Here is a 57443-nt window from a genome sequence, read left to right on the forward strand (position 1 = left end):
ACACAGGGCAGCCCGCGGCACGGCGCCCCGGGACAGCGTGGCCCGACACAGGGCAGCCCGGGGACGGACGGCTCACGGACGGACGGCCAGCGGAAGGACGGCTCGGGGAAGGACGGTTCCGTATGACCGCACCCCCGCGCATCCCGTTCCCGGTGGTCGACGAGGTCGCCCGGCACTGTCTGCAGGAGGAGGAGCCGGAGACGGTGCACATCGAGGTGCATCTGCCCGGCCCGCTGGACGAGGCCCGGCTGCGCACGGCGTTCGCCGAGGCGCTGCGCCGGCACCCGCGCATCCTGATGCGGGAGGCGCCGGGCCGCTGGTACCGGCGCCGCTACGAGTGGGAGCTGACCGAGGACCCGGATGTGGAGGTGGTGGCCTTCCCGCCGCCGGGGCCCGACGCCCTGCGCGACGCGCGCACCCGGGCGCTGACCCAGGCGCCCCCGCTCACCGTGTCCCCGCCGATCCGCCTGGAGGTGGTGGCGGGCGCCCACGCGGCGGAGGGCAGCGAGGCGAGCGACGCGGTGGGCGCCGAGGTGGGTGCGGGCCGCGGCGGCCTCCGCCCCCGTGCGGAGGCACCCGCCGCCGGCTCCGGCGGAACGGTGCTGTTCCTCACCATCAACCACACCGCCCTGGACGGCCCCGCCTGCCTGCGGGTCCTCGCCACCGCCGCCGAGCTGTACGGCGGGCGGGACAACTCGCCCGCCGCGCCGCCCGTACGGCCCCCGGAGACACCGCAGGCGCCGGCGGGCCTGCCCTCCAACTGGGCGCGGCCCGCGCGGGTCGCCCACGGCACGCCCGAGCCGTCGCCCGGGAACGGGATGCTGGTCACCGAGCTGCCGCTGCCGCACCGGCCCAAGGGCGCGCCGTACACGGTCAACGACCAGCTGATGGTGACCACGGCCCTGACGATCGCCCACTGGAACCGGGAGCACGGGGCCAGGCCGCGGCCGCTGCGGATCACCATGCCGGTCGACGACCGGCCCCGTGACGCCTCCATGCCCATCGGCAACGGCACCCGGCTGGTCGAGGTCCCGTTCGCGCCCGAGGAGCTGGACGCGACGAAGATGCCGGAGCTGCTGCGCCGCACCGCGCTGCGCACCCGCGCGCTGAAGTCCCTCCCCCGCCCGCAGCTCGGCCACGGGGCCACGCTGCTCACCGCGCCCTGGGCGCCGGTGGCCTGGCGGGCCGCCCTCACCCGGACGCTGCGCCGGGCGGCGGCGCCCTGGACGTCGACCACCCTGCTCAGCAACATCGGCCGGGTCCCGTACCCGCTGGACTTCGGTGAGCGGGCGGGCCGCGCGCACGCCGTGTGGTTCTCGGCGCCCGCCCGGATGCCGCGTGGCCTCACCGTCACCACCGCCTCCACCGCGGGCCGGCTCCATCTGGCGCTGCGCTGGTCCCGGTCCCTGCTCAGCCACGGCGACGGCGCCCATCTGCGCGACCTGTTCGAGCACCATCTGCACACCACGGAGGCGACTTAAGTGACGGTCACCGCACCCGCGCCCCGCGACCTGCGCGACTTCTACGAGAACCCGGCCGTGCCGGTCGCCTCAGGACCGGCCCGCAGCCGCCGCCAGGCCCGCATGCTGGCCCGCGCGCTCGGACCGGCCGGGGCGTCAGGTGCGAAGACCGTGCTGGACATCGGCTGCGGCGACGGCAGCGCCGCCGCCACCGCCGCGCCCTTCCTGCGCGGCCACCGCATCGTCGGCGTCGACTGGTCCCAGGACGCGCTGGCCCGCGCCCGCACCCGCATCCCGTACGTGGTGCGCGGCGAACTGACCGGCGGCGGGCTGCCGTTCGCCGGTGCTTCGGCGGACGCGGTGCTGTTCAGCGAGGTGATCGAGCATCTCGTCGACCCGGACGCGGCGCTGGACGAGCTCCGCCGGGTGCTGCGTCCCGGCGGTCATCTGATGCTGTCCACCCCGAACCTCGCCGCCTGGTACAACCGGGCGCTGCTGCTGGCGGGGGTGCAGCCGGTGTTCTCCGAGGTCAGCCTGCGCGGCATCCACGGCCGGCCGGGCACCGAGGTGGTCGGGCATCTGCGGCTGTACACCGCCCGCGCGCTGCGGGAGTTCGTCGCCGCCTGCGGGTTCACCGTCGTACGGCTGGAGGGTGCGCCGTTCCACGGGGTGCCGCGCCCGCTGCGCCCGCTGGACCGGCTGGCCTGCGCCAGGCCGTCGCTCGCGTCGATCCTGCTGCTGCACGCGCGAAGGACGTGAAGGGGGGAGGTCAGGCATGTGGTGGGGAGTGGTCGCGGCCCTGTTGGCGAACGTCCTGTACAGCGGCGGGTTCGTCCTGGAGAAGCGGGCGCTCGCCAGACTGCCCGCAGTAACGATCCGTCAGCCGGCGCGGCTGCTGCGGCTGGTGCTGGGCAGCCCCCTGTGGATCGGCGGCTCGCTGGCGCTCGCCGCCGGTTTCGGCGCCCAGCTGGCGGTGTACGCCACCCTGCCGATCGCCGCCGCGCAGGGCATCTTCGTCTCCGGGCTCGTGCTGCTCGTCCTGCTGTCGGCGCGGCTGCTCGGGGAGCGCACCAGCGGCCGGGAGCGGTACGCACTCGCCGCGATCCTGCTGGCGCTGCTGATGGTGGTGCTGTCGCTGCGCGAGGGCGGGCCGGGCGCCGACACCGTCGGCCGCGAGGCGCCGTATCCGCTGGTGCTGCTGGTGTGCGTGCCGTCGCTGGCGGCCGGGGTGTGGCTGTACGGCTCGGCCGAGCGCAACGCCCGGCACCGGCACCGGCTGCCCACCACCGGCGTGGAGTACGGCGTGGCCGTGGGCCTGCTCTACGGCGTCAGCTCGCTCGCCATCAAGGGCGTCTCCAGCCATCTGACCAGCGGCGGCGGCCTCGGCGGTGCGCTGCTCGGGCTGCTGCGCTCCCCCTACCCCTATCTGCTGATGTTCACCGGCGCGTTCGGCCTTGTGATGTCGCAGGCCGCGCTGCAGCGCTGCCGGGCCTCGCTGATCGTGCCGGTGTGCACGACCGTGACCTGCCTGTACACGGCGGTGCTCGGCACCCTGGCGTTCGGCGAGGAGCTGCCCGACGAGCCGCTGCGGCTGGCCCTGCGCGTCGCGGGCATCGTCCTCGCGGTGGCCGTGCTCCTCGCCATGCCGAAACACGACACCGCCGCCCCACCCTCCCCGACCGGCGCGAAGGAGCTGACCCCGCCGTGAAACCCGACGACCCGCTGCTGAAGATCCTGGCCTGCCCGCTCGACAAGGGCCCCCTGCGTCTGGTGCCCGGAGAACGGGAGGCGCTGTACAACCCGCGCCTGCGCCGCCGCTATCCCATCCTCGACGGCATCCCGCAGTTGCTGCCGTCCTCCGGCGAGCAGCTCTCGGAGGAGGAGCACGAGGAGCTGCTGAGCCTCCTCAGCCCCGAGGAGCCCGTCCAGTCCGGGGCGCCGGACAAAGGCGAGGCGCCGGATCCGGACGAACCGGAGGACCCCACCCCATGACCGGACACCGGACCCTCTCGGCCCGCGTGGCGTCCTTCCTGCCCACCCGGGTCGTCGCCGCCGCGGCCCGTGCCGTCTACCCACGCTTCGAGCCGGAGCTGGCGCGGCTCGCCGACCTCTGCCCGCCCGACTGCGACACGGCGGTGGACGTCGGCGGCTGGTACGGCCCCTGGACGCGCCGGCTGGCCGGGCGCGCCCGCCGGGTGGTGACCGTCGAACCGGTGCCGCATCTGGCCCGGCTGCTCGCCACCACCTCCCCGCACAACGTACGGGTGGTGCGCGCCGCCGCCTCCGACCGTCCCGGCATCGCCCGCCTGTGGCTGCCCTCGGACGACGGCGGCGACCGCGGGGTGTCGTCGCTGGTCCGCCGGGACATCCACGGCCGGGCCCTGGACGTCAGCTGCGTCACCCTGGACGAACTGGGCCTGAAGAACGTCGGCTTCATCAAGATCGACGTGGACGGCAGCGAGTCCGCGGTGCTGCGCGGGGCGACCGGCCTGCTGGCCCGCGACCGGCCGGCCCTCTTCATCGAGCTGGAGTCCCGCATCCAGCCCGTCGCCCCCGTGGTGACGTATCTGTCGCTGCTCGGCTACGACGGCTGGGTGCTGCCCGGCGACACCTGGCTCCCGCTGTCCCGCTTCCCGCTGGAGGCCCACCAGGCCGAGGCGTCCTACGCCGTCACCCGTGGCCTGCTCCGCCGGGTCCTGCCCTACGGCGTCCTGCGCGGCCCCCGCTACGTCAACTCGGTGCTGTTCCTGCCGGACGGCCGGCGCCCCGGCGAGTTCCCGGTGCGCGACGATGGTGCCCGTGCCCACAGGAGAACGCCCCGCTGAACCCTTCGGCCCGCTGGACTTCCAGCTCGTGCTGCTGCGCCGCATGGCCGACCACAACCCGGACCTGGTGGAGGACGCCCGCCGTGAGCTGGGGGTGTCCCGCGCCCGGATGCGGGAGGCCAACAAGCGCTGGCAGGCGATGGTCCGCTCGCCCCGCTCCCGCCCGGCGCTCGCCCGCTACCGCTCGGTGCTGGGCGAACCGGAGTCGCACACGCCGCGCCGGACCGGCGACCTGGACTGCGAGGCCTGGCTGTGGCCGCTGCCGCTCTGGCCGGACCTCCGCTTCGAGGTGCTGACCGCTCCGGACGGCACGGTGTGGAACGCCTGGCTGGTCCGCGCCCCGCACGCCGAGCCGCCCGCGCTGCGCACGCTGGAGGACCTCACCCCGTGGTCCTGCACCGTCGACGAGGCCGCCCGCGCCTTCGCCCCGGCCCGCCCCCTCCAGGGCTCCGCCCCCACCCGCTGGGCTCTCGCCTTCACCGCACCGGACGCGGAAGGCGTGCCCCACGAGGTGACCGCCGAATTCACCTGGGGCCTGCTCCAGCGAACCACCATCAGCCCCCAGCAGCCTTGAGCACGGCCTCCACCACCCGCGGCACCGACTCCGGATGCAGCCACAGGAACAGATCCGGCTCCACCAGCTCCAGCTCCATCACCCGCGGCCGCCCGTCGTCACCGTCCACCAGATCCACCCGCGCGTACAGCAGCTCGGGCGCCCCGGGCACGGCCCCCAACGCCCGCTCCGCCACCGCGAGTTCCTCCTCCGTCGGCGTCCACGCCACCAGCCCCGGATGAGCCGTCTTGCGGGCGTCGTAGGGAGTACCGGGCGCCAGCACCGCCCCCTTGCGACTGGCGTGCAGCAGACTCCCGCCGAAGAACTGCAGCGCCCGCTCCCCCGCCGTATCCACGCTGCGCACATACGGCTGCACCATCGCCGTGAACCCCTCGGCATGCATCCGCCGGATCTGCCGCACGGCGGCCTCGTGCTCCTCCGCCGAGTAACGGGCAGCGAGCCGGGCCCCCGCCCCGGACGTCGGCTTGACGACGAACTCCCCTTCCTCGGGCAGCTCGACCGGCTCCCCCGCCGCCACATACCGGGTCTCCACCACCGGCACCCCGGCCGCCCCCAGCTCCCCGAGGTAGCGCTTGTCCGCGTTCCACCGCACCACGTCCGCCGGATTGGCCAGCCGCGTCGCCCTCCCGCACCGCTCGGCCCACGCGATGAACTCCGCCGCCCGCCAGCTGTAGTCCCAGGTCGACCGGATGACGGCAAGATCAAAACTCCCCCACTCGACCCCCTCCTCATCCCACGCCACCGCCACCGCTTCGGCCCCGGCCGCCTCCAGCGCCCGCACCAGCCCCGGCAGATCCCGGTCCTCCGCCACCTCCGGCCCCGGCCGGCAGGTCACAAGCGCTATCCGCCCCACGACACCTCTCCCTCTCCCACAGCACCACCAGATCGCCGCAGGCTAACAACGCCCCCGGGAACCGGGACAGCGCGTGCCCCCGGCCCCCGTTCGGGCGCTGACCGGGAGGGGCCTATGTCACAACAGGGAGCGGTGTCGTCCGCGCTGTGGGCCGGGCAGGATCAATGCCATGTCACGCTCAGGAACGGACGCATACGACTCCGGGGAGCAGGTGCCTCCGCTGGTCTCCCGCGCCGCGGCCGCCGCTCGGGCGCACGGGTTCGGCAAGTCCTGCCGTCCCGAGCAGGGGCGGCTGCTGCAGGCGCTGGCCGCCGGGGCGCAGGGGGTGATCGGGGAGACCGGCACGGGCTGCGGCGTGGGGCTGGCCTGGCTGGCCTCGGGGGCGCGGGCGGGCGTGCGGCTCGTCAGTGTCGAGCTGGACCCCGACCGGGCCCGGGTCGCGGCGGAGGTGTTCGCCGACGTCCCCGAGGTCGAGATCCTCACCGGTGACTGGCGCCGGATCGAGGAGCGCGCCCCGTACGACCTGCTGGTGCTGGACGGCGGAGGGAACGCCAAGCGGGCCGGTGACACCCCGGCCGAACCGGCCCGGCTGCTGCGGCCGGGCGGGCGGATCGTCATCGACGACTTCACCCCGGCCGGCGGGTGGCCCCCGCTGCTGGACGGCGAGGTCGATCTTCCCCGGCTGCACTGGCTGGAGCACCCCGACCTGCATGCGGTGGAGCTGCCGCTCGCCAAGGACCTGGCCACACTGGTCGGTACGCGCCGCCGAGACGGTGCGGCGACCGGCCACGCACCCCGAGGAGCCTGACCCGTGTCCTCTCTCTTCCCGGCCCTGACCGACGGCCCGGCCGACCGGCCCGCCCTGCGCTTCGGGGACCGTGCGCTGACCTACGGGCAGCTCGGCGCGGCGGCCGCCGCCGTGGCCGGCCGCCTGCGGGACGCCCGCCGGGTCGCCGTGTGGGCGGCACCGGAGCTGGAGACCACGGTCGCGGTCACGGCCGGACTGCTCGCCGGCGTGGCGGTCGTGCCGCTGAACCCCAAGTCGGGTGAGAAGGAGCTCGGGCACATCCTGGCCGACAGCGCGCCCGAGCTCGTGCTCGCCGCACCGGGCGCCGAACTTCCGGTTGCGGTAAGGGACTTGACGCTCCTCGACGTCGATGCCGACGTGACCGACACCGCGCCCGGGCCGCTCGAGGAGCGTGCCGGTGACGAGGACCCCGCGCTGATCGTCTACACGTCCGGCACGACCGGGCCGCCCAAGGGTGCCGTCATCCCGCGGCGGGCGATCGCCGCCACGCTGGACGCGCTCGCCGACGCCTGGCAGTGGACCGGTGAGGACGTGCTGGTGCACGGGCTGCCGCTGTTCCATGTGCACGGGCTGGTGCTGGGCGTTCTCGGGCCGCTCCGGCGCGGCGGCTCGGTGCGTCACCTCGGCCGCTTCACCACCCAGGGCGTGGCGCGGGAGCTGAACTCGGGCGCGACCATGCTGTTCGGTGTGCCGACGATGTACCACCGGATCGCGGAGGCGCTGCCCGGGGAGCCGGAGCTGGTCAAGGCGCTGTCCGGTGCGCGGCTGCTGGTGTCCGGCTCGGCCGCGCTGCCCGTGCACGACCACGAGCGGATCGCCGCGGCCACCGGCCGCCGGGTGATCGAGCGGTACGGCATGACGGAGACGCTGATGAACACCAGCGTCCGCGCCGACGGCGAGGCCCGCCCCGGCACGGTGGGCGTGCCGCTGCCGGGCGTGGAGCTGCGGCTGGTGGAGGAGGACGGCACGCCGGTGACGGCGTACGACGGGGAGACCGTCGGCGAGATCCAGGTGCGCGGGCCGAACCTGTTCACCGAGTACCTCAACCGGCCCGACGCCACGGCGGCCGCCTTCACCGCCGACGGCTGGTTCCGCACCGGCGACATGGCGGTGCGCGAGCCGGACGGCTCTGTGCGGATCGTCGGCCGCAAGGCCACCGACCTGATCAAGAGCGGCGGCTACAAGATCGGGGCCGGGGAGATCGAGAACGCGCTCCTTGAGCATCCGGGCGTGCGGGAGGCCGCGGTGACCGGTGAGCCGGACAGCGACCTCGGGGAGCGGATCGTGGCCTGGGTGGTGCCGGCCGACCCGCAGTCCCCGCCCGGCCTGGAGGAGCTGGCCGAACACGTGGCCCGCCGCCTCGCCCCGCACAAGCGCCCGCGCGTGGTGCACCATCTTCAGGCGCTCCCCCGCAACGACATGGGCAAGATCATGAAGCGGGCGCTGAGCCATGGCTGACGGACTCTCCGCCCGCGAGACCCTCGCCCTGGTCACCGACGACTTCACCGAACTGCCCGCCCCCGCACGGCAGTCCCCGCCCGACGGCCCGCTCGGCTGGCCGGGCTACGACGCCGCCCGCGCCCGCGCCGCCGAGCGCACCGGCGAGCAGGAGTCGGTGATCTGCGGCACCGCCCGCATCGGCGGCACCCGCGCCGTGCTGATCGCGTTCGAGTTCGGCTATCTGGGCGGCTCCCTCGGCGAGCGCACCGGCGACCGGCTGGTCGCGGCGTACACCCACGCCCGCAAGCAGCGGCTGCCGGTGGTGCCGCTGATCGCCACGGGCGGCAGCCGGATGCAGGAGGGCATGCTCGCCCTGACGCAGCTTCAGCGCGTGGCCCGCGAGTCGGCGCTCACCCGCGAGGCGGGCCTGGCGCAGATCGCGGTGCTTCGCGACCCCACGACCGGCGGCGGCTGGGCCACCCTCGGCGCGGGCGCCGACATCGTGCTGGCCCTGCCCGGCGCCCAGGTAGGCTTCGCCGGCTCGCGGGTGCGTCCTCCGGACGCCGACCCGGCGGCGTACACGGCCGAGGCGCAGGTGGCGGCGGGCTCGGCGGACGCCGTGGTGCGCCCGGAGGAGCTGCGGGACACCCTGGCGGCCTGGCTGCGCCTGCTGTCCGGGGGACGGCCCGGTCAGCCGGTCGAGCCCGCCCCCGTCCCGGCCGCCCTCGGCAGCAGCACCCTGCCGGCCACCGGCTGGGACGCGGTGCGCCGGGCGCGCTCCCCGCGGCGTCCCCGCGCGCACGCCTACCTGGACGCCTACTTCACCCACCGGCTGGCGATCAGCGGCGACCGCTGCGGCGGCACCGACCCCGACGGCATGCTGTGCGGCTTCGGCGAGCACCGGGGCCGTACCGTCGCCTACGCCGCGCAGACCGGGGCGGCGACCCGGCCCGCCGGGTACCGGACGGCCGCGCGGCTGATCCGGCTCGCGGACCGGCTGGGCATCCCGGTGCTGACGCTGGTGGACACGCCGGGCGCGGCCAATGACGCCGAGGCGGAACGCCAGGGCGCGGGCCCGGCGATCGCGGAGCTGTTCGGCGCGGTGGCCGCCGCCCGCACGCCCGTCACCACCCTGGTCATCGGCGAGGGCGGCTCCGGCGGCGCGCTGGCGCCGGCTGCGCCCGGCAACACCTGGGCCACACCCGACAGCTACTTCTCGGTGATCGCTCCGGAGCTCGCGGCCGCGATCCTCAAGCGCCCGCCCGGCGAGGTCGAGTCGACGGCCGGTCAACTCCGGCTGCGCCCCCAGGATCTGACGGCGCTCGGGGTGGTGCGCGGGATCCGCGACGTGACCCCCTGACCCGGCAAGACGGGACCCCCTGACCGGAAAGGGGGTCACCTGGTTCCCCGGAGTTCTATGGAGTTCCCCGGAAAAGGTGACCCCCATTCAGCGGCCCCCCGCCCGGCCCCCCACGAAGGGCGCCCGCTCCGGCCGCCGCGCACGATGACGGTGAGGTTCGCCATCCGGCGGGCCGTCGGTCCGCGCACTCGGGAGGTTCTGCCGTGACCGCCAGTCTGGAGCAGTTGCGCCGCTGCCACTTCGCCGTCGACCTGGGCGCGGCCCGCACCCGGGTGTACGTCAAGGGCGCCGGGCTCGTCGTCGACCAGCCCTCCGCCGCCGCCGTCAACACCCGCACCGGCGCACTGATCGCGGTGGGCGAGTTCGCGGAGAAGATGACCGGGCGGACGCCGGACTACATCCGGGTGGTCCGGCCCGTCTCCGGCGGCACGGTCGTCGACATCGACATGGCGCAGCGCATGCTGCGGCATCTGCTCGGCGACCGGATCCGCCGCAATCTGCGGCGCAGGCCCAGACTGCGCGCCGCCGCCTGCACGCCGCACGACGCCGACCCGCTCGCCCGGCGCGCCGCGATCGAGACCCTGGTGGGCCTCGGCGCCCGCCGGGTGGAGCTGGTGGACACGCTGATCGCCGCCGCCGTCGGCTGCGGTCTGCCCGTGGAGCGCCCCGAGGCGACCATGATCATGGTGTGCGGGGCGGCGGCCACCCAGGTGGCGGTGCTGTCGCTCGGCTCGATCGTGACCGCCGAGCGGATCCCGGTCGGCGGTGACGCGGTGGACAACGCCATCGTGCAGCACCTGCGTCACCAGCACGAGCTGATGCTGCCCAGCCAGTCGGTACGGCCTCTGCAGCTCGCCCTGTCCGGCAACGGCCTCACCCCGCAGGGCCCCGAGTCGACGGAGATCCACGGCAGGGACGTCGCCACGGGCCTCGCCCGCTCGGTCAAGGTGGACACGGCCGCGGTGCGGCAGGCCATCCAGACCCCGCTCACCGCCGTCCTGGACGGCATCGGCAAGGTGCTGCGCAACTGCCCGCCGGATCTCGTCGCCGACCTCGCGGACCGGGGCATCATGATGGTCGGCGGCAGCGCCCTGCTGCCGGGCCTGGACCAGATGCTGCGGGAGGCGACCGGCATGCCGGTGCACATCGCCGACCGCCCCGACGTGTGTGCCGTGCAGGGCCTGGGCGCCATGCTCGAAGGCAAGATCACCCCGCTGGAGCTGGCACACCTGGCGACCTGACCCTGCGCTCAGCGCGCGAACCAGCAGCGGATCGTCGTGCCGTCCTCTCCGGTGTGCACGCGCACCAGGTCGGCGATCAGATGGACCAGCAGCAGCCCGCGCCCGCCGCCCCGCCCGCGCACCGGCGGCCGGCGTCCGGCGAGCGGATCGGTGAGCCGCCCCCGGTCACGCACCTCGCACAGCACGTCCCCGCCGTCCGCCCATACGCGCAGCACTCCCGTGCCGCCGCCGTGCACCACGCTGTTGGTGGTCAGCTCGGCCGTGGCCAGCGCCAGATCCTCCAGCCGGACGCCGGTGAGCCCGAGCCGCCGCCCCTCGTCCGCGGCGGCGTGCCGCACCCGGGTGAGCGTCCCGGCCTCGAACGGCAGCGTCAGCGCGCCCGCGACCAGCGGCAACGGCTCGTTGTACCGGGCGACGGCCTCCTCAGGCGCGTACGCCTCGCTCGGCCACCGCACCCGCGAGCCGGCGCGAATCACGGCCGGATGAGTGGCACGAGCGTCGATCAGCGCCCGCTCGGGCAGCCCCCGCTCGTCGTAGGGGCACAGGATCGTGACCGTACGGCCCCGGAAGGCCGCGTTGATGAGCGCCTCGTGCTGCACACAGGCGGGGTACTCCTGCGGGGAGCGTCCGGGCCAGACCGGCTCGCCCACGATCCGCACCCGCCGCCCCTCCGGCGGGGCGTCGGCGAACCTGTGCAGCACTCCGGGGATGATCCGGCCGGGATTGCGTCCGGCCTCCCGCATGTCCAGCAGATGCACCAGGCCGGCGTCGTCGCCGAGGGCGTCCCGGACCAGCCGCAGCCTGTCCCCGGGCACGGCCACCGCCACGGGGTCACCGGCGGCGAGCCCCTCGCGCACGAAGGAGACGGTGCCGTCGATGTACTGCCGCTCGTCCCGGTGGAAGAACGCGAGGTGGACGAAGGGATCCGGGCGGTCCTGCCCGGCCTCGGGGTGTTCCGTCTTCGCACTCATGGCATCGCCGCACTCATGGCCTGGCCCCTGGATCGCCGGCCAACCGGCCCCGGACTTCGTCGAGGCGAGCGCCGGCGGACCGGCCCCGGACGCCGGTCGCGTGCGGGTGGCGGCCGCTGCACCACGCACCGGCGGCCGTCCGCCGCCCGCTCCGGCGGGCATGCCGGGAGACGCGCGGGCGCCCCGGCCGCACACGGCGGCGCCCCGCCCGTGCCGTCGGTACCCAAAGCGTCTCCTCACGTCGGGAACGCTCGCGCGTATACCCCGTCGGGCCGTGCTCATTCCCACCCGTACGTGTAGTCCGCGCAGAAGGGGGCAGGCGCACCCAGCACGGCAGGGACAGGGACACAGGGGGGCGATGCGCGCGCACGGCCCCTTCCCTCGGAGCGACCTCTCACAGCGACCAGGCGGTGACATGACCTCCTCGGCACCACCCCCACGCCCGGGAAGGCTCAACACCTTGGTCATCGGCGCCCGCATGGACGGAGACCGGGCCCTGCTCACCCCCTGCGGCATGCTGGGCCAGGGGTGCGTGCAGGCCCTGGCCGGGAAGCTGGCCCGGCTGCCCGCCGGCACGGCCCGGGTGGACGTCGACATGAGCGGCGTGCACTTCATGGACACGGCCGGGCTGCGCTTCCTGGACGTCCTGCGGGACTTCGGCCGGCGCCGCTCCCTGCCGGTGACGGCCACCCGCTGGAACGGCCAGCCCCGCCGGCTGCTGGAGTCGGCCGGCCTGGACCCCGCGGACCCGCTCAACCACCCGGCCCGCGCGGTGCCTCCACGCCCCGCCCCGGAGGCGGAACAGGCCCGCTCCCTGGAGTCGGAGATCGAGCAGTTCCGCGACGCCGTCGCCGCCCGCCCCCTCGTCGACCGGGCCCGCGGCATCCTGATGGCCCGCTACGGCTGCACTTCTGACGAGGCCTGGGACGTCCTGCGCGAGGCCGCCCGCCTCGCCGGCAGCAGCCTGCGCGAGATCGCGGAAGCGGTCACCCCGGACGAGGGCACCGACGACTCCGGCCCACCGGACGACATCCGGGAAGCCCTGGTCAGGGCGCTGGCCGGCCGCCCCCGTTAGCTTCAGTGCACCGTGCGGCGGAACCGGGCCTCGCCCAGCGAGCGCACCCGGACGGTTCCGTCATCCTCCAGGTCGGCCACTCCGGCACGGTGGAAGTGCTCCAGAAAGTCCTCGAAGTCCATCCTGGACGACTCGTTGCGCACGTCCTCCGGGAGCGACGCATACAACTCGGAGGCGGTCATGCCTCCGGCCCTCGCCTCGGGTGCAAGTTCAGTTCGGCCAGCACCTGACGCTGGCTGCGGGTCAGGCGCACCTTGCGCAGATCGAACAGCAAGGGCACCACGGCGGGCACGACGCCGGCGGCGAGCCCGATCCCGAAGTAGCCCAGGATGCCGGCGAGCACCGCTGCCGCGACGGCCGTGTTGGCCGCGCCCTTGCTCAGGTGAACAGCACGTCCCAGCCTGGTTCCGAGACGCATTCCGACCTGCATCTCTCCCAGGCCGCGCCCCACAGAGCGTCGTCCGCGCCATCGAGGACCATCTGCATCCGCTCGTCGGGCCGCAGCCGTGACGGAAGGAGGCCTCGCGTGTCCTGCGGCAGTCCCGCGTCGAGCAGAGCGGGCAGCACATCCGGCTGCATACAGGCCAGCAGAGCCGCCTCGACCGTCATCAACCGCAGGGCGGGGCACTCCACGCCCGCGGCGAGCTCCGCCGCGTCCTTGTAATGGCCCAGGTACTCCCGTGCGGAAGGCTCGCGCGCTGCCGCCGTGTCCGGCGGTCGTCCACCGCCTGTCCGGCCGTGGTGCGCCGAAGCTCTGTCCCAGCGCCCGGTCAGGACGCGAGGTCGGCCAGCAGGTCGTCGAGCACCGTCTCCTCCTCGATGCGCACGCCGAGTTCGGTGAGAGCCGGGCACAGTTCGTGGTCCCATGGGGCGGTGGCGGGTGTGCCGGTCAGGGGCGGGGCCAGCGGGGTGGCGGTGGCGGCGGCGCGGTAGTCGGCGGCCGTGTAGCGCCAGGGGCGCCAGGGGACGCGGTGCAGCAGGGTGGTGGCGATGCGCAGGCCTCCCCAGTCGAAGTCGCCGTGGTAGAGCAGCGTGGCCCCGTGGGTGTGCAGGTGGCGCAGCAGGGTGAGGGCGGCGGCCGAGGGCTGGCCCTGGAGGCAGACCAGCGGCGGGCATGCGGGACCCAGGGTGTCGGCCACGGTGGCCAGCACGGCCGGGTTCTCGCACACATGGACCGCTGTGGGAGCCGTACGCGGGGGGAGGTGGGTGAGCTGGCGCAGTGTCAGGACGGCCGGCTCCCCCGCGTCGGCCGCCCAGTCGAGGGCCGGCGTGCCCCGCAGACCCAGGGTGAGGACGGTGCAGGACAGGGCGTCCTTGAGCAGGCCGGCCGACGCCCAGGCCTCGCGGCGCCACTCGGCTCCGCTGCCGTCCGGGAAGCCGGTCAGGGCACGGACGCCGGACAGGACGAGGGTGGCGAGCGGGGTGCCGTCGTCGAGGGCGTGCGCGTCGCCGAACGCGTCGGCGGCGAAGGCGGGCATGGACACGGCCGGGTCGGCGGGCAGACGGCGCAGGGCCTCGGCCGTGTCGCCCAGCAGTTTCGTCGCCGCCTGCGGACGGGCGAGCCTGCGTACGAGCCCGTCGCGACGCAACCGGTCGGCCCATGCGGCCAGTTCGGGCCTGGCCGTACGGACCAGCGTGTCCAGCGGGGCGTAGGCCTCCCGCCAGGCGTTTTCCTCCTGCTCGCGTACCTCGGCGAGGCGGGTGACGGGGCCGGTGAGGGCGGTGACGGCGGCGGCGAGGCCGTCAGGGCCGGCGCCGGAGCGGCGCAGGACGGCGTCCACCGCGTCGAGGCGTATGCGCAACGAGCGACCGGCGCCGGGGGCGCGGCCCAGCAGGCGTTCGGCTGCCTCGCGTTGCGCGGGAGTGGGGTCGGACAGGGTGACGGGTCCGGTGAGGGGCTCGTCCCGTGCCATACGGCGGCGTACCCGGTCGACGAGCCAGGCGAGTTCGGGGCCGCCGAGGAGGCGGGCCAGGCGGTCGCGGTCGCCGGGCGGCGTGGCTCCGCCCGGCGGCGTGCTCGTGTTCTCGTTGCTGTCCTCGCTCACGCCCACAGGCTGTCCTGGCTCTCCGGAGCGGATGCGGCGGTCTGCGCGGGGAGGGCCACCAGCCCATGGCCGGGTTCGCTGCCCCGCAGTCGCTGCGTGCCGTCCCACTCCCATCGGGTCACCAGGACCGCCGGGATCTCGTCGACGCGGGACAGCTGGGCGATGGCGATGCCCGGGACCTGCGGATAGCAGGCCCACTCGCGTTCGGAGGTCATCACCACGTCCAGGTCGAAGGCGTGCAGCAGCCCCAGGCACTTGGCGCGGGAGTCGTCGTCGACGCCGGCGAAGGCCTCGTCCAGGGTGACCAGGCGCGGGGCGTGCGGCGCGGCGGTGGCGTAGTGCGAGGAGGCCGCGGCGAACAGCGGTACCGACACCGCGAGGACGCGCTCGCCGCCGGAGGCGGGCCCGGTGGCCGGGACCCACTTGCCATGCTGGTGGCGTTCGATGCCGAACTCGTGCCAGGCCCGGTAGTCGAGGGCCGCGGTGAGCACCTCCAGCCAGCTGCCCGCGGTGTCCTCGGACTGCCGGCAGGCGATCTCGGACTGCAGGAACTCGCCGACCGCCGACCGGTCCTCGGGTGTCCAGGCGTCGGCGGACTGGCGCAGCCGCTCACGGGCCTGGGTGAGCCCCGCCGGCGCCTTGCGCGACGGGCGCCACGTCAGCCGCAGTCTCATGCCGGTGGAGGTGGGCCGCTCCTGGAGCTCGGCGTTCATGGCCCGCACCTGGCGCTCGGCGGCGCCGATGAGTTCCTGCAGGGTGCCGGCGACCTCGGTGATCAGGTGCGTTTCGAGGATCTCCCGTTCGTGCGCGGACAGGATGCGGGTCAGCTCGGCCACTTCCGCGGCGAGGGCTTCGGCGAGCTCGGGGACGGCCCGCTCACGGCCCTGGTAGACGATCTCGACGACCATGCCGTCCTCGATCATCCGGGCGGAGGCGGAGTGGCCGCCGCGGGACAGGGCGTCCTGGAGTTTCTTGTACTCCTCGCTGAGCCGCTTCTGCACACGCTCCCAGGCGCCGTCGGAGTCATCGGTGTCGGACAGGTCGCTCTCGATCGCGCGGGCGAGCGCGATGGCCGGGGTGGCGGCCCACGGTCCGGCGTCCAGGGGCGGTACGGCCGCCTCGGGCAGGGCTACGGCCAGCAGCCCGGTGCCCGCGAACCGCTGGAGCGCGGCGACGGCCTCGGCGCGGGCCTCGGTCGCCTCGCGGACGTCCACGTCGAGGCGCTCTATGTGCCCGAGTGCCAGGTGGGCGCGCCGGTCGGCGGCCGTGTGGTCCTCGCGTGCCCGGCGCTGCCCGCGCTCGCACGCGGCCAGTGCGTGGGCGGTCTCGGCGAGGCGCCGCTCCAGCTCCGCGACGGCGGTGCCGACGGTGGAGCGCAGGGTGGCGTGGCGCTCGTCGGCGGCCGCCGCGAGGCGAGCCGACTCCTGTGCGCGCTCGGCCAGTTCGGCTGCTCTGCCGCCGGCCCGCTCGGCCTCGGCGCGTTCGTCGGCGACGGCCCGTGCCGCGTCGGCGCGCTCGCGCAGCGCGGGCCACAGGGCGGCGAGGACGGCGGTGTAGTCGGCCAGCGCCTGGCGGACGGCGGTCAGGCCGGCCCGGTCGGCGGGCAGGTTCACCGCGGCGGCCGTGTCGCCCAGTTCGGTGGCGGCCTCCGCCTCCTGCCGGGTCGCCTCGGCGAGGTCGGCGGCGCACTCGTCGTGGCGGGCCCGTGCGCGGTGGGCGGCGTCCGTGGCCGCGGCGGCGAGGGCGTGCGCGTGGCGCAGCGCGTCGTCGTCGGGGACACCGGCCAGTTCGGCGTCCAGGGTGCTCCGGCGCCGGGCGACCGTGGCGCACTCGGCTTCGAGGCGGGACACCTCGTCCGCCAGGGCCGCGAGTTCGTCGCGCAGAGCGGCGATCCGGGCACGGCGCGCCTCCTCGCGGGCGCCCTCGCCGACGTAGGTGGCGGCCGGTTTCGACCAGCTGCCGGTCAGCGCGCCGACGCGGAAGCGGCCGTCCGCCGCCACCCAGGTGTCCCCGCCGGAGCCGAGGCCCACACAGGCGAGGAGGCGGGCCACCGTCTGCTCGTCCACCGCCGACGCGTGGGGGTCGCCGTGGTCCACGGCGGGGCGCAGCACGTCGGCGAGCGTCGGCCCGCTCAGGGGAGCACCCGGCGCGAGCAGAGTGTCGTGTCCGTCCGCGTGCACGGCGGTGCCGTCCGGGCGTACCCAGGCGTCCAGCAGCCCGGAGGCCTCCAGCGCCGCCTCCAGGCCCGCGCGTTCCGCGGCGGTGACCTGGTCGCGGAAGTCGACCAGCCGCCACAGGGGCGCACCCGGGACCTGGTCGCGGACTCCGGGCGTACGGGTGTGAGGCGCCGTAGGCCCCCGCTGACCGCCCGCCTCCAGGCCGGCGAGCTCCCGCTCGGCCTCGGCGCGCCGGGTCTCGAGGCCGGCCAGCTCCTGCCCCAGGGCGGCAGCCCGGTCGGCCAGGTGCGCCGCCCGCGCGCGGTGCGCCGCGCCGGCCGCCTCCCGTGCCGGACAAGGTCCCTGAAGGTGCGTCACCCAGTCCTGCAGGCCGTCCAGCAGCCCGGCGGGATCGGCGACGGCAAGCTCCTCGCAGACGCCGAAGTGTTCGCGGACGCGGGCGACGAGGTCCCGGCCCGCCTCGGCGGCGCCGTCCTTCGCCTCGGCCTGCCGCCGTGCGGTGTGCCCGGCCTCGGTTTCGGCCTCGTCCAGGCGGCGGGCGGCGGCGCGCCGTTCGGCGGCGGCCCGCTCGGCTCGGGCCGCCAGTTCCTCCACATGCTCGATGGTGCGCCGTCTGCGGGCCACCGACTCCTCGGCCGCGCGCCGCAGTTCTGTCTCCGGCACGCCCTCGGTGTGTGGTTCGCCGTCGACGCGGGCCGCCGCGGCGGCGACCCGCACGCGTGCCAGCGTGTCCGCGACCTGCTCCTGGGCCCTCGTGAGCCGCCGCTCGGCCGTCTGCAGGCGGCCCAGCGCGCGGGTGTGCGCCTCGGCCGCCTGCTGCCGGTCCGCCTCGGTGCGGGCCAGCTCCCCCGCGGTGCGGCGGGCGTCTGCCGCGGCCTGCTCCAGTTCGCGGGCGCTGCGCATCTCGGGGCCCTCGCGCAGCGCCGCGTCCTGCGCCTTCAGCCGGGTGGACCTCTCCTCGAGCTCGGCGATCCGCTCGGCCGCGGCCGCCCGGTCCCGCTCGGCCTCCTCCCGCTCGGCGCGGGCCTGGGCCAGGTCGCGGTGCAACTGCTCGTAGCGGGCGTGCTCGCTGCGGGGGAGCCGGGCCCGGCGGCGGGTGGCGACGCGGGCGTAGCGCCGGTAATGGTCGAGGAACGCGGAGGCCGCCCGCTCCGCCTCGGCGGCCGCCCGCAGCTCCTCCTTCTCCTCGTCCAGGGAGCGGAACGCCTCGGCCACGTCCGCGATCAGCGCCTGGTCCACCGGCGGCAGCGCCTCGGTCAGCGCGCGGGACAGCGCGGCCTCGTTGGGCCGTTTGGACAGCTGCGGCTGGCGCAGTTGGACGAGCAGGTCGACGAGGGCGGTGTAGCGTCGCTCGCCGAGCCCGAACAGTGCCTCGTCCACCGCCCTGCGGTACGCCGCGGCCGTGCCGTACACCATGCCGTGCCCGGCGATCGCCTCGGCGAGCCGGTCCCGGGACAGCGCGGTGCCGGTCGCGTCGAGCAGGCTGAGGTCCTGGCCGACGCGCTGGTCGGTGACCGCGTACCAGTGGCGGGCGATGCCGCGGCCCGCCACCGCCTTCAGTCCGCAGGCGAGCGTGCGGAAAAGGGCCTGCCCGGTGTCCTCGTCGACGCGGCCGAACTCGATCCAGGTGTAGCCGAGCCGTTCGGGGTGCGGGTGCTCCCCGCCGAGCAGCAGGTTCCACTCCATGCGCTTGGCCGAATCGGCGTCGGGCTCCACACGGCGGGGGGACAGATCACCGTCCAGGAGGAACGGGAGGGTGAGGGCGAGCACCTTGGACTTGCCGGTGCCGTTGTTGCCGCGCAGCAGCAGGCGGCCGTCGCGGAACCAGAACTCCTCGGTGTCGTAGTAGAAGAGGTCGACCAGGCCGATGCGCAGCGGCCGCCACCGGCCGGGTGCGGGCTGGGGAAGGGCGGTCACGTCCGGGGGGCCTTTCGCTGAGCGGTGCGGGGGGTCTGACGAGGCATGCGGTCTCCCGGTTCCACGACGACGGTCTCTCCGACCGCGTACCGCGCGAGCGCGGGCAGCGGGGCCACACCTGCGGGAGTGCGGGTCGCCAGGCCGAGCGCGGTCAGCTTGGCCAGCGCCTGCTCCACCAGCTCTCCTTCCGCGCCGGGCTGCTTGGCGCTCTTGGACCAGTACCCGCCGTGCTCGGCGGCCAGTTCCCTTACCCGGCGCTCCAGTTCGCCCCGGCTCACCTCGCCGCCCATGCGGGCGAGGTGCTCGGCGAGCAGCAGGGTGACGTGTCCGTGGGTGCCCTGTTCCGGCATGCGTACGTCGGTGAGGTCGTCCAGGGGGTCGACCATGGCGATGCCCTCGGCCCGTACCTCGGCGACCAGGCCGGTCAGTTCGGTGATCCGCGCGGTGAGGAAGGCACGCTGGCGGGTCAGGTAGGCCAACTCCTCGTCGGTCAGGTCGGCGTAGTAGAGCACCGGGTCGTCGAGGAGGCGGCGGGTCAGCGTCTGGCGGATGGCGCGGAACCGCAGCTCGTCGCTGTCCAGGGCGCTCTCCGCGGTGAGTGCGGCCAGCCGCTCCTCGAAGCCGTCGGCGGTGATCATCGACGGGCCGTGGCGGGCGGCGAGCAGCCCGGCGAGCACCCGGCGCTCCACGTCGTACAGTACGTCCCCCGCCCCGCTGACGTAGGCTTCCTCGTCCCCGGCGACCCGCCGCAGCACCCCGTACCGCAGCAGCAGCCGTACGACGGCGGCGAGGTCGAGGCGTTCGTCGCGCCGCTCCAGCGTGAACTCCACGCCCGCGGCGGCGAGCCGGGGATCGGCGGCGTCCAGCACGACCTGTTCGGCGAGGCGGCCGAGCGCGACCTGCGCCTCGCCGCGTTCCAGCACGGCCAGCGCCAGGCACAGCAGGACATAGCGACGGCGGCTGAACGGCGCGCCGGCGCGGGATGCCTCGCGTGCCGGGTGGGTCGGGTCGGCCAGGGTGCCGGGCGTCCGGCGCAGCCGGGCGGCCTCGGCGTCCACCCGCAGCGACCAGCCGGTGTTGCGGTCGAACCAGTCGCGCAGTTCGGCGGCGTGCTGCCGCACCAGGCGGTGGGCGTCGGCGTACGGGCCGCGGGCGAGCAGCAGCGGCTCCTTCAGCAGGGCGCGGGCGGCCTTGTGGAACTCGGCGGTACGCCGGCCGTCCAGCACCTCCCCCAGGGGCGTGGTCACTGGTGGAATCTCCGTTCGGCGGCCCCTGCGAGGCCCGGGGCGGGATGCCGGTGAGAGGCAGGTTGACGGCTCGGGGTGGTCATCGTGCCTCCCGCACTGCGTTGCTCCTGGTGAGGTCGGTGATTTCGACCATGTGGTCGGGGCCCCGGAACACCCCGCCCGGCGTGCGGATCTCCGCGGTCGTGCCGTCGTTCAGGGCGGTGAGCCGGATCTCCATCGTGCCGTCGTTGCTGGTCGCCTGGGTCGTCGTGACGCCGGGCCGCCAGGTGGCGAGGGCGTCGCCGAGCAGCCCCAGGAACAGGCCGAAGGCCATCGGGTCGAGTTCCCGGAGCGCCGACAGCCGGGTGGTGCCGTCGGTCGCCAGCCGCGCGCGGGCAGCCGCGATCTCCCCGGCCTGCTTGGCGGCGATCTCGGCCAGCTGCCGCCGCTGGTCGGACCGGTCCTGCACCCGGCGCGGCTTGCCGCGGCGCTCGTAGCTTCCGGTGCGGCGCAGCTGCGGGCTGATCCGCAGCGGCTCGGCCCCGGCCCAGGGGGTGGAGGCGGCCACCGGGCGGGCGGCGCGCTCGGCGAGGGTGTCGGCGTCGACGGTGAGATGGCGGGCGGGGTAGAGGCCGAAGGCCGCGCGCCACAGCCGGTGCCGCGCCTCGTCGTCGGGGGCCTCGGCGAACCAGCGGGCCAGGGTGCGGAAGTCCGCCGACCGGTCCGAGCGCCCGGCCCGCCGCTCGTTCACCTGCCGTACGACAGCGAGGAGCTGGGGGATCGCCCCCAGCGCGCGTCCGCGCAGCAGCCGGGCCTGCGACTCGCGGCCGTCCGCCGACACGAACCAGGCCGACAGCCCCTCCCACTTCCCCACCCACCGTGCGTACGCCTGCGCCTCGGCGGTCTCCGCCTCGTCCGGGGCGGCGTCCCCCGCCTCCCGGGCCGCCGCCAGCCGCAGCAGCGTGCCGACCCGGCCCTGCTCCTCCAACTCCCCGATGAGCCGTGCGATCCGCCCGCCGAGGGTGATCAGGTCCTGGATGAACCGCTCCAGGTACTGGATCAGCCGGTCCTTGTAGGCGAGGAACACCTCCACCTCGACCCCGTGCAGGTCGATGGTGCGCTGCAGCGACCCCATGAACGCCCGCGCGTTCTCGGCAAGTGCCTCGAACCGGCTGGTCAGCGCCGACAGTGCCAGATGCGCCTTGGCCGCGTCCGGCTCGCCTTCCTCCTGCTCGGCGGCGAGCACCAGCAGAGCCCGCAGCTGCGTGACGATGTCGTGCAGCGCCACCGCCTGCAGCGCGCCGCGCCGCCCCAGCGCCTCGTCGTACGCGGACAGCGCCTGCTCGACGGCTTCGCCGGCCCGGGTGAGCTGGTAGATGAAGCGTTTGCGGTAGAAGTCCTCGACCGCGGTGACCCGGGAGGTGTCCGGGTCCGCCCGCAGATTGCCCCACTCCACAAGGCTGTCCAGCGCCTTGGCCACGGTGTCCAGGTCGGCGGGCCGGTGCTCCGGGGCCAGCGCCGCGTGCACCTCCTCGGGCCGCAGATGCACCGCGAACCGCTCCTTGGCCGCCATGAAGACGCCCATCACCTGACGGTAGAGGGCCGTGTTGGGCACGGTGAGGTGAGCGAAAGGAGCGTAGGAGGCGGGCTCGGTGGACTCGACGGGGTCGGGTTCGGCAGGCTGCGACGTCATCGTCCCGGCATTCTCCCAGACGCATACCCCCTCACGGCAGCCATGGCCAAACCTCCACACTGGGTGATTGCACGCCGTATGCCCCGGGATGACCCAGCCCGGTTTGACCATGGATGGGCGGCTGCCGCCGCATCCCCGGGAGGACGGCCGGAAGGGCGCCGGACCCCGTGTTTCCTCACACACGCATGTCTCGTTGCTCGATTCCTTGAAGACTGCCGACACGGTGGCGAAGTCGCTCTCCACGTGGAGCAGGGTGTGGCCGTGACGGACCGCCGTCGCGCAGACAAGGAGGTTGACGGCGCGCGACCTCCTCCTCACGCACCTGAGGTCGGCAGCTCAGCGGTCCTGGGCCGCCCGAGCCGGGCAAGGCGCCGCCCGCACGACGGCCCACAGCTTCGCAGCCGGCATGTTCCCGATGAGGCCTCTGCAGCGGCAATCCTGGCTACGTCGTTCCGCCGGCTTGCCACGCGCAGACATCCCGGAACAAGCAACACCCACCGCTAGGCATACCGGATCGTGTATATTGATATACAACGCCGTATATACAAGGGGGGCGTCATGAGCCGCACCGTGATCGACCTCGACGACGAGGCGCTGGAGGCCGCCGCCAAGGAGCTCGGCACCACGACCAAGCGCGACACCATCAACACCGCCCTGCGGGAGGTCACCGCCCGCTACCGGCGGCTGCGGGCTCTCGGAGAAGCTCGCGAGCTGATCGCCGGAGGCGCACTCGACATGGACATCCTCCTCGACAAGAACAGGTACCGGTCCGCCGGCGAGCCGGACGGTGTCCGCGACGCAGGAGCGGATGAGTGACGGTCGCCGACTACCTGATCGATACCTCCGCCCTCGCTCGCGTCCTCCTCGGCCGGACCACGGCTGAGTGGGACGACAGGATCGGCGCAGGGCTCGTCGCCCTCTGCGACCTCACCGAACTGGAAGTCCTTTATTCCGCACGCTCGGCGGTAGACCGGGAACGCGTGCAGCGCACGCTGAACGCGCACTACACGCGGTGCCCCATGCCCGACGGCATCTACCGACGCGCACGCGTCGTCCAGGAACTGCTCACCGCCAAGGGCGAGCACCGCAGCTCGGGCCCCGTCGACCTGCTCGTCGCCGCTACCGCGGAAGAGTCCGGGCTGACCCTGCTTCACCACGACCGCGACTTCGAAACGATCGCCCGGACGACCGGACAGCCGGTACGAATGATCGACCTCAAGGACTGATCCGCCTCAAGGGCAGTAAGACGCCGTCCAGCACGCAGTGAGCGGGCGCCCCGGCCCTCAATCCGTACAACGGCGTCCCGTTGGACACCGACCCGACAGAGCGCCGCCGGCTACGCCCGAACCCTCTCCCACACCGACATACACCAGACCGCCCCGCCGCCGACAACAGCCGCACGGTCACCACCGAGCACGTCGCCGATCACGGGCAACCGAACGATCCGTACCGTCAGTGCCCTGGAACTCGACCCGCCGCACCCCTTGCGCGGTGTCATCTGCACGACGGCGGGCGGGCGTTCACGCTGTCGCGGCTCCACGGTCGCCGTCGTGGGCCCCGACGTGCAGGCCCGCAGGGCTGCCCGGCCCCCCGGGTGGCGCTGCGGGCGCTCGACTATCAGCCGGACGCGCCCCAGCTGCCGGATGTCGCGCGGAGCCGGCTGTCGCGGGAAGAGGGCCGCGGCGCCTACGAGGGCCGCGCCGCACAGTCGCACTGCCGTTCCTGAAACCTCGTGTCCCCTGAGCGTCCCCTGTCCACGGTTCCACGCCAGTCCGACGCCTCTCCAGTCACTGCACCACCGCAGGTCACAGCCCACAGGCAACCCTGGACTCACATGTTGACCGAAGTAATGGCAAACGGAGTGGCATCCGTTGACCCCAAGTACCGAATACGGACAGCCGAAGAGATGTCTCCGCAGGTCAGAACGTTTCTCTGACCTGCGCTTGGTGGGGCGGGTGGGACTCGAACCCACGGCCGACGGATTATGAGTCCGCTGCTCTAACCGGCTGAGCTACCGCCCCATAGCGGCGTGTCGCGTACATGTGTGCGCGCCGTCTGCCGCAGCATAGCCGCTCATACGATCTCCTGCCTCGGCTGGTCGGCCATGCCCGGTGCCCGTGACCATGGAGACTTCGGTGAGCCCCGTGCGGTTCCGGCGGACATGAAAAAGGACCCCGGAGGGGCCCTCGTTCAGCATGCTCCCCCGACTGGACTCGAACCAGTAACCTGCCGGTTAACAGCCGGCTGCTCTGCCAATTGAGCTACGGAGGACCGAGCTCCCCCGACTGGACTCGAACCAGTAACCTGCCGGTTAACAGCCGGCTGCTCTGCCAATTGAGCTACGGAGGAATGCCTCGTTGCATCGAACGTACCTACCTGGGTATCCGCCAGGGGGCGCGCGCTCGCTGCGACACATACATTAGCGCAAGCAGGGGGGTGCTCCGCCAATCGGTACTCCCCGGCGCCGTTGCCGCACCGGAGACCTACGCAGATCTGCAAGGGAAGGGTGGCCACCATGCGATACCGGCTCACGTTCGCCGCCGGACTCGTCCTGGGGTACGTGCTCGGCACGCGCGCCGGACGCGAGCGCTACGAGCAGCTGAAGAAGTCCGCCATGCAGCTCGCGCAGAATCCCGCGGTCCGCAACACCGCGGAGACCGCCGCCCACCAGGGCCGGGAGTTCGCAGGCAAGGCCTACCACGCGGTCAGCGACAAGGTCGGCGACCGCATGCCCGACTCGGTCGCCCAGCGGGTCCGCACCCTCCGCGAGCGCACCGCCCACGGCTCCGGCGAGGACGACTGGGGCACCAGCAACACCTGACCGCACCTGCCGGGTGCCGGGCAGCGCCGGGCACCCGGCGCCCGTGGCCCGACCCCGGCGGAGCGGTACGGCAGAATTTTCGACATGGGGATAGTCGCCGGGCTGGACAGTGCGCCCGATTTCACTCGCATCGTCGTGTGTGACACGGACACCGGGGCCGTGCTCAGGCAGGGTTATGCCCAGCATCCGGTTCAGGGCCCCGACGGCACCCGCCCCTCCGACGTGGATCCGCAGGCCTGGCTGCTGTCGCTGGGCGAGGCGGCCGGCGGCGGACTGCTCGAGGGCGTGCAGGCCATCGGCGTCTCGGCGCAGGCGAACGCGCTGGTGCCGCTGGACGCGCAGGGCAACACCGTCCGCCCGGCCCTGGTCGGCGGGGACAAGCGGACGCAGGTCGCCGCCGCGGATCTGATCGACGCGCTCGGCGGGCGCGAGGCGTGGGCGCAGGCCGTGGGCGCCGTGCCGCAGGCCGCGCACTCGGTGACCAAGCTGCGCTGGCTGGCCCGTACCGAACCGGAGAACGCAGCCCGCACCGCCGTCCTCCTCCAGGCGCACGACTGGCTGGTGTGGCAGCTGCTCGGCCGGCCGGTGCGGCGCACCACCGACCGGGGCGGCGCCTCGCACACCGGCTACTGGGCGGCGGCCACCGGCGGCTACCGGATGGACCTGGTGGAGCTGGCGCTCGGGCACCAGGCGATGCTGCCCGAGGTCATCGGCCCGGCGGAGGCGGCGGGCACCACACCGGAGGGGCTGCTGATCTCCGCCGGGACCAGTGAGACACAGGCGGCGGCCTTCGGACTCGGCATCGGACTCGGAGACGCGGTGGTGTCCCTCGGCGCGTCCGGCTCGGTGATGGCCGTGCACCCCGAGGCGCTCTACGACCCGACCGGGACGATCACCGCGCTCGCCGACGCGACCGGGATGCACCTGCCCGTGGTCACCACCCTCAACGCGGTGCGCGCGCTGCGCGGGACGGCGGAGCTGCTGCAGTTGCCCGACCTGGAGTCGCTGTCGGATCTGGCGATGAAGTCGACCCCGGGCGCGCACGGGCTGGTGCTGCTCCCCTATCTGGAGGGCGAGCGCACACCGAACCTCCCGCACACCGCCGGGACCCTGGCCGGGCTGAGACGCGAGTCGATGAAGCCGGAGCACCTCGCGCGGGCCGCCTTCGAGGGGATGCTGTGCGGTCTCGCCGACGCGCTCGACGTGCTGCGCGGCCGGGGCGTGGAGGTGCGGCGGGTGTTCCTGCTGGGCCCGGCCGCGGAGCTGCCCGCCGTGCAGGCGGCGGCGCCCTCGCTGTTCGGGGCGCAGGTGATGGTGCCGCAGCCGGCCGACTACGCGGCGATCGGCGCCGCCCGCCAGGCGGCCTGGGCGCTCGGCGTCTCCCAGGGCACCCTCGATCCGCGCACCCCGCCGGTGTGGCAGGGCGCGGCGGCGCAGGTGCTGGATCCGGGCGAGGAGCTGGCGGTTGGCCAGGCGGTGCGCCAGCAGTACGTGGCGGTGCGGGAGCAGACGCATCCGGGGGCGTTCCGGCCGTAGGGACCTGGAGAGCCGTGAGGGCCGGGGCATGCGTGTGACCCGGAACACATGAATCAGGTAAATGGGTTGAGGTAACGCCGCTGGAGTGTCCGACGATAGGGGCCACGGGCAACCAAACGGCCCCGCGTCGACCCTTCCGAGAGAAACAGCGTGCTCATACGACTCCTTCGGACCTACCTCCGTCCGTACTCCAGACCCATCGCTCTGCTGGTGCTGCTGCAGTTCCTGCAGACCTGCGCCACGCTCTATCTGCCCACCCTCAACGCGGACATCATCGACAACGGTGTCGTGCGGGGTGACACGGGTTACATCCTGACCTACGGCGCCCTGATGACCGGCATCTCGCTGGCGCAGGTGGTGTGCAACATCGGTGCCGTCTACTACGGCGCCCGCACCGCCGCAGCGCTCGGCCGGGACGTGCGGGCCGCGGTGTTCGACCGGGTGCAGTCCTTCTCCGCGCGTGAGGTGGGTCACTTCGGTGCGCCCTCGCTGATCACGCGGACCACCAACGACGTCCAACAGGTGCAGATGCTGGTGCTGATGTCGTTCACCCTGATGGTGTCGGCGCCGATCATGTGCGTCGGCGGCATCGTGATGGCGCTCGGCCTGGACGTCCCGCTGTCCGGGGTGCTGGTCGCGGTGGTGCCGGTGCTGGGCATCTGCGTGACGCTGATCGTGCGGCGGCTGCGTCCGCTGTTCCGCCGGATGCAGGAGCGGCTGGACACGGTGAACCGGGTGCTGCGGGAGCAGATCACCGGCATCCGGGTGATCCGGGCGTTCGTCCGGGACGACTACGAGGAGCGGCGCTTCAGGAAGGCCAACACCGAGCTGACCGATGTGGCGCTGCGCACCGGCAATCTGCTGGCGCTGATGTTCCCGGTGGTCATGACGGTGGTGAACCTGTCGTCCATCGCGGTGGTGTGGTTCGGCGCGCACCGCATCGACAGCGGCGGCATGCAGATCGGCGACCTGACCGCGTTCCTCGCCTATCTGATGCAGATCGTCATGTCCGTGATGATGGCCACCTTCATGTTCATGATGGTGCCGCGCGCCGAGGTGTGCGCCGAGCGCATCCACGAGGTGCTGGACACCTCCTCCAGCGTCGTCCCGCCGTCCGCACCGGTCACCGAGCTGCGCCGGCACGGGCATCTGGAGCTGCGGGGCGCCGGCTTCCGCTATCCAGGTGCCGAGGAGCCGGTGCTGAAGGCGGTCGACCTGGTGGCGCGGCCGGGTGAGGTGACCGCCGTCATCGGCTCGACCGGCAGCGGGAAGTCGACGCTGCTGGGGCTGGTCCCCCGGCTGTTCGACGCCACCGAAGGCGAGGTGCTGGTCGACGGCGTGCCGGTGCGGGACCTCGACCCGCGGCTGCTGGCCCGCACGGTGGGCCTGGTGCCGCAGAAGCCGTATCTGTTCGCGGGCACCGTGGCGACGAACCTGCGGTACGGCAATCCGGACGCCAGTGACGAGGAGCTGTGGCACGCGCTGGAGGTGGCGCAGGCCAGGGACTTCGTGGAGCGGCTGGAGGGCGGTCTTGACGCGCCGATCGCGCAGGGCGGGACGAACGTCTCCGGCGGTCAGCGGCAGCGCCTGGCGATCGCCCGCACGCTGGTGCAGCGCCCGGAGATCTACCTCTTCGACGACTCCTTCTCCGCGCTCGACTACGCCACCGACGCCGCGCTGCGGGAGGCGCTCGCCCGGGAGACGGCCGAGGCGACCGTGGTGATCGTGGCCCAGCGGGTGGCGACCATCCGGGACGCGGACCGGATCGTGGTGCTGGACGAGGGCCGGGTCGTCGGCACCGGACGTCATCACGAACTGATGGCGGACAACGAGACCTACCGGGAGATCGTGCTCTCCCAGCTGACGGAAGCGGAGGCTGCCTGATGGCCGGGCCGATGGGGCGGATGATGGCCGGCGGCGGCCCCGACCAGCGGACGATGGACTTCAAGGGCTCGACCAAGCGGCTGATCGGCCGCTTCCGGCCCGAACGCGCCACGCTCTACGGCCTGTTGGCCTGCGTGGTGGTGAGCGTCGGGCTCAGTGTGGTCGGCCCGAAGATCCTCGGCCGGGCGACCGACCTGGTCTTCGCGGGCATCGTCGGCCGCGAGATGCCGGAGGGCGCGAGCAAGGATCAGGTGCTCGACTCGATGCGGGAACGCGGCGACGGCGATGTCGCCGACATGCTCCAGGGCGCCGACTTCACGCCGGGCCAGGGCATCGACTTCACCGCCGTGGGCAACGTCCTGCTGCTGGCGCTCGCCGTGTTCGCCGGCGCCGGGCTGCTGATGGCGGTGGCGACGCGGCTGGTCAACCGGGCGGTGAACCGCACCATGTACCGGATGCGCGAGGACGTGCAGACCAAGCTGGCGCGGCTGCCGCTGTCGTACTTCGACAAGCGCCAGCGCGGCGAGGTGCTGAGCCGGGCCACCAACGACATCGACAACATCGGGCAGACGCTGCAGCAGTCGATGGGCCAGCTGATCAACTCGCTGCTGACCATCATCGGCGTACTGGCGATGATGTTCTACGTCTCCTGGATCCTGGCGCTGGTGGCGCTGGTGACGGTGCCGCTGTCGTTCGTGGTCGCCACGCGGGTCGGCAAGCGGTCGCAGCCGCACTTCGTGCAGCAGTGGCGCACCACCGGCAGGCTGAACGCGCACGTCGAGGAGATGTACACCGGGCACGCGCTGGTGAAGGTGTTCGGGCGTCAGGAGGAGTCGGCGAAGCGGTTCGCCGAGGAGAACGAGGCGCTGTACGAGGCCGGGTTCCGGGCGCAGTTCAACAGCGGCATCATGCAGCCGCTGATGTTCTTCGTGTCGAACATCAACTATGTGCTGGTGGCGGTCGTCGGCGGGCTGCGGGTCGCCTCCGGCTCGCTGTCCATCGGCGATGTGCAGGCGTTCATCCAGTACTCCCGGCAGTTCTCCATGCCGCTGACGCAGGTCGCCTCGATGGCGAACCTGGTGCAGTCCGGGGTGGCCTCGGCGGAGCGGATCTTCGAGCTGCTGGACGCCGAGGAGCAGGAGGCGGACCCGGTGCCGGCCGTCCGGCCCGAAAAGGTGCGCGGGCGGGTCGCGCTGGAGCATGTGTCGTTCCGGTACGACCCCGAGAAGCCGCTGATCGAGGATCTGTCGCTGACGGTGGAGCCCGGGCACACGGTGGCGATCGTCGGCCCGACCGGCGCCGGCAAGACGACGCTGGTCAATCTGCTGATGCGGTTCTACGAGGTGTCCGGCGGGCGGATCACCCTGGACGGGGTGGACATCGCGCGGATGTCCCGGGACGAACTGCGGTCCGGGATCGGCATGGTGCTGCAGGACACCTGGCTGTTCGGCGGCACCATCGCGGAGAACATCGCCTACGGCGCCGCCCGCGAGGTCACCCGCGCCGAGATCGAGGAGGCGGCCCGGGCGGCGCACGCGGACCGGTTCATCCGGACGCTGCCGGACGGCTACGACACGGTGATCGACGACGAGGGCAGCGGGGTCAGCGCGGGTGAGAAGCAGCTCATCACCATCGCGCGGGCGTTCCTGTCCGACCCGGTGATCCTGGTGCTGGACGAGGCGACCAGCTCGGTGGACACCAGGACCGAGGTGCTGATCCAGAAGGCGATGGCGAAGCTCGCGCACGGGCGGACCTCCTTCGTGATCGCGCACCGGCTCTCCACCATCCGGGACGCGGACACGATCCTGGTGATGGAGAACGGCTCGATCGTGGAGCAGGGCACGCACGAGGAGCTGCTGGCCGCGGGCGGCGCGTATGCGCGGCTGTATCAGGCGCAGTTCGCCTCCGCGGTGGCCGAGGTCGACTGAGCCGGCGCGGGCCGAGGTCGACTGAGCCAGCGGGGGCCGAGGTCGACTGAGCCGGCGGGGGCTCGGTCGCGGACCTGGTGCGGGTCCGGTCGCGGGCACGGTGCGGGTCGGGTCGCAGGCCCGGAACAGGCCGGATCGCAGGCCCGGAACAGGCGGGCGGTGGCGCGGGGAGGCCGCGCCACCGGCCCCCACCGGGCCGCCGCCACGGCCGGTGTCCGTCCCGTCCGGGTGACGGTCCCGCCGGCGCCGGGTGCCGCTGCCGCCGGAGCCGATGCCGCTGCCGACCGGTGCCGCTGTCGGCCGGCGCCGCTGTCGGCCGGCGCCGTCAGTCCAAATAGCCCCGCAGCTGGTCCGCGAAGGCGTGGTCGCGGAGCTTGTTGAGGGTCTTGGACTCGATCTGCCGTATGCGCTCCCTGGTCACGCCGAAGATGCGGCCGATCTCCTCCAGCGTCCGGGGCCGGCCGTCGATCAGCCCGTACCGCAGCTGGACGACCTTGCGTTCGCGCTCGCCCAGGGTGGACAGCACCGCCTCCAGGTGCTCCTTGAGCAGCAGGAAGGCCGCCGACTCCACGGGGCTGGTCGCGTCGCCGTCCTCGATCAGGTCGCCGAGGGCCACATCGTCCTCCTCGCCCACCGGTGCGTGCAGCGACACCGGTTCCTGGGCGAGCCGCAGCACCTCACAGACCCGCTCGGGCGGCAGGTCCAGATGGGCGGCGACCTCCTCGGGCGTGGGTTCGTAGCCGCGTTCCTGCAGCATGCGGCGCTGGACGCGGACCACCCGGTTGATCAGCTCCACCACATGCACCGGGACCCGTATCGTGCGGGCCTGGTCGGCGAGCGCACGGGACATGGCCTGGCGGATCCACCAGGTGGCGTAGGTGGAGAACTTGTAGCCGCGGGCGTAGTCGAACTTCTCCACGGCCCGGATCAGTCCGAGATTGCCCTCCTGCACCAGGTCGAGCATGGTCAGCCCGCGTCCCACGTACCGTTTGGCGACGGAGACGACGAGCCGCAGATTGGCCTCGATCAGGCGGCGTTTGGCCATCCGGCCCATCACCACGAGCCGGTCCAGGTCGAGGGCGAGCTGGCTGTCCAGGTCGGGGGTGAGCCGCAGCTTCTCCTCGGCGAACAGTCCGGCCTCGACCCGGCGGGCCAGTTCGACCTCCTCGGCGGCGGTGAGCAGCGGGATGCGGCCGATCTCCCGCAGGTACTGGCGGAACAGGTCCGAGGAGGGGCCGGTGGTCTCGGGCCGCAGGGACGCGGGCACCGGTCCGGCCGCCTCCAGGGCCTCGGCCGGGGGATCGGCGGGCGGTCCGGCCGCCGCGGGAGACTCCGGGTCGGGCTCCGCGCCGGGGCGGTGCAGCAGCCGGCCGCGCGGCGGCAGCGCCACGAGGACGTCCCGGTCGGACTGCGTGCCGACGCTGGTCGTGTCGGTCTGGGTGAGGGTCTGGGTCTGCACGGGGGCGACCTCCAGGATGATCGCTGCCAGGGGGGACGGCAGCGGTACTTCGGGGGCGGAGTCGGCGGCCTCGCCGCTGTCCGTCCCGTACGCGATGAGCGGAACCGCGGGGGGTGGGGATTCGTCGGTGACGGATCGGCCGCGCTCCGAGGACTCAGGCACCGCACCCCAGTGTGGGGTACGACACATCGTCATCACGAGGGGCGTGCGATGACTTTTTGCGTCCGGTCCGTGACCGCCCGGTTACACCCCGCCGGAAACCGGATGCCGGGCACGGTCCGGGTCTGCGACGATTCCCCGCATGTCCGGCCCGCTCATTCCCCGCATGTCCGGCCCGTTCTACGAGACCCATGTGACCGTCCGCTGCACCGTGCCCGCGGAGGCCGAACGGCTCCGCCGGTGGGCGGAGGCGGCCGGGGTGAAGCTGACGCACATCGTGCTGGCCCGGGGCCGGATGCGCGAGCAGCCCATGCTCACCCTGTCCGGCTCCCGTTCCTGGGCCGAGGAGCGGGTGCGGGCGGGCGAGGTGGCGGCGCGGCTGCGGGCGGACGGGTTCGAGGTCGTGCGGGTGAAGACCGAGTCGGCGCCCTGGGCTCCGGAGGTGCCGCAGGGCCCGTGCGGGGACGGCCGGTACTTCGAGCACCATGTGAAGCTGCTGCTCGGTGCGGACACGGACCTGGACGCCCTGGCGGCCCGGGTGGTGCCGCACCGGGCCCATCTGTCGTGGAACGCCCGCCGGATGCGGGAGGGCGCGCGGCACGAGCGGTTCGTGACGCAGCGCTGCCACGGGGTGGACGCGGCGGGCGCCGGGCGGGCGCTGCGGAAGCTGCTCGCCGAGCTGGACGGGTTCGAAGTGCTGGGCGTGGAGCGCGAGTTCGTGCTGTACGACAGCGATGTGTCGGTGGACGACGGATGGCTCGAGGAGCCTGCGGGGGTGACGGGATGACGCGGTCGTGGCACGACTTCCGGTGGATGAGCACGGAGATTCCCCGGGAGCCGCTGGACGAGGCCACGCGTGCGCGCTATCTGCTGCCGCGGTCGCTGCAGTGGGTGCCGGGGGACGATGTGGTCCAGCGCCCGGTGTTCGACCCGTCTCTGAAGCACTATCAGAACGCCTACCGGGCCACCGATCCGTCCTTCTCCGACCCGGAGCGCGATGCCGCCTGGCGTGCGGCGCGGCGCCGCGTCCTGCATCTGGTGCTGGCGGCGATCGCGGAGTCGGGCTGGGCGGACGCGCTGGTGCTGCGGGGCAGTGTGCTGATGTCGGTGTGGTTCGGCGATGCCGCGCGGGAGCCGGGCGACCTGGACTTCGTCGTGGTGCCGCACACCTGGGGGATCGAGGACCGGCGGACGGAGCGGATGCCGGACTCGGTCGCCGGAGCCGCCGAGGTGGCGGCCGGTGAACGGGGAGAGGGGCTCGGCATCGCATCGGCCGAGGCGGTGACCGAGGACATCTGGACCTACGACCGGGTGCCCGGCCGGCGTCTGGTGCTGCCGTGGACGGCTCCGGAGCTGCCCGGCGGGTACGTCCAGCTCGACTTCGTCTTCAACGAGCGGCTGCCCGAGGAGCCCCGGCCGGTGCGGCTGCCGGACGGCACGGTGGTCAATGCCGCGTCGCCGGAGCTGTCGCTGGCCTGGAAGCTGATGTGGCTGATCAACGACCTGCACGCGCAGGGCAAGGATCTGTACGACGCGGTGCTGCTGGCCGAGCGGCATCCGCTTCCCTACGCGCTGCTGCACGAGGTGTTCCGGCTGTCGGGCGAGTGGCCCCGGCTGAACCGCGAGGAGATCCTGCTGGAGGACCTGGTGGAGGCCGTCGCGTACGTGGAGTGGGAGCACTTCGCCACCGAGTACCCGCAACTCGCCGAGCGGGGGCGGGAGTTCGCCGACCGGCTGGTGCGGGCGGTGACGCCCGCGTTCCCGGAGCGCTGACGGTGCCCGCGACGCCCCGGCGCCGGGCCTACAGCGCCGCCGCGCCGTGCTCGCGCAGCGCCTGGTCGTACTGCTGGAGCACCCACAACTCGTTCTGCACCGCGGCCACTTCGGTCGGGTCGGCATGGCTGCCGAGGCGGGTGAGGCGGCTGGTGATGTCGCGGATGCGGCGCTCCACGGCACGGCGGCGGACGGTGACCAGCTGGGCGCCGGCGTAGGTCTCGTCGGCCTCCTTGACGCCCCGGGGCAGCAGGATCGCCTCCACGGCCAGCTCGGTGACCATGGCGCGGACCGTGTCGTCGGGGGCGGCGTCGCGGACCCGGATCAGATAGGCCTGCGGGTCCTGCATGCCGTACTCGGCGCCGCCCGCGTCCAGGATGGCCTGGCGCACGGCCGCGTACGGCGGGGCGGTGAACTCGTCGACGCCATAGGCGTCGAAGGCCGGGGAGACCAGCTCGGGGCGCTGGAGGGCCAGCTTGAGCAGTTCCCGTTCGGTGGCGTGGACCGGGTTGCGGAGGTTGAGGGCGGGGCCGCGCGGGGCGGGCGGGGCCGCCACCGCGTGCTGCTGGGGGGCGCCGGGGCGCTGCCGCCGGTCCGGTGCCGGGCCCTTGCCGCCGCGCTCGCGGGACCAGCGGGCGAGCTGGGCGACCCGCCGGACCACGAACTGGGTGTCCAGGATGCCGAGCATGCCGGCGAGCTGCACGGCGACCTCGTGCTGGGCGCCGCTGTTCTTGATCCGGGCGACCACGGGCGCCGCCTCGTCCAGGGCGGCGGCGCGGCCCGCCGGGGTGTCGAGGTCGTAGCGGGAGACGATCTGGCGCAGCGCGAACTCGAACAGCGGGGTGCGGGGTTCGACCAGGTCGACGACCGCCTCGTCGCCCTTGGCCAGCCGCAGCTCGCAGGGGTCCATGCCGTCCGGTGCGATGGCGATGTAGGTCTCGGCGGCGAACTTCTGGTCGTCCTCGAAGGCGCGCAGGGCCGCCTTCTGGCCGGCCGCGTCGCCGTCGAAGGTGAAGATGACGCGGGCGGAGCCGTTGTCCATCAGCAGGCGGCGCAGGATCTTGATGTGCTCGCCGCCGAAGGCGGTGCCGCAGGTGGCGATGGCGGTGGTCACCCCGGCGAGATGGCAGGCCATGACGTCGGTGTAGCCCTCGACGACGACCGCGCGGGAGGACTTGGCGATGTCCTTCTTCGCCAGGTCGATGCCGTACAGCACCTGGGACTTCTTGAAGATCGCGGTCTCGGGCGTGTTGAGGTACTTGGGGCCGTTGTCCGCCTCGTACAGCTTGCGGGCGCCGAAGCCGACGACGTCGCCGCCGATGTCGCGGATGGGCCACATCAGCCGGCCGCGGAAGCGGTCGATGGGGCCGCGGCGGCCCTCCTGGGAGAGGCCGGAGAGGATCAGCTCCTTGTCGCTGAAACCCTTGCCGCGCAGATAGCGGGTGAGGTGGTCCCAGCCCTGGGGGCTGTAGCCGACGCCGAAGTGCACGGCGGCGGCCTGGTCGAAGCCGCGCTCGGCCAGGAAGACGCGGCCGGTCTCCGCCTCGGGGCTGGTCGCGAGCTGCTCCGCGTACCACTCCGCGGCGATCTTGTGGGCCTCGACCAGGCGGATGCGTTCGCCGCGCTGGTGGGCGGGGTTGTAGCCGCCCTCCTCGTAACGCAGGGTGATGCCGGCCTGGGCGGCGAGCCGCTCGACCGCCTCCGAGAAGGAGAGGTGGTCGATCTTCATCACGAAGGTGATGGTGTCGCCGCCCTCCTGGCAGCCGAAGCAGTGGAAGAGTCCCTTGCTCGGGCTGACCTGGAAGGACGGCGACTTCTCGTCGTGGAACGGGCACAGCCCCTTGAGGTTGCCGCCGCCCGCGTTGCGCAGCTGGAGGTACTCGGACACGACGGCGTCGATCGGGACCGCGTCCCGTACCGCCTTCACATCCTCGTCGTTGATCCGTCCTGCCACGCGTGAATTCTACGGGGGTGGTCCGACACTCCTGCGCGGCGTGAGACGGGGGTGAGGGCAAGGACGGACGTCAGGAGGCGAGGGACTCCAGGGGGATGTGCGGGTCCGCCAGGGCCTCCGTGTCCACCTGGGCCCGGGAGCGGATGAGCTGCTGGATCTGCTGGGTGACGTCCCACACGTTCACGTTCATCCCGGCGAGCACCCGGCCCTCCTTCACCCAGAACGCGATGAACTCCCGCTTGCCCGCGTCGCCCCGCAGCACCACCTGGTCGTACGAGCCGGACGGCGCCCAGCCCGAGTACTCCATGCCCAGGTCGTACTGGTCGGTGAAGAAGTAGGGCAGCCGGTCGTAGCTCTCCTCCCGGCCCAGCATGGCCCGTGCGGCGGCCGGTCCGCCGTTGAGGGCGTTGGCCCAGTGCTCGACCCGCAGCCGGGCGCCGAACAGCTGGTGCGGGAAGGAGGCGACGTCGCCGGCGGCGTGGATGTGCGGGTCGGAGGTGCGCAGGTGCTCGTCGACGAGGACGCCGCCGCCGTCCGCCGGGTCGGCCAGCGCCAGGCCGGCCGATTCGGCGAGGGCGGTCCGCGGGGCGGCGCCGATGGCGGCGAGGACCGCGTGCGCCGGGTGCTCCTCGCCGTCGTCGGTGCGGGCGGCGAGGACCACGCCGTCCTGGCCGGTGATCTCGGTGAGGGTGGCGCCGAAGTGGAAGCGGACGCCGTGCTCGCGGTGCAGCTCGGCGAAGATCTGGCCCACCTCGGGCCCGAGGACCGAGTGCAGCGGGGCGGGGCCGCGGTGCACCACGGTGACCTCGGCTCCGTACTCGCGGGCCGCGGCCGCGACCTCCAGGCCGATCCAGCCGGCCCCGGCGATCACCAGGTGCCCGTTGTCCCGGCCGAGCGAGGCGAGCACGCCCCTCAGCCGTTCGGCGTGGGCGAGGCGCCGCAGATGGTGGACGCCGGCCAGGTCGGTGCCCGGGATGTCGAGACGGCGGGGTTCGGCGCCGGTGGCAAGCAGCAGCTTGTCGTAGCGGACGGTGGTGCCGTCCTCGCCGAAGCGGACGGTGCGGGCGGCGGGGTCGACGGCGTCGACGGTCTGCCCGAGGTGCAGCTCGACGTCATGGCGCGCGTACCAGGAGGGCTCGTGCACGAAGACGCTCTCCCGCTCCTTCTTGCCGAGCAGGTAGCCCTTGGACAGCGGCGGACGCTCGTACGGCTGGTCCCGCTCGTCGCAGATCAGTATCACGCGGCCGGTGAAGCCCTCCTCCCGCAGCGTCTCGGCCGCCTTCGCGCCGGCCAGGCCGCCTCCGACGATGACGAATGTCTGATCCGCGTCGACCACTTGATGCCTCCTCGTAGCGGTGCCACCACGTGCGAGCCTCCCGCACCGGGCCGGGCACGTGAAGAGGGAGTGACCCGATCAGGCCACCTACGGTCACATTCGGGCGGTCTTTGCCCCCGGCGTGGTCCCCGGTGCCCCTTCCGGTGTCGTACCCGGTGCGGAGCCGGTCATCCGGGCGTGGAGCGAGCGGGCGGAGGTGTCGGTGAGCGAGGCGATCTGGTCGACGATCACCCGTTTGCGGGCTCGGTCGTCCTCCGCCTGCTCGAACAGCGTGCGGAACTGCGGGTCCAGTCCGTCGGGGGCGCGGGAGGTGAGCAGCTCGGCCAGCTCCATGACGACGATCCGCTGGTCGGCGCGGAGCCGCTCCTGCTCGGCGCGCTGCATGACGTAGCGGTCGGCGACGGCCTTGAGCACCGCGCACTCCATGCGGGTGCCGCGCGGCACCACCAGCTCGGCGTCGTAGCGGGTGAGGTCGCCGCTCCCCCACGCCTGCCGGGTGGCGCCCTCGGCGGCGAGGCAGAAGCGGCCGATGAGCTGGCTGGTGGCGTCCTTCAGCCGGGCCTGGGCGACGGCGGTCCCGTCGTAGCCGTGCGGCCACCACTCCTGGGCGAGGAGCCGGTCGAGGGCCTCGGCCAGCTCGGCGGGGTCGGTGCCGGCGTCGGCATAGCGGCCGATCGCCACGGCGAAGACGTCCTGGCGTTCCGGCTCGGAGTGCAGACAGGCGGGGTCGATGTGCCCGGCGTGCAGGCCGTCCTCCACGTCGTGCACGGAGTACGCCACGTCGTCCGCCCAGTCCATGACCTGTGCCTCGAAGCAGGTGCGGGTGCCGGGGGCGTCCTTGCGCAGCCAGTCGAAGACGGGGCGGTCGTCGTCGTAGACGCCGAACTTCGGTGAGGCCGGGTCGGTGGGGTGGGCGCCGCGGGGCCAGGGGTACTTGGTGGCGGCGTCCAGGGTGGCGCGGGTGAGGTTGAGGCCGACCGAGCCGTCCGGGGTGAACCGCTTGGGTTCGATGCGGGTGAGCAGCCGCAGCGACTGGGCGTTGCCCTCGAAGCCGCCGCAGTCGGCGGCGAAGTCGTTCAGCGCCTGCTCGCCGTTGTGCCCGAACGGGGGGTGGCCGAGGTCGTGGGCGAGGCAGGCGGCCTCCACCAGGTCGGGGTCGCAGCCGAGGGCGGCGCCCAGCTCGCGCCCGACCTGGGCGCACTCCAGGGAGTGGGTGAGGCGGGTGCGGGGGCTGGGGTCCCAGGCGGCGGCGCCTCCCGCGCTCTGGCCGGGGGTGACGACCTGGGTCTTGCCGGCGAGCCTGCGCAGCGCCGAGGAGTGCAGGATGCGGGCGCGGTCGCGCTGGAAGGCGGTGCGGCCGGGGCGCTTGTCCGGCTCCGGGGCCCAGCGCTCCACGGCGGACTCGTCGTAGTGCATGTACAGACAGTAGTACCGCGCCCGCCGTTCTACGCCGAGGCCAGTTCGGGGGCGGCCGGGTGCGCCGGGGTGGCGGCCGTCTCGTCGTAGCGGTGGAGCAGGAGCCGGGCCATGGCCTCGTGGGCGCCCAGGGGGGACGAGACGATCCCGGGGGCGGACTGCGCGCACTCGGTGGCGAAGCGGCCGGGCGCGGTGAAGCAGGAGGCGACGGCCACCCGGTCGCGGCCGCGGGCGGCCAGCGCCGCGACGGCCTCGGGGACCGTGGGGGACGCGGTGGTGGCGTAGGCGGGGACGACCGGGACGCCCAGGCGGCCGGCGAGGAGCCGGGCGGTGCGGGCGGAGCCGGCGGGGGAGTCGGGGTCGCGGGAGCCGGCCGCGGCGAGGACCACGGCGCTGCGGCGGCGGGTGGCGCCGTCCGCGGGGGTGCGCCAGCCCGCCTCGGCGAGGCGGGCGTGCAGGGCCTCGACGAGCAGCGGGTGCGGTCCGAGCGCGGGGGCGAGACGGGTGCGGGCCGCGGCGCGGGCGGCCATGCCGGGGATGTCGCGTTTGACGTGGTAGCCGCGGCTGAGCAGCAGCGGGACCAGGACCGCCTCGCCGGTGCCGAGTGCGGCCAGCGTGTCGGGCAGCAGCGGGGTGTTCAGCTCGATGTGGCCCAGGTGCACGGGCAGGCCGGGGCGCAGGGCGCGGACCACGTCGAGGAGCTCCCGTACGGTGCTCAGCGCGCGGGGGTCGCGGCTGCCGTGGGCCACCACCACGAGGGCGGGCGGCGCCGGTCGGCGCCTGCCGTTCAGCGTGACGAGACCGAGCTGTCCCGCGAGGCTGGTGCCGATCCGGTTCATGAGGTCCGCCGTACTGTCGAGGTGCGTCGCCGTCATGCACCGATGGTGGCCGCGCCGTATTGCCTCCCCGTTGCACGGGGGTGACGGGCGTTTTCCAGCCCTTCACGGCGGGCCCGGACGGGCGTGTGAGCTGCCCTGGCCTGCGGCGTGGCCCGGCCGGGTGAAGCCGGTCACACGGTGCCGGGTGAACCGGGCGGAGCGGCCGGGCGTCTTGGACGGTCGGGAGCCGAGCCGAGGGGGCGCCGGAACCGAGCCGAGGGGGGCCGCCGCGATGCGCCGATTCACCGTCCGTGTGCCGCGCCTGCCGCGCCTGCCGCGCACCCGCAGGGGGCAGCGGCGGCTGGCGCAGGCCGTGATGGCCGGATGCGTGCTGGCGCTGCTGCCCGCGACCTGGCTGCGGCTGACGGCCGGGGACCGGCTGCACACCGTCGCGGACGTGCCGCGGACCCAGGTCGCCGTGGTCTTCGGCGCGGGCCTGTGGCGCGGCGAGCCGTCACCGTACCTGGCGCACCGGCTGGACGCGGCGGCCGAGCTGTACCGGGCGGGCCGCATCGAGGTGGTGCTGGTGACCGGCGACAACAGCCGCGCCGACTACGACGAGCCGGACGCGATGCGCGCCTATCTGACCCGGCACGGCGTGCCGGACGGGCGGATCGTCAGCGACTACGCGGGCTTCGACACCTGGGACTCGTGTGTGCGCGCCAAGAAGATCTTCGGCGTGGACCGGGCGGTCCTGATCAGCCAGGGCTTCCACATCCACCGGGCGGTGGCCCTGTGCCAGGCGGCCGGGGTCACCTCCTACGGCGTCGGCGTGGACGAGCCGCACGACGGCACCTGGTACTACGGCGGGGTCCGGGAGGTTCTGGCGGCGGGCAAGGCGGACGCCGACGCCGCCCTCCGCCCGGACCCGCGGTTCCTGGGCCCGCGGGAGCCGGGGGTGCGGCAGGCGCTGGCGGAGAGCGGAACGCGGTGAAACGGCGCCCGGAACGGCAGCCGGTGAACCCGTGAACGGCAGCCGGTGAAGCGGCATGACCGGCCGGCTCGGCGGACCTCACCGCCTTCCCGAGGGCGGGGGGAGGCCGCCGTACCGGGCGCGTAACAGCAGCCGGCGTGCGGCGTAACACCGGCGACGCACGCTGAAGCGCATGCAGAACACCGTGACGCCCACCCACTGCCCCTACTGCGCCCTGCAGTGCGGGATGAATCTGACGCCCGCCGCCGACGGCACCGTCGAGGTGAGCGAGCGGGCGGACTTCCCGGTGAACCGGGGTGCCCTGTGCGGCAAGGGACGGACCGCGCCCGCGGTGCTCGCCTCCGGCGTGCGGCTGACCACTCCGCTGGTGCGCTCCCCGGGCGGCACGCTGGAGCCGGCCGGCTGGGACGAGGCGCTGGGGCGGATCGCCGAGGGGCTGCGCGGCACCCGCGAGCGGTACGGGGCGGACGCGGTCGGCGTGTTCGGCGGAGGCGGGCTGACCAACGAGAAGGCCTACTCGCTGGGGAAGTTCGCCCGGGTCGTCCTCGGCACCTCGCAGATCGACTACAACGGGCGGTTCTGCATGTCCTCGGCCGCGGCGGCCGGAAGCAGGGCCTTCGGCCTGGACCGCGGGCTGCCGTTCCCGCTGGAGGACATCCCGCGCACCGGCTGCGTGATCCTGGTCGGCTCCAACCCGGCCGAGACCATGCCGCCGTCGCTGCGCTACTTCACCGAACTGAAGGAGAACGGCGGCACGCTCGTAGTGATCGACCCGCGCCGCACCCGGACCGCCGAGCAGGCCGACCTGCATCTGGCGCCCCGCCCCGGCACCGATCTGGCGCTGGCCCTGGGCCTGCTGCATCTGGTGGTCGCCGAGGGCCGCACCGACGAGCGGTACATCCAGGAGCGCACGGTCGGCTGGGAGGAGACCCGGGCGGCGGCGATGGCGCACTGGCCGGAGTACGTGGAGCGGATCACCGGCGTGCCGGTGCCCCAACTGCGGGAGGCGGTACGGCTGTTCTGCGAGCCGCAGCACGCCATGGTGCTCACCGCCCGCGGCCCCGAGCAGCAGTCCAAGGGCACGGACACCGTCAGCGCCTGGATCAACCTGGTGCTGGCCACGGGCCGGGCGGGCCGCCCGCTGTCCGGCTACGGCTGCCTGACCGGGCAGGGCAACGGGCAGGGCGGGCGCGAACACGGCCAGAAGGCCGACCAGTTGCCCGGCTACCGCAAGCTCACCGACCCGGAGGCGCGGCGGCACGTCGCCGAGGTGTGGGGCGTGGACCCGGACTCGCTGCCCGGCCCGGGACGCAGCGCCTACGAGCTGCTGGACGCGCTGGGCAGCGACATCCGCGCGCTGCTGCTGATGGGCTCCAACCCGGTGGTGTCGGCGCCGCGCGCCGCGCACATCGAGCAGCGGATCAGGTCGCTGGACTTCCTCGTGGTGTGCGACGTGGTGCTGTCGGAGACGGCCGCGCTCGCCGATGTCGTGCTGCCGGTCACCCAGTGGGCGGAGGAGACGGGGACCACCACCAGCCTCGAGGGGCGGGTGCTGCTGCGCCGCCGGGCGATCGCCCCGCCCGAGGGCGTGCACAGCGACCTGTACGTGCTGCACGAACTGGCCGCCAGGCTCGGCGTGGAGAAGGGCTTCCCGACCGACCCCGAGGAGGTCTTCGAGGAGCTGCGCCGGGCGAGCGCGGGCGGGCCCGCCGACTACTCCGGGATCACCTACCGCCGGCTGGCGGAGGAGAACGGCGTGTTCTGGCCGTGCCCGGCGGAGCCCTCCGCGGACGGCGCGCCGGACACCGGGGACGGTGTGCCGGGCACCGGGGACGGTGTGCCGGACACCAGGGACCGTGTGCCGGGCACCGGGGACGGTGTGCCGGACACCGGGGACCGTGTGCCGGGCACCGAAGACGGCGTGCCGGACACCGGGGACCGTGTGCCGGACACCGGGGACCGTGTGCCGGACACCGGGGACCGTGTGCCGGACACCGGGGACCGTGTGCCGGACACCGGGGACCGTGTGCCGGACACCGGGGACCGTGTGCCGGGCACCGAAGACGGCGTGCCGGACACCGGCGATTCCGAGGACGCCTCGCTGGACTCGCTGGACGCCTCGCCCGAGGCCGTGGCCGACGACCCGGTGCGGGACGAGACGCCGGCCGGTGCCGGGGTCCGTCCCGGCACTCCCCGCCTCTTCCTCGACCGGTTCGCCACCGAGGACGGCCGCGCCCGCTTCGTCCCCGTCTCGCACCGGGCGATCGCCGAGGAGCCGGACGAGGAGTACCCGGTGCTGCTGACCACCGGGCGGGTGGTGGCCCAGTACCAGTCCGGCGCCCAGACCCGGCGGGTGGACGAGCTGAACGCCGCCGCCCCCGGCCCGTTCGTCGAGCTGCATCCGCGTCTGGCGGAGCGGCTCGGCGCGGCCGAGGGCGACCCGGTGGCCGTGGTGTCCCGGCGGGGCCGGGCCGTGGCGCCGGCCCGGATCACCACCGCGGTCCGGCCCGACACGGTGTTCATGCCCTTCCACTGGGCGGGCGAGGGCCGCGCCAACACCCTCACCAACCCGGCCCTGGACCCGACCTCGCGGATGCCGGAGTTCAAGGCGTGCGCGGTGCGGGTGGAGGCGGTGCGCCCCTGAGCGCGCCGACGGCGCCCCGAAGGGCGCCGTCGGTCACTGCGAGGGACGCCGTCGGCAGCTGCGCGGGGCGCCGTCGGCCCGTCGTCCACGAAAGGGCGCCGTCGGCCCGTCGGCTCCGTAGGACGCCGCCCGCCCATCGGCTCCGGCGGGCGCGGTCAGTTCACGCCGACCGCGCTCCACGCCGCGGCGACCGCGCGGTGCTCGGTGCCGCCCTCGCCGTAGAGGTCGGCGGCCGCCTTCAGGGTGGCGGTGCGGGCGCCCGCGTAATCGGTCGACGAGGTCATGTGCACGGTCAGCGCGCGGTACCAGATCTTGCCGAGCTTGGCGCGGCCGATGCCGGTGACCGTGGAGCCGTCGCAGGTCGGGGAGTTGTGGGCGACGCCGCCGAGGGTCTTGGCGCCGCTGCCCTCGGCGAGCAGGTAGGCGAAGTGGTTGGCGACGCCCGAGGAGTAGTGGACGTCGAGGTCCTTGACCGAGGGGCTCCAGCAGTCGGCGGACTTGCCGTCCTTGGAGGGCTTGTCCATGTAGCGCAGGGCGTCCTTGCCGAAGCCGTCCCGGACGATCTTCTCGCCGATCAGATAGTCGCCGGGGTCCTCGGCGTTGGCCGCGTGGAACTCGACCAGCGTGCCGAAGATGTCGGAGGTGGCCTCGTTGAGCCCGCCGGACTCGCCCGAGTAGACCAGGCCGGCCGTCTTCGAGGTCACGCCGTGGGTCATCTCGTGCCCGGCGACGTCCAGCGAGACCAGCGGGCCCATCTGGGTGCCGTCGCCGTCGCCGTAGGTCATGCAGAAGCAGCTGTCGTCCCAGAAGGCGTTGTTGTACTTGTTGCCGTAGTGGACGCGGTTGTACGAGCCCTTGCCGTCGCCGGCGATGCCGCGGCGGCCGTGGACGTCCTCGTAGTAGTCCCAGGTGGCGTCGGTGCCGTACTGGGCGTCCACCGCGACCGTCGCCCGGTCGGACTCGTCGCCGCTGCCCCAGTGGTTGTCGTCGTCGGTGAAGACGGTGGCGGGGGCGCGGGTGAGACAGACGTTCAGCACGCACAGGTCGGTCTTGTTGGCCGCGTCGCCGGTGTAGGTGCCGCCGCGGGTGGGGTCCTTGAGCTGGTACCCCGGCCCGGAGGCGGTGGTCTGAAGCGGGACGGTGCCGCCGTAGAGGGACTCGCCGTCGCCGGAGACGGTCGCCAGGCTGTCCCAGCTGTCGATGCGGTCGCCGCTGCGGGCGTCGGTGAGCACGGTGCGGGCGACCGGGTTGCCGCGGCCGTCCTGGGCCACCGCGTCGGTGCGCCAGGCCAGCCGGGGCGCGCCGTGCAGGGCGTCGACGACCAGCCGGGGCCTGGCGGTGAGCCGCTTGAGGGTCTCGCCGGCGTTGGCGGCGCGCAGCAGCTTCGCGGCGAGGTCGGCGGCCTTCGGCGCGGCGAGCTTCGGGGTGACGGTGGGCAGGTCGATCGCGGCGTCGGTGGCGCGGTCGGCCCCGCGGTAGGTGCCGTCGGGGGCGAGGTGCAGGACGAAGTCGCCGCCGAGGACGGGCAGTCCGCGGTAGGTGCGGTCGTAGCGGATGTGCTGGGTGCCGTCCCGGTCCACGATCACGTCCCGCACCTTGGTGTCCTGGGCGGTGGTCAGGCCCAGGGCGGCGGCGTGCTCCTCGAGGGCCGCGGCGGCGTGGGCGAGCGCGGTGGAGCGGGCCGGCCGGTCGGCGGCGCCGGCGGTGGGGGTGAGCGCGGCGGCCAGCAGGGCGGTGCCGGCGACCGCCACACCGGCGGTCACGAGGCGGGGACGTCGGACGTGCCGTATCGGGCTCAAGCGGTCTCCTGGAACGGGCCCCGATGCAGATGGGGAGAGGGGCGGCGGGGATGGTGACCGCGATTCAAGTGGGACCGGACATGGCATGTCCATACCGTGAATGTGCGGGTGTGTGAGGGGTGAGAATCGTTCCTGCAAGGCTCCCGTGGCACTTCCGTGCAGAGGGGCACCGCCGACCGTCCCCGCAGGTGAAACGCGTGATTCTCCCCTTCTTCGTCTACGGCACCCTCCGCCCCGGAGAGGTCAACCACGACCGCTTCCTGCGCGGCCGCACCCTCGCCGAGGAGCCGGGCCGGCTGCCGGGCGCCGTGCTCTACGAGGGGCCGGGCTACCCCTACGCAGTGGAGCAGCCGGGCGGCGCGGTCAGCGGGGAGCTGGTCACCGCGCGGGAGACGGAGTACCCGGCGCTGCTGGCGGAGCTGGACCGGCTGGAGGACTACGCGCCGGGCGATCCGCGCAATCTCTACGAGCGGGTGGTGCGGCGGGTCGTGCGCGAGCGCGACGGGGCGGAGGTGCGGGCCTGGGTGTACCTCGCCGCCCCCGCCGTGGCGGCCCGGCTGCGGGCCCGCGGTGAGCTGGTCGCCGGCGGGGACTGGCGGGGCCGGGGGCGGGCGCGGCGCCCGTCGCCTTGATGCGGCGGGGCGCGAGGTGCCGGGCGTCGGCGGTGGCCGCCCCGCGTGCGCGGGCGGAACCGGACGACGGAGGCCGGGCGGACGCCGGAGCGCGGGCGGAACCGGACGACGGAGGCCGGGCGGACGCCGGAGCGCGGGCGGACGACGGGGCGGGGGCGAAGGGACGAGGTGCCGGGGCGGTCACCCGTTCACCGCCGCACCGGACCACTCTTCGGCCATTCCGTTTCCGTCGCCCGTCCGGGCGCCGGTGACCTGCTGAAACACCGGGCCCGCGGGGACGGTGCCGCCCCTCCTGACACCCGTTCAGCCCGCCCCCTGACGTGCCCTCGGGGAGCGGGCCGGGCGCGATGGCACTTACCTCGCTAGAGCAGGGACGCGTCCGACGGCGGCACATGGGGGTGCTGCGGGGTGCGGCCCTTCGTGAGCTGGAGGGAGCATCGATGCGAGGTACCGCCCGGCTGCTGACCGGCACCGCGCTCGCCGTGGCCGCCGCGGGGGCGTTCGCCGTGCCCGCGTACGCCGGTCAGCCCGCCGCCCCGGACGGCCGCCCCTTCGACGCGTCGGCCGGGAGCCTCGACGTCCACCCGTCCTCGGCCGTGCCGGGCGGGCAGGTCACGGTGCACACCGGGGCCTGCGACGGGGAGGGTGCGACGGAGGGCGACGCCACCGCGGTGGGCGCGGGCCGCTTCACGCTGGCGCCGGGCGCCGGCGAGCGGGAGATCACCGGGCAGTTCCGGGTGCCGCCGAGCGCACAGCCGGGGACGTACGAGATCGTCGCGACCTGCGCGGGCAGCGGCCGGCGGGTGACGGGTGACCTGGTGGTCACGCTGTCGTCCGAGGCCCAGCAGGTGTACCCCCGCGGAAGTGTGAAGACGGGGGTCGGGGGCGCCCTGGGCCCCGGCCCCGTGCAGACCGCGGCAGGCGTGGCAGCCCTGGCCGTCGCCGCCGCGGGCGGTACCTGGCTCCTGCATCGCCGGGCGAGAGGCGACGGGATCTGACGGGCACCCTCCGCTGCCCGTCCGCCGGTACCGCATGTCCCTCCCCCTCCGGGTCCGACGCCCCTCGCGGCCCGGAGGGGGCACGGGACCCGATCAGGAGAGGTCAGTTGGTCATGCGCCGCAGCATCCGCCGTATCGGCAGTCCGGGCAACACCGCGATAGCCGCGGTCACGATGTTCGCGCTGTGCTCGGGCATATGGCTGCTGCGCGACGGCGCCGCGCCGCACGCCCCGCCGCAGCCGTCCGCCGCGCAGGCGGCCCGCTCGGGCCAGGGCGACGACCACGGCGGCGGCCGTTCCTCGGCACCCGCGATGGCCCCCTCGGCGCCCGACCGGATCCGGATTCCCGCGATCGAGGTGGACGCCCCGCTCATGGGGCTGGGCCTGACCGCCTCCGGCAGCCTCGACGTCCCGCCCGCCGAGCGCCCGGACCTCGCCGGCTGGTACGAGGAGGGCACCACCCCCGGCGAGACGGGCACCGCGATCGTCGCGGGCCATGTCGACAACGCGGACGGCCCCGCCGTGTTCTACTCCCTGGGCGCCCTGCGCAAGGGCAGCACCATCGAGGTGGACCGCCGGGACGGCACCGTCGCCGTGTTCACCGTGGACGCCGTCGAGGTCTACCAGGCGGAGAACTTCCCCGACCGCAAGGTCTACGGCGCGGCCGACCGCCCCGAGCTGCGCGTCATCACCTGCGGCGGCGGATACTCCCGCACCACCGGCTACCGGGGCAACGTCGTCGTCTTCGCCCACCTGACCGGCAGCCGCTGACCGGGCCTCAGCTCTCGGGCCGAGCACCGTCCAACCACTCCCCGCGGTCGGGTGGCGTGCACGCCGGGCACTTTGACGTGAACCACCGGGACGTAGAAGGCCGATGCCAGGGACGACGCCGTGACCGACCTCGTACTACAACTAGGCCAGTCCGTGGCCAACACCGGCTTGCCCGTGGTTCGTCGAGAATGTCGTCCGTACGGCCGCTGTCCCGCCATGTCTCCAGCTTGTCGAGGATGAGGCGGACGCCGTCCACGTTAAGCGACAGGCCCACATTCAGTCGAGATGGCACCGTCGGATGTGCCATGCGGGCCGACCAGTGCTCCGGCCTGTCTTCTGAGCCGAGCCGCGTCCCGCCCACTGAGCTTGGTGCAGGTGTGGCCGTACCGCCGGAGTGATGCGGTTTCCTGCGGACTCGCTCGCTTGTTGGAGCAGCTCATCCCAGTCCGTTTGTCCGAGCCATGACTTGCCCATGAGGTGGGCCGTCCACCAGACAAGATCGGCCCAGCTGCGGCACCGGTGGACCTCAATGGCGTACGAGTTGGCGCTGGGGGATGGGTCGCACGAGTAGTGGTGAACGCGCCAGCGGGCGGGATCCGGGTAAGACTGGATACTTTCACCGGAGAACGTCCTGACCCCGCTTTCGTGTTGCTCGGCTTCGAGCTGTTCCCAGGCCCGTTCGTTGATCGATGCCTGTTCGACCTCCGACATGTCTACCCAGAGGCCGCCTTCGCCGTCAGCGATGGCCTGCTTGCAGGCATCGCAGATAGAAATCAGTTCATATGTCACGGGTGGCCCTTCCTGTCTCAGTGCCTGCGCGGTGTGCTAGCGGCAGGCGAGGTCCATGCCGATGACGGCGGCCGTACGCGAGCGCCGTGCCGACCGAAGGGGTCACGCCCGGCGACTCGTCCATCCGCACGGTCGACTTCCACGGTGCCAGCGCCCGGATGCCACACAGGTGCCGGCGCGGAGGACCAGTCGGGAGGCGCTGGACGTAGGGCCTGGAGTGACTCCACTCCCATCCCGTGGTTCACGCCGCCACAGACACAGTCGCACGGCGTTTCAGGTGTGGCCAACGCGCAGCTCGGCGAGCCGCAGAAGGACGCATCGCCGTCGTCTGGATGCTGTCGGCAGAGGGGGGACCAGCATGGAGTCTGCAGGTACCAGTCGAGGAGCCCGACCGCACCGGTCAGCTCACGATCGAGCGCCGCCAGCATCACGGGAATGGCGTCTTCCAGCATGGTGACGGTGCTCCAGAAGGACACTGGCGGTGCGTTGCCGACGACCGATTCTCGGTAGCCGGAAGCGAAGGTACGTGCCATTGCGTGGTCACTGATGGCGCAGAGATCCGTACTCAGTCCGAGCGGGCGGAAGTCGCCGATTGCCCATAAGTCGTCGGAGAGGTGAGCCGACCGACTGCCGGCGGGTCGGCACTCGAAACTGCCGCCGCGTATCTCCGCCCACTCGCGGACCATGCCGATCAGGACGGTCTTCGTCTCACGGCCGTCCGCAAGTCTTCTCTGTTGAGAGGGTGCCTTGGCCAGGGTGCGGTTGATTGCGTCTTCGGCCGGCTGTACGGTCTGCGAGCTCGCCTTTCGGCGCGACGAATCCAAGCAACACCTCTCACGACGTGTGGTTGGCAACGGAGGTCATTGTCTCCCCCGCCCGCTGGACGGAAACCAGGAGCTGACGCAGAAGGCTCGGATGGTTTCCTGCTGTGCCTCGGAGAGCGAGGGGCAAAATAGGGTGCAGGATATGCAGCGCCTCGTTCTCTTCGACCTCGACAACACCCTCGTGGACCGGCAGGAAACGCTCACCGGCTGGGCCGCCGAGTTCACCGCCCGGTACGGCCTCGGGGATGAGGAGCAGGCGTACATCTTGGACATGGTGGCCGAGCGGGCCTATCCATCCACCTTTGACGCGATCTGTACCCGGTACCGGCTGGCCACGTCGACCGATGAGTTGTGGCGCACGTACTGCGCCGACATCGCGGCCTCGGTGTCGTGCCCGGGCGAAGTCCTGGACGGCTTGGAGGAGCTGCGTGCTGCCGGCTGGCGAGTGGGGGTGGCGACCAACGGTGCGGTGGACATCCAGCGCGCCAAGCTGCGGGCCACTGGTATTTCCGAGCGTGTGGACGGCCTCTTCGTCTCCGAGGAGGCTGACGCGCGCAAACCGCAGACCCGTCACTTCGCCCTGGCGGCGGCCCGCTGCGGCACCGTGCTGGGTGACGGCGGCTGGATGGTCGGCGACAACCCGGTCAACGACATCAGCGGCGGACGTTCAGCGGGGCTGCACACCATATGGATCTGCAACGGCCGCTCGTGGCCACCGGACGATCCCGGGCCGGACCACGTGGCGCCGCATGCACGCGCCGCCATCGACCTGCTGCTTCTGCACTCCGCCGACTACACGAGGACCACGACATGACGGTCACCATCGGGTTGCTGCACCCCGGAAGCATGGGATCCGCCTTCGGCGCCCAGCTGCGCGCCCGCGGCCACATCGTGCTGTGGTGTCCTGACGGACGCAGCGACGCAACCCGCAGTCGGGCCGAGCAGGCGGGCCTCGAACCCGAAGCACTCCCCGAACTCGTCTCCCGCTCCGACGTCCTGCTCTCCCTATGCCCTCCGGCCGCAGCGGAAGAGACTGCCGCCCAGGTAGCCGAACTCGGTAAGGCCAGCGCGGGCACGATTTATGTTGAAGCGAACGCCGTGTCGCCGTCGCGCGTGCAGCGAATCGCCGATCGCCTGGCCCCGAGGCCGGTCATCGATGCCGCCGTGGTCGGATCGCCTCCGGTGGGCGGCAAGTACCCGACGCTCTATCTGTCCGGCCCCAGCAAGCAGCCCGACCGGATCGCCGAACTCTTCGCCGGCACCGATGTGCGACCCCACGTCCTGGGCGACAGCATCGGCAAAGCCTCCGCACTCAAGCTCACGTACTCCAGCTACCAGAAGGTCTCCCGCGTGCTGGCCGCCGTGGCGTACGGGGCAGCCGAAACGTACGGCGTCGCGGACGAGCTACTGGAGATCGCAGCCAAGCGCACCCGAAGCTACCTCTTGGAGACCGACTACATCCCCAAGACCGCTGCACGAGCCTGGCGTTGGGGCCCAGAACTTGAGGACGCGGCGGCCTTGCTCGCCGACGCCGGGCTTCCGGACTCTCTCATGCACGCCGCGGCCGCAACGCTCGCGCGGTGGGACGACAACCGAGACGAGCGCCTGGACATCGCCGGCGCGCTGGAAGCCCTGCGGGCACAAGGGAACCTGGACAGCCCGGGTTGAGCTGGTCGCGTCCGCTGCGTCGATGACGTCCTGGCCGTCAGGAGCGAGGCGACGACGCGCGAACGATCGCATCGATCCTCTCCGCGGCTTCACGGGGTGCTGTCGCTTCCGTGTCCACGCCCAGCTCCCAGCGAGCCCGCGGATGAGCTGCGAGATCGGCCTGAGTGGCGTCCCACGCGGCCAGCCGGGCCGCCGTGTCGGTGTCGCCCCGCTGCGGTGAGCGTCGGGCGGTGGTCTCTTTGGAACACCACAGTAAAACGCGCACCCAGAGCACCGGGTAAAGCGCGGTCACCCGCTCCATCCCCACCATCTGACCGAGATGTACGACAGGGATCCTGCCGCCCTCCATGGCCTGGTCGAGGCCGGGCCGGTCGACGACGTAAATGTTGCCGTACCGGTCATTGCGATAGATGACGTCGCCACGTGCCTCCAAGGCGGCCAGCTGCTCCGGTGTGCCCATGCGGTAGCCCTGGGTCTTCCCCGCCCCGATCTTCAGCCGAGCGAACGGCACGTACCGCGCGTCGAGTTCGGCGAGTGCCGCCGTGATCGTGTCCTTGCCTGCTGCAGGTGGCCCGTACAGCAGGATGCCCTGGCTCACTGAAACACCGTCCCGAAGACTTGGCGCACCTGGTCCGTGAGTGAAATCGCGGCGCCGAGCCGGTTGTCGACGACCAAGTGCGGTACGACGGGCCGCAGCTCAAGGTCGATACCCGCGGCGTAGGTGTCCCAGTTCTGGAGTTTCCAGCTGTCCCGGGCAGCGGACCGGAAGCTGATGTATTCGTGCATCGTGTCGATGTCGCACTGGATCCAGACGACGGCCACGGTGACGCCACGTGCTTCGCAGCGATTGATCAGGCGCTGCATCCAACGAGGGTCGGTGACCTCGGCGATGAAGGGCGCACTGAGTACGGTGCTGATCGCGCAGTCGATGTTCGCGTACGCGGTCTCCAGGAGGCACTGGTACTCCAGCGGGCGGACCTTCTCCCGGTAGAGGTCGGTGTGCCGGTCGTTGGGCTCGCTGCCCATCTCTACGAGCAGGCGCTCGACGAGGGGCCGTGTGATCGGATCTTTGTCGAGGACGGGCCACCCGGTGAGCTGGGATATGAAGCGGGAGAACTCCGATTTCCCGCTGCCCGCGTAGCCACCGACCATCATCAGGGTCGGCTTGTTCGGATCGCCCCCTGTATGGCGTCGTTTCCAGGCGTCGAGGATGCGCTGCTGCATGCCCTGCCCATCAACGTCCTCGGAGCCGGGCGCGAGCTGGAGCAACGCGCGCTCCACGGCAAGGACATGGGCTCCGTTGTGCGGTTCGCGCGACGCGGTGAACTTGAGCTTCGTGGCCTCGTCGGGCAGAGCGTTGCGGAAGCCGAGCTCAGGCTCGGTCGCGCGGTACAGCAGGCAGTACGCGCGACGGTAGTGCGGCCCGGGATAGACCTCACCCTGCTCGTGCTGCCACAGCGTCTGGAAGTTGGCGGCTGGCACTGCGAGCCCCGCGGCCCGGGCCACTTCGCGCAGCTGCTCGCCCGCGCCTTCGAGAGTCAGGCCGTGAGCTTCGCGTTGCTGCCTCAACCTGTCCGGACGCCACCCCGGGCGACTCTTCCCCACCGCGCTACCGCCTGCCCATCCCTGGTCATGATTCGGAGCCTAGGTCAGCCTCTCATGAGCACGTGTGTAAGCGGATGTTGAAAAGTCAGACCTACCAAGCATGAACCGCTGATGAGCAGCTTCGGCAACAGCTCGTGATACTCCGCACACCTCTGGACCGCTGTCATGGTCACACCGACGCGGTCGTCCCAGTACCCGCCTCGGTCTCCAGTAATCGTCCGAGATCGGAGGGGGCTCCGCGGTGGCTGTCGATGTTGCTGTCCTGCTGATTCTCGGCATCGTGATCATCTTCTTGTGCCGCGGAGGCGGCCTCAAAGCGAGCCACGCCGTGGTGTGCGTGGTTTTCGGTCTGTATCTCACCGGGACCCACAAACGTCGGCCCGTTCGTGAAGGACGTGACGGCGTCGGTCGCCGACCTGTTGTCGGGGCTGAGGCTGTGAGCGCGCCGTGGGCGTCACCAAGCCCCGTCGGCCCAACACGGCCTCCTCGACCTGGTGGCAGCCAAGCCCTTCATACCCGTCAATCGGACGCCCGATCAGTCGGCGCCGGGTCGTAGGCCAGCCGACTCAAGAGTCCGGTTCTGCACGAGATCACTGATCTACTGATTGGGGCCACCATGCGCTATCCGCCGACGTCCACCCCCTTGTCGACGACTCTGCCCACGTCCTCCACACACCCAGTGAGCGACGTACCGCTTGGCACTTCCCCCCAGGGTAGCTCCGCTGCTCCGGCTCCGCGCCCGATCGCGGTGGTACTCGATCTCTTCGGCACGCTCGTCGCAGCCCCGAGTGCGGTCGAACGGAAGGCTGCCGCTGCCCAGTTCGCCGAGGTCATGGGCGTTTCCCCGTCGGTCGCCGAAGCGGTGCTGTCCGACAGCTGGCAGGCGAGGCACGACGGGCAGTTGGCGTCCGCTACCGAAGTCGCGGCTTACCTCGTCGCACGCTGCAACGCCACTGCAGGGCGCGTGGGTGAGTTGGAAATGCTCATGGCCCGGCTCGCCGCTGTCCGTCTTCAGGCGGATGCAACTCTCCTGCGGGCTCTGGAGCAGCTTCAGCACGGCGGTGCCAGGCTGGCCATCCTCAGCGACGCGTCCCCGGACATCGCCGAGGCGTGGAACCGCAGCGAGCTCGCGCCGCACTTCGACGCCGTCGTCTTCAGCTGCGGGGCGGGCGCGGTGAAGCCCGACTGTCTGCTCTTCCGCACGGTCCTCCGAGAACTCGACGTCGCCCCGCATCAAGCCATCTACTGCGGCGATGGCGGCGGCGACGAGCTGGCCGGTGCGGAGCGGGCCGGGATGCGTGCGGTCCGCGTGGAACGACGCGGAGGGCCGAGCAGCCTCGTGTTCGGCGAGACCGCTTGGTCCGGCCGGGCGATACCCAGTGTCGAAGCTCTGCCTTCCCTGCTGGACAGTTGGGGGACGCGATGAGCGGCTCGTACGCGTGGGCGGTCGAGAACGGCGTCCTCTGCCAGCACCCCGCTCCGACCAGCATGTCCGCCAACATGCCCCCGGCGCGCGATACGACGATCATCAAGACGCGCTACACGGGATTGTGCGGAAGCGACGTCGCGAAGCTCAACCACCCGTGGCAAGGGCGATTGCCGGAACCGTGGTACCCCGGGCACGAGATCGTCGGCATCGACACTGAGACGGGGGACTGGGTCGCGATCGACCCGCTGGTCCCCTGCCACTCGTGCCACTACTGCGACCGCGGCCATATCCACCTCTGCGCACGACTCCAGCGCATCGGGTGGGATCTCCCCGGGGGTCTCGCCGAATGCGTGAGAGTGCCGCGCGACAACGTCATCCCGCTTCCCCATCTGCAGGATCCCGCGCACGGAATCCTCGCCGATCCCATGGCCGTGGCCCTGCACGGAGTCCGCTGTGGGCTACGGGTGCCCCTTGGCCGGCTCGGCATCATCGGGGGCGGAGTCCTTGCGGTGTGCACGGCCATCTGCGCGGCACAGGCGGGGTGGGACGTCCACATGCTGGTCAGGGAACCGTCGCGGTCACATCAACTGCGGTACGTCCTCGACCGGCACATCACCCTGCACTCTGCCGAGCTTCCGGCGTGCGGCTCCGTCGTGGACGCCGCGTCCGGTCACAGCGACGCCCCCATACGCCAGGCCCTGAGCGCTGTCCGTGACGGTGGGACAGTCCTCGTCCAGAACGCCTACGCGCCCCGCGTCACTCTCTCGCTTCCCCTGCGGGACGTCTTCCGTCGCTCGATCACCTTGCGCGGCTCCTTCTCGTACTGCCGCGCAGACGGCCACGACGACTTCCGAGACGCCGTCGATGTCATCGCCAAGGGCGGCGACTGGGCCGCCCTGATGACCCGAGACCGATTCCCGCTCAGCGAACTGCCGCAGGGGCTGGCGGCCCTGCACAACGAAGCCCGCCATCGCCCCTTCAAGGTCCTGCTCACCTCCGACACGTGACGGAAGGAGCCCAAGCCATGGTGGTCACAACACCATCGCTGGCCCACAAGATCAATTCACCGGCCGACATCCCGCCCCACGACGTCCATGACGGAATCATGCACATGCTCGCCTTACCGGAGGGCCACACGCGCGACGTGATGCTGGGAAGCGTCCTGACGGGACTGCTCCTGCGTGGACCGAGACTGAAGGAGGTCGAAGCAGCGGTCCAGGCCGCGACGTCCCTGGACCGAAGTGGCTGGGACTTCCATCAGCCACCAGAGGGCATTCGGTTCGTCGGCTACACGGGCAGCGGGAAGAAGACCTTCAAGACGATCAACCTCAGCACCGCCGCCGCGCTGGTGGCGGCCACCTCGGGCGCACACGTCGCGAAGCTCGGATCACGCAGTGCGTCGTCGAAGACAGGGTCCCGCGACTTCATCGACCTCGTGGGGGCGACGAGCGACGCGGTGCCGCACCAGGAGATGGTCGACATCACGGCGGAGATCGGCTTCGGGTTCTTCTCCATCGAGAACCGCGTACCCGAGTTCGATCGCCGCTACGGAGGCAGGTTCCAGGCCGTGCACGCCCTCAGCCTGGCGTTTCCCGCCCTCCTCAGCCCCGTCCGCTGTCCCGCCTACGTGTACGGCCTCTCGCACCCCGCAGTCGGTGCCTCCGCCCGGCTGCTCTCCCGGCTCGGCCTGCCGGACGTGGCGGTCATCAACTCCAGCGTCGGCCAGGCGGTCCAGGTCGACGAACTGCTCCCCGGAAGCACCGTGCGGGCCTGCCGGGTCAACGTCGGCGACGAGGACCTGGCGTTCAACGACGAGGTACGCAAGGGCGCGGCCTCGATGCCCCAGAACCTGTCGTCCGTCACCCAGTGCGAGGACCCGCAGGAGAACGTCGCCGCCGCGATACGCGTACTTGCCGGCCGGGACACCAGTGAGGCGCGGAACGCGGTCGCCCTTAACGCCGCTCTGCTCATGGTGATGTCCGAGGTGGTCCCTACCATCCAGTCCGGCATCGACAAGGCCCTCTCCATCATCTACGCGGGTGCGGGTCTGGACACGCTCCAGCAGTTCGTACGGCTCACGGGAGGTGCCCCGCACCAGCTCAACTCGCTCTTGCGCCCCGTATCCCCGCCAGCCCTCCTGATCAGCACCGGCATCAAGGAGGAGGCACCGTGCTGACGCACGACGAACTCGGAATCGTCCACCTGGTCCTCAACACCGACTGCAACGCTTGGGACCTGGCACCGACCAATACCTCACCGGGCGTGTGCCGCTTCTGCTACCGCGAGCGCAACCGGGTCAGCACCGACGCGAACACGGTTCGCCGTGTCATCGACCGAGTCCGCGCCGAGTCCGAAGCCCACCGGTGCGTCTTTACTGGCGGCGACCCGGTGATGCCGTACGACAACCACCTGGAGATCGCTCTCCGGCACGCCACCGAAGTCGGCTTCGAGACGAACCTCCACACCAACGGGCTGCTGCTGAGCGAGCGTTACATCGGTCTCCGCGACCACGTGACCATCTATTCCCTGGCAGTCGACGGCCCGGACGCCGAGACCGCCAACTGGTTCCGCGGACAGGGCTACTTCGAACGGTTCCTGTCCAACGTCGAGTTCCTCACCGCTGACCAGAGGCGGCTCGCGTTCAACACGTTCACCACGGCCGGCTCCGTGAAGGAACTGCCCCGTCTCGCCCAGCTCATCGCCGGGGTGGCCCAGCAGACCGACGTCGAGTACTGGCTGATCTCACAGTACCGCCCCATCGGCCGCGCGAACACGCGCAAGGCGGAGATCTACGGCTTCGAGCGGGATGACTTCGTACGGGCCGTGGACGACGTACGCGACATGGTCGACGGGGTGGCGATCTACGCCCAGCCCACGCGTGCCCCGGAGGACCAGTACCCGTTCCGTGTCTGGGTCCTCGCCGACGGAACGGTCACCGCGGACCTCGGCAGCGTCGCGGCTCCCCGCAACGAGGTGCTCGGCGACCTCCTCGTCGACGGCTTCGAACCGTTGGTCCGCCGGGCCTTCGCCCTCCGCGAGCAGACGCAGATGGAAGGAATCGCATGAAGTTCGACGCCGCGTACTACGAGAACGTCATCGACCAGCACAGCTACGAACGCCTGGGGCTCGGCACCATCGACTTCGCCCTCGCGGGGATGAGCCCCGACGACCTGCGCACGAAGTGGGTGTGCCACACGGGAGCACGCGGGTTCGCGGAGGCGGTCGCGGACGAGCAGCCCGCGATCGTCACCACCGGGGTCGGTCTCGGAGGGCCGCCCCACGCCGGCACCCTCTTCCAGCTGCTGCGCGCGATCAAGCTGCAGCAGTGCGGCCTCGACGTCCAGATCGTCCTGGGCGACCTCGACTCCTACAACGCCCGCCGCACGCCCCTGGACTCCGTGCGGAGACTCGCCGACCAGTATGAGGAGTTCGTCCTGGGCCTGGGGTTCGATGCCAAGCGCGGCGTGCTGCGTCGGCAGGAGGGCGAGACCGACGTCCTGGCCACCGCGTTCCTGCTGTCGCGCCACCTGGACGACGAGGACTTCCACTGGGCGGAGGAGGACCTCGCCGGCCTCTACCGCAACCACGGAGTCTTCGACCACCTCAGCTACGGCATGAAGCAGGCCACCCTGCTCATGGCCGCGGACTTCGTGCACCTCCTCCGCGAAGGACGTCACGTCCTGGTCTCCCTCGGGGTCGACGAGCACAAGTACGTCGCCCTCGCACGGCGCGGAGCGGAACGCTGGGGCCTGCCCGCGGAACGCCTGTCCGGCATCTACACCAAGATGATCCCCGGCCTCGGCGGCCTCCCGAAGATGAGCAAGAGCATCCCCGGCTCCGGGATCGATGCCTCCATGTGCGCCGAGGACATCCGGCTCCTGCTCCAGGCGGACACCGACACGGCGCCCACCGACGACGGCTCGGCGCTGCTCCAGATGTACGCGTGTCTGCCCGAGGTCGACGGTCGGGAGTACGACCGGGCCTCGGCCGCGCGCCGCGCCGGAAGCCCGGAATGGCTCACCGTACGCGAGCAGCTGGTCGAGCGGCTGATCTCACTGTTCTCCCACTGGCCGAAGTAACCAAGGAGCCTCTCGTGCACACGAACCCCGCGACCTCCCGCCAGCCCGTCGGCGGCCCTGAGTCCTACTTCATCAGGAGCGGCTACCGCAGCCGGGACCACGTGGAGTATTTCCTCGACGAGACGGACGACACCGTCACCTGGCAGCCCGACGTCTACCCGTACACCGCGGCTCGGGCCAATGAACTCGGCCGCGACGTCGTCATCGACATCGGCTGCGGACGGGCGGGCAAGCTGGCGTCTCTGGCCGGCGAGTACCCGGCCTGGACCTACATCGGCGTGGACTTCGGGGACAACCTCATCTGGTGCCGTGACAACCACCCCTTCGGGGAATGGATCGAGGTCGATCTCGAGTCGGCCGAGCGGCTGCCCATCGAACCTTCCCTCGTGCGCCGGTCCATCGTGGTCTGCTCCGACGTCATCGAGCACCTGGTAAATCCGATGCCGGCCCTGTCCCTCGTCCG

At 72.7% G+C, this 57443-nt stretch carries 50 protein-coding genes and 3 tRNA genes (1 of these 53 running past the window's edge); 32 read left to right on the plus strand and 21 right to left on the minus strand.

All coding sequences use genetic code 11. From position 1 onward, the window contains the following. Nucleotides 1-122: 122 nt before the first annotated feature. From ABD207_RS21985 to ABD207_RS22010, 6 genes are read left to right on the plus strand one after another with little or no spacing between them, the layout of a single operon-like run. The gene (locus ABD207_RS21985; protein WP_344014822.1) at nucleotides 123-1481 is read left to right on the plus strand and encodes a condensation protein; all 1359 of its coding nucleotides are present in this window, start codon (nucleotides 123-125) and stop codon (nucleotides 1479-1481) included. Next, on the plus strand, nucleotides 1482-2219 hold the full coding sequence (locus ABD207_RS21990; protein WP_344014823.1) for a class I SAM-dependent methyltransferase: 738 nt from the start codon (nucleotides 1482-1484) through the stop codon (nucleotides 2217-2219). 28 nt (nucleotides 2220-2247) lie between these two features. Further along, nucleotides 2248-3168 carry a hypothetical protein gene (locus tag ABD207_RS21995; RefSeq protein WP_344014970.1) on the plus strand — a complete coding sequence of 307 codons (921 nt, stop codon included), beginning with the start codon at nucleotides 2248-2250 and terminating at the stop codon, nucleotides 3166-3168. Further along, entirely contained in the window at nucleotides 3165-3452 is a 288-nt protein-coding gene (locus ABD207_RS22000) for a Trm112 family protein (protein WP_344014824.1), read from the plus strand. Before ABD207_RS21995 ends, ABD207_RS22000 begins: the two co-directional genes overlap by 4 nt. Next, nucleotides 3449-4285, plus strand: coding sequence for an FkbM family methyltransferase (locus ABD207_RS22005; protein WP_344014826.1), 837 nt, complete (start codon nucleotides 3449-3451; stop codon nucleotides 4283-4285). Before ABD207_RS22000 ends, ABD207_RS22005 begins: the two co-directional genes overlap by 4 nt. Continuing rightward, the gene (locus tag ABD207_RS22010; RefSeq protein ID WP_344014827.1) at nucleotides 4251-4859 is read left to right on the plus strand and encodes a hypothetical protein; all 609 of its coding nucleotides are present in this window, start codon (nucleotides 4251-4253) and stop codon (nucleotides 4857-4859) included. Before ABD207_RS22005 ends, ABD207_RS22010 begins: the two co-directional genes overlap by 35 nt. Here ABD207_RS22010 and ABD207_RS22015 read toward each other — a convergent pair. Next, on the minus strand, nucleotides 4840-5712 hold the full coding sequence (locus ABD207_RS22015) for an ATP-grasp domain-containing protein (protein WP_344014828.1): 873 nt from the start codon (nucleotides 5710-5712) through the stop codon (nucleotides 4840-4842). The two genes, ABD207_RS22010 and ABD207_RS22015, sit on opposite strands and share 20 nt — an antisense overlap. Before the next feature lie 169 nt (nucleotides 5713-5881). Between ABD207_RS22015 and ABD207_RS22020 the strand changes: the two genes are divergently transcribed. From ABD207_RS22020 to mreB, 4 genes are all read left to right on the plus strand, one after another. Beyond that, a complete protein-coding gene (locus ABD207_RS22020; RefSeq protein ID WP_344014829.1) occupies nucleotides 5882-6520 on the plus strand; it encodes an O-methyltransferase in 639 nt (212 codons plus the stop codon). 3 nt (nucleotides 6521-6523) lie between these two features. Further along, nucleotides 6524-7978 (plus strand): acyl-CoA synthetase, encoded by a 1455-nt coding sequence (locus ABD207_RS22025; RefSeq protein ID WP_344014830.1) that lies wholly within the window; start codon nucleotides 6524-6526, stop codon nucleotides 7976-7978. Continuing rightward, nucleotides 7971-9320, plus strand: a complete 1350-nt coding sequence (locus ABD207_RS22030) for a carboxyl transferase domain-containing protein (protein ID WP_344014831.1) — start codon at nucleotides 7971-7973, stop codon at nucleotides 9318-9320. Before ABD207_RS22025 ends, ABD207_RS22030 begins: the two co-directional genes overlap by 8 nt. Before the next feature lie 203 nt (nucleotides 9321-9523). Next, nucleotides 9524-10561 carry a rod shape-determining protein gene (mreB, locus tag ABD207_RS22035; protein ID WP_344014832.1) on the plus strand — a complete coding sequence of 346 codons (1038 nt, stop codon included), beginning with the start codon at nucleotides 9524-9526 and terminating at the stop codon, nucleotides 10559-10561. Between the two features lie 8 nt (nucleotides 10562-10569). On the opposite strand, the gene ABD207_RS22040 is transcribed toward mreB, so the two are convergent. Continuing rightward, on the minus strand, nucleotides 10570-11532 hold the full coding sequence (locus ABD207_RS22040; protein ID WP_344014833.1) for an anti-sigma factor RsbA family regulatory protein: 963 nt from the start codon (nucleotides 11530-11532) through the stop codon (nucleotides 10570-10572). Nucleotides 11533-12010: 478 nt separating this feature from the next. Here ABD207_RS22040 and ABD207_RS22045 point away from each other — a divergent pair, with 478 nt between their 5' ends. After that, on the plus strand, nucleotides 12011-12607 hold the full coding sequence (locus ABD207_RS22045; protein ID WP_344014834.1) for an ANTAR domain-containing protein: 597 nt from the start codon (nucleotides 12011-12013) through the stop codon (nucleotides 12605-12607). A 2-nt stretch (nucleotides 12608-12609) separates the two neighbouring features. On the opposite strand, the gene ABD207_RS22050 is transcribed toward ABD207_RS22045, so the two are convergent. The 7 genes from ABD207_RS22050 to ABD207_RS22080 all read right to left on the minus strand — a co-directional run bounded on the left by ABD207_RS22050 (nucleotide 12610) and on the right by ABD207_RS22080 (nucleotide 21665). Further along, nucleotides 12610-12789: a hypothetical protein gene (locus ABD207_RS22050; protein ID WP_344014835.1), complete on the minus strand. Its 180-nt coding sequence runs from the start codon at nucleotides 12787-12789 to the stop codon at nucleotides 12610-12612. Further along, nucleotides 12786-13025 carry a hypothetical protein gene (locus ABD207_RS22055; RefSeq protein WP_344014836.1) on the minus strand — a complete coding sequence of 80 codons (240 nt, stop codon included), beginning with the start codon at nucleotides 13023-13025 and terminating at the stop codon, nucleotides 12786-12788. Before ABD207_RS22055 ends, ABD207_RS22050 begins: the two co-directional genes overlap by 4 nt. After that, nucleotides 12986-13216, minus strand: a complete 231-nt coding sequence (locus ABD207_RS22060; protein WP_344014837.1) for a hypothetical protein — start codon at nucleotides 13214-13216, stop codon at nucleotides 12986-12988. Before ABD207_RS22060 ends, ABD207_RS22055 begins: the two co-directional genes overlap by 40 nt. Nucleotides 13217-13377: 161 nt before the next feature. Further along, on the minus strand, nucleotides 13378-14652 hold the full coding sequence (locus ABD207_RS22065) for a TIGR02679 family protein (protein ID WP_343999160.1): 1275 nt from the start codon (nucleotides 14650-14652) through the stop codon (nucleotides 13378-13380). Beyond that, complete coding sequence (locus ABD207_RS22070) at nucleotides 14649-18746, minus strand: TIGR02680 family protein (protein ID WP_344014838.1); 4098 nt, start codon at nucleotides 18744-18746, stop codon at nucleotides 14649-14651. Before ABD207_RS22070 ends, ABD207_RS22065 begins: the two co-directional genes overlap by 4 nt. Further along, entirely contained in the window at nucleotides 18743-19993 is a 1251-nt protein-coding gene (locus tag ABD207_RS22075) for a TIGR02678 family protein (protein ID WP_344014840.1), read from the minus strand. The genes ABD207_RS22070 and ABD207_RS22075 overlap by 4 nt, the downstream gene beginning before the upstream one ends. A 79-nt stretch (nucleotides 19994-20072) precedes the next feature. After that, the gene (locus ABD207_RS22080; RefSeq protein WP_344014841.1) at nucleotides 20073-21665 is read right to left on the minus strand and encodes a TIGR02677 family protein; all 1593 of its coding nucleotides are present in this window, start codon (nucleotides 21663-21665) and stop codon (nucleotides 20073-20075) included. A gap of 558 nt (nucleotides 21666-22223) precedes the next feature. Between ABD207_RS22080 and ABD207_RS22085 the strand changes: the two genes are divergently transcribed. Together ABD207_RS22085 and ABD207_RS22090 are read left to right on the plus strand one after the other, a co-directional pair. Continuing rightward, complete coding sequence (locus tag ABD207_RS22085; RefSeq protein ID WP_343999152.1) at nucleotides 22224-22481, plus strand: type II toxin-antitoxin system VapB family antitoxin; 258 nt, start codon at nucleotides 22224-22226, stop codon at nucleotides 22479-22481. Beyond that, nucleotides 22478-22891, plus strand: coding sequence for a PIN domain nuclease (locus tag ABD207_RS22090; RefSeq protein ID WP_344014842.1), 414 nt, complete (start codon nucleotides 22478-22480; stop codon nucleotides 22889-22891). The genes ABD207_RS22085 and ABD207_RS22090 overlap by 4 nt, the downstream gene beginning before the upstream one ends. A 718-nt stretch (nucleotides 22892-23609) precedes the next feature. On the opposite strand, the gene ABD207_RS22095 is transcribed toward ABD207_RS22090, so the two are convergent. From ABD207_RS22095 to ABD207_RS22105, 3 genes are all read right to left on the minus strand, one after another. Continuing rightward, nucleotides 23610-23686 (minus strand) — tRNA-Ile (locus ABD207_RS22095). 177 nt (nucleotides 23687-23863) lie between these two features. Next, nucleotides 23864-23936: transfer RNA gene (locus tag ABD207_RS22100), tRNA-Asn, on the minus strand. A 5-nt stretch (nucleotides 23937-23941) separates the two neighbouring features. After that, a tRNA-Asn gene (locus tag ABD207_RS22105) sits at nucleotides 23942-24014 on the minus strand. Between the two features lie 166 nt (nucleotides 24015-24180). On the opposite strand from ABD207_RS22105, the gene ABD207_RS22110 reads away from it, so the two are divergent. From ABD207_RS22110 to ABD207_RS22125, 4 genes are all read left to right on the plus strand, one after another. Beyond that, complete coding sequence (locus tag ABD207_RS22110; RefSeq protein WP_344014843.1) at nucleotides 24181-24486, plus strand: YtxH domain-containing protein; 306 nt, start codon at nucleotides 24181-24183, stop codon at nucleotides 24484-24486. Nucleotides 24487-24570: 84 nt separating this feature from the next. After that, nucleotides 24571-26022 (plus strand): FGGY family carbohydrate kinase, encoded by a 1452-nt coding sequence (locus ABD207_RS22115; RefSeq protein WP_344014844.1) that lies wholly within the window; start codon nucleotides 24571-24573, stop codon nucleotides 26020-26022. Nucleotides 26023-26172: 150 nt separating this feature from the next. After that, nucleotides 26173-27906, plus strand: coding sequence for an ABC transporter ATP-binding protein (locus ABD207_RS22120; protein ID WP_344014845.1), 1734 nt, complete (start codon nucleotides 26173-26175; stop codon nucleotides 27904-27906). Further along, a complete protein-coding gene (locus ABD207_RS22125) occupies nucleotides 27906-29834 on the plus strand; it encodes an ABC transporter ATP-binding protein (RefSeq protein ID WP_344014846.1) in 1929 nt (642 codons plus the stop codon). Before ABD207_RS22120 ends, ABD207_RS22125 begins: the two co-directional genes overlap by 1 nt. A gap of 325 nt (nucleotides 29835-30159) precedes the next feature. Here ABD207_RS22125 and ABD207_RS22130 read toward each other — a convergent pair whose 3' ends face one another. Beyond that, nucleotides 30160-31455, minus strand: coding sequence for an RNA polymerase sigma factor (locus tag ABD207_RS22130; protein ID WP_344014847.1), 1296 nt, complete (start codon nucleotides 31453-31455; stop codon nucleotides 30160-30162). A 139-nt stretch (nucleotides 31456-31594) separates the two neighbouring features. Here ABD207_RS22130 and ABD207_RS22135 point away from each other — a divergent pair, with 139 nt between their 5' ends. Together ABD207_RS22135 and ABD207_RS22140 are read left to right on the plus strand one after the other, a co-directional pair. Next, a complete protein-coding gene (locus ABD207_RS22135) occupies nucleotides 31595-32239 on the plus strand; it encodes a hypothetical protein (RefSeq protein ID WP_344014848.1) in 645 nt (214 codons plus the stop codon). 26 nt (nucleotides 32240-32265) lie between these two features. Beyond that, on the plus strand, nucleotides 32266-33225 hold the full coding sequence (locus ABD207_RS22140) for a nucleotidyl transferase AbiEii/AbiGii toxin family protein (protein WP_344014849.1): 960 nt from the start codon (nucleotides 32266-32268) through the stop codon (nucleotides 33223-33225). 28 nt (nucleotides 33226-33253) lie between these two features. Here the strand turns inward: ABD207_RS22140 and dnaG are convergent, their stop codons facing one another. The 4 genes from dnaG to ABD207_RS22160 form a co-directional block, all read right to left on the minus strand. Then, complete coding sequence (gene dnaG / locus ABD207_RS22145) at nucleotides 33254-35179, minus strand: DNA primase (protein ID WP_344014850.1); 1926 nt, start codon at nucleotides 35177-35179, stop codon at nucleotides 33254-33256. 70 nt (nucleotides 35180-35249) lie between these two features. Beyond that, nucleotides 35250-36515, minus strand: a complete 1266-nt coding sequence (locus ABD207_RS22150; RefSeq protein WP_344014851.1) for an NAD(P)/FAD-dependent oxidoreductase — start codon at nucleotides 36513-36515, stop codon at nucleotides 35250-35252. Nucleotides 36516-36608: 93 nt separating this feature from the next. After that, complete coding sequence (locus ABD207_RS22155) at nucleotides 36609-37931, minus strand: deoxyguanosinetriphosphate triphosphohydrolase (protein WP_344014853.1); 1323 nt, start codon at nucleotides 37929-37931, stop codon at nucleotides 36609-36611. A 29-nt stretch (nucleotides 37932-37960) separates the two neighbouring features. Continuing rightward, complete coding sequence (locus ABD207_RS22160) at nucleotides 37961-38806, minus strand: sirohydrochlorin chelatase (protein WP_344014855.1); 846 nt, start codon at nucleotides 38804-38806, stop codon at nucleotides 37961-37963. A gap of 235 nt (nucleotides 38807-39041) precedes the next feature. Here ABD207_RS22160 and ABD207_RS22165 point away from each other — a divergent pair, with 235 nt between their 5' ends. Continuing rightward, nucleotides 39042-39743, plus strand: a complete 702-nt coding sequence (locus ABD207_RS22165) for a SanA/YdcF family protein (protein ID WP_344014856.1) — start codon at nucleotides 39042-39044, stop codon at nucleotides 39741-39743. 172 nt (nucleotides 39744-39915) lie between these two features. Then, complete coding sequence (locus tag ABD207_RS22170) at nucleotides 39916-42387, plus strand: molybdopterin oxidoreductase family protein (protein WP_344014857.1); 2472 nt, start codon at nucleotides 39916-39918, stop codon at nucleotides 42385-42387. A gap of 155 nt (nucleotides 42388-42542) precedes the next feature. Here the strand turns inward: ABD207_RS22170 and ABD207_RS22175 are convergent, their stop codons facing one another. Beyond that, nucleotides 42543-44186 (minus strand): M4 family metallopeptidase, encoded by a 1644-nt coding sequence (locus ABD207_RS22175; protein WP_344014858.1) that lies wholly within the window; start codon nucleotides 44184-44186, stop codon nucleotides 42543-42545. Between the two features lie 197 nt (nucleotides 44187-44383). Between ABD207_RS22175 and ABD207_RS22180 the strand changes: the two genes are divergently transcribed. From ABD207_RS22180 to ABD207_RS22190, 3 genes are all read left to right on the plus strand, one after another. Further along, nucleotides 44384-44818 (plus strand): gamma-glutamylcyclotransferase family protein, encoded by a 435-nt coding sequence (locus ABD207_RS22180; protein ID WP_344014859.1) that lies wholly within the window; start codon nucleotides 44384-44386, stop codon nucleotides 44816-44818. A 440-nt stretch (nucleotides 44819-45258) separates the two neighbouring features. Next, nucleotides 45259-45816: a hypothetical protein gene (locus ABD207_RS22185; protein WP_344014860.1), complete on the plus strand. Its 558-nt coding sequence runs from the start codon at nucleotides 45259-45261 to the stop codon at nucleotides 45814-45816. Nucleotides 45817-45929: 113 nt separating this feature from the next. Further along, the gene (locus tag ABD207_RS22190) at nucleotides 45930-46586 is read left to right on the plus strand and encodes a class F sortase (protein WP_344014861.1); all 657 of its coding nucleotides are present in this window, start codon (nucleotides 45930-45932) and stop codon (nucleotides 46584-46586) included. 276 nt (nucleotides 46587-46862) lie between these two features. Here ABD207_RS22190 and ABD207_RS22195 read toward each other — a convergent pair whose 3' ends face one another. Further along, complete coding sequence (locus ABD207_RS22195) at nucleotides 46863-47375, minus strand: hypothetical protein (RefSeq protein ID WP_344014862.1); 513 nt, start codon at nucleotides 47373-47375, stop codon at nucleotides 46863-46865. A gap of 966 nt (nucleotides 47376-48341) precedes the next feature. Here ABD207_RS22195 and ABD207_RS22200 point away from each other — a divergent pair. Next, nucleotides 48342-49013 (plus strand): HAD family hydrolase, encoded by a 672-nt coding sequence (locus ABD207_RS22200; RefSeq protein WP_344014863.1) that lies wholly within the window; start codon nucleotides 48342-48344, stop codon nucleotides 49011-49013. Beyond that, on the plus strand, nucleotides 49010-49867 hold the full coding sequence (locus tag ABD207_RS22205; protein ID WP_344014864.1) for an NAD(P)-dependent oxidoreductase: 858 nt from the start codon (nucleotides 49010-49012) through the stop codon (nucleotides 49865-49867). Before ABD207_RS22200 ends, ABD207_RS22205 begins: the two co-directional genes overlap by 4 nt. A gap of 37 nt (nucleotides 49868-49904) precedes the next feature. Here the strand turns inward: ABD207_RS22205 and ABD207_RS22210 are convergent, their stop codons facing one another. Both ABD207_RS22210 and ABD207_RS22215 read right to left on the minus strand, forming a co-directional pair. After that, nucleotides 49905-50465, minus strand: coding sequence for a phosphotransferase-like protein (locus ABD207_RS22210; RefSeq protein WP_344014866.1), 561 nt, complete (start codon nucleotides 50463-50465; stop codon nucleotides 49905-49907). Then, nucleotides 50462-51436 (minus strand): P-loop nucleotide/nucleoside kinase family protein, encoded by a 975-nt coding sequence (locus tag ABD207_RS22215; protein WP_425580791.1) that lies wholly within the window; start codon nucleotides 51434-51436, stop codon nucleotides 50462-50464. Before ABD207_RS22215 ends, ABD207_RS22210 begins: the two co-directional genes overlap by 4 nt. A 784-nt stretch (nucleotides 51437-52220) precedes the next feature. Between ABD207_RS22215 and ABD207_RS22220 the strand changes: the two genes are divergently transcribed. From ABD207_RS22220 to ABD207_RS22245, 6 genes are all read left to right on the plus strand, one after another. Then, complete coding sequence (locus ABD207_RS22220; protein WP_344014868.1) at nucleotides 52221-52898, plus strand: HAD family hydrolase; 678 nt, start codon at nucleotides 52221-52223, stop codon at nucleotides 52896-52898. 62 nt (nucleotides 52899-52960) lie between these two features. Beyond that, nucleotides 52961-53908, plus strand: coding sequence for a zinc-dependent alcohol dehydrogenase (locus ABD207_RS22225; protein ID WP_344014869.1), 948 nt, complete (start codon nucleotides 52961-52963; stop codon nucleotides 53906-53908). A gap of 17 nt (nucleotides 53909-53925) precedes the next feature. Beyond that, complete coding sequence (locus tag ABD207_RS22230) at nucleotides 53926-55077, plus strand: hypothetical protein (RefSeq protein WP_344014870.1); 1152 nt, start codon at nucleotides 53926-53928, stop codon at nucleotides 55075-55077. Beyond that, a complete protein-coding gene (locus ABD207_RS22235) occupies nucleotides 55071-55967 on the plus strand; it encodes a radical SAM protein (RefSeq protein ID WP_344014871.1) in 897 nt (298 codons plus the stop codon). The genes ABD207_RS22230 and ABD207_RS22235 overlap by 7 nt, the downstream gene beginning before the upstream one ends. Then, on the plus strand, nucleotides 55964-56980 hold the full coding sequence (locus ABD207_RS22240) for a nucleotidyl transferase family protein (protein WP_344014872.1): 1017 nt from the start codon (nucleotides 55964-55966) through the stop codon (nucleotides 56978-56980). The genes ABD207_RS22235 and ABD207_RS22240 overlap by 4 nt, the downstream gene beginning before the upstream one ends. 14 nt (nucleotides 56981-56994) lie before the next feature. Next, on the plus strand, nucleotides 56995-57443 hold the 5' portion of the coding sequence (locus ABD207_RS22245) for a class I SAM-dependent methyltransferase (protein WP_344014873.1). The gene runs 262 nt beyond the window's last position; the window shows 449 of its 711 coding nt (coding positions 1-449); it begins with the start codon at nucleotides 56995-56997; its stop codon lies off the right edge, out of view.

Origin of the sequence: Streptomyces thermospinosisporus (genome assembly GCF_039526425.1) — a bacterium.
GTDB classification, from domain to species: domain Bacteria; phylum Actinomycetota; class Actinomycetes; order Streptomycetales; family Streptomycetaceae; genus Streptomyces; species Streptomyces thermocarboxydovorans.

Coding starts and splice junctions, on each gene's coding strand:
- ABD207_RS21985 (WP_344014822.1), top strand. CDS start 123: ATGACCGCACCCCCGCGCATCCCGTTCCCGGTGGTCGACGAGGTCGCC.
- ABD207_RS22005 (WP_344014826.1), top strand. CDS start 3,449: ATGACCGGACACCGGACCCTCTCGGCCCGCGTGGCGTCCTTCCTGCCC.
- ABD207_RS22010 (WP_344014827.1), top strand. CDS start 4,251: ATGGTGCCCGTGCCCACAGGAGAACGCCCCGCTGAACCCTTCGGCCCG.
- ABD207_RS22020 (WP_344014829.1), top strand. CDS start 5,882: ATGTCACGCTCAGGAACGGACGCATACGACTCCGGGGAGCAGGTGCCT.
- ABD207_RS22030 (WP_344014831.1), top strand. CDS start 7,971: ATGGCTGACGGACTCTCCGCCCGCGAGACCCTCGCCCTGGTCACCGAC.
- ABD207_RS22040 (WP_344014833.1), bottom strand. CDS start 11,532: ATGAGTGCGAAGACGGAACACCCCGAGGCCGGGCAGGACCGCCCGGAT.
- ABD207_RS22045 (WP_344014834.1), top strand. CDS start 12,011: ATGGACGGAGACCGGGCCCTGCTCACCCCCTGCGGCATGCTGGGCCAG.
- ABD207_RS22050 (WP_344014835.1), bottom strand. CDS start 12,789: ATGACCGCCTCCGAGTTGTATGCGTCGCTCCCGGAGGACGTGCGCAAC.
- ABD207_RS22055 (WP_344014836.1), bottom strand. CDS start 13,025: ATGCGTCTCGGAACCAGGCTGGGACGTGCTGTTCACCTGAGCAAGGGC.
- ABD207_RS22060 (WP_344014837.1), bottom strand. CDS start 13,216: ATGACGGTCGAGGCGGCTCTGCTGGCCTGTATGCAGCCGGATGTGCTG.
- ABD207_RS22080 (WP_344014841.1), bottom strand. CDS start 21,665: ATGACGTCGCAGCCTGCCGAACCCGACCCCGTCGAGTCCACCGAGCCC.
- ABD207_RS22085 (WP_343999152.1), top strand. CDS start 22,224: ATGAGCCGCACCGTGATCGACCTCGACGACGAGGCGCTGGAGGCCGCC.
- ABD207_RS22110 (WP_344014843.1), top strand. CDS start 24,181: ATGCGATACCGGCTCACGTTCGCCGCCGGACTCGTCCTGGGGTACGTG.
- ABD207_RS22115 (WP_344014844.1), top strand. CDS start 24,571: ATGGGGATAGTCGCCGGGCTGGACAGTGCGCCCGATTTCACTCGCATC.
- ABD207_RS22125 (WP_344014846.1), top strand. CDS start 27,906: ATGGCCGGGCCGATGGGGCGGATGATGGCCGGCGGCGGCCCCGACCAG.
- ABD207_RS22135 (WP_344014848.1), top strand. CDS start 31,595: ATGTCCGGCCCGCTCATTCCCCGCATGTCCGGCCCGTTCTACGAGACC.
- ABD207_RS22140 (WP_344014849.1), top strand. CDS start 32,266: ATGAGCACGGAGATTCCCCGGGAGCCGCTGGACGAGGCCACGCGTGCG.
- ABD207_RS22155 (WP_344014853.1), bottom strand. CDS start 37,931: ATGCACTACGACGAGTCCGCCGTGGAGCGCTGGGCCCCGGAGCCGGAC.
- ABD207_RS22160 (WP_344014855.1), bottom strand. CDS start 38,806: ATGACGGCGACGCACCTCGACAGTACGGCGGACCTCATGAACCGGATC.
- ABD207_RS22165 (WP_344014856.1), top strand. CDS start 39,042: ATGCGCCGATTCACCGTCCGTGTGCCGCGCCTGCCGCGCCTGCCGCGC.
- ABD207_RS22170 (WP_344014857.1), top strand. CDS start 39,916: ATGCAGAACACCGTGACGCCCACCCACTGCCCCTACTGCGCCCTGCAG.
- ABD207_RS22185 (WP_344014860.1), top strand. CDS start 45,259: ATGCGAGGTACCGCCCGGCTGCTGACCGGCACCGCGCTCGCCGTGGCC.
- ABD207_RS22190 (WP_344014861.1), top strand. CDS start 45,930: ATGCGCCGCAGCATCCGCCGTATCGGCAGTCCGGGCAACACCGCGATA.
- ABD207_RS22200 (WP_344014863.1), top strand. CDS start 48,342: ATGCAGCGCCTCGTTCTCTTCGACCTCGACAACACCCTCGTGGACCGG.
- ABD207_RS22205 (WP_344014864.1), top strand. CDS start 49,010: ATGACGGTCACCATCGGGTTGCTGCACCCCGGAAGCATGGGATCCGCC.
- ABD207_RS22225 (WP_344014869.1), top strand. CDS start 52,961: ATGTCCGCCAACATGCCCCCGGCGCGCGATACGACGATCATCAAGACG.
- ABD207_RS22230 (WP_344014870.1), top strand. CDS start 53,926: ATGGTGGTCACAACACCATCGCTGGCCCACAAGATCAATTCACCGGCC.
- ABD207_RS22240 (WP_344014872.1), top strand. CDS start 55,964: ATGAAGTTCGACGCCGCGTACTACGAGAACGTCATCGACCAGCACAGC.